At 70.4% G+C, this 56,692-nt stretch carries 49 protein-coding genes and 1 other RNA gene (2 of these 50 only partly in view); 19 read left to right on the top strand and 31 right to left on the bottom strand.

Features of this window, described 5'->3' with window-relative positions:
• Positions 1-338, bottom strand: the 5' portion of a protein-coding gene (locus G4D85_RS09065) for an MFS transporter (RefSeq protein WP_205525478.1). The gene continues 859 nt to the left of window position 1, outside the view; the window shows 338 of its 1,197 coding nt (coding positions 1-338); the start codon lies at positions 336-338; the stop codon falls past the left edge of the window.
• A 12-nt stretch (positions 339-350) separates the two neighbouring features.
• On the bottom strand, positions 351-2,057 hold the full coding sequence (locus G4D85_RS09060; protein ID WP_164010067.1) for an AgmX/PglI C-terminal domain-containing protein: 1,707 nt from the start codon (positions 2,055-2,057) through the stop codon (positions 351-353).
• 146 nt (positions 2,058-2,203) lie between these two features.
• Between G4D85_RS09060 and G4D85_RS09055 the strand changes: the two genes are divergently transcribed.
• Positions 2,204-2,494 (top strand): FYDLN acid domain-containing protein, encoded by a 291-nt coding sequence (locus tag G4D85_RS09055; protein ID WP_164010065.1) that lies wholly within the window; start codon positions 2,204-2,206, stop codon positions 2,492-2,494.
• Positions 2,495-2,619: 125 nt separating this feature from the next.
• Here the strand turns inward: G4D85_RS09055 and G4D85_RS48825 are convergent, their stop codons facing one another.
• Positions 2,620-2,784 carry a hypothetical protein gene (locus tag G4D85_RS48825; RefSeq protein WP_205525477.1) on the bottom strand — a complete coding sequence of 55 codons (165 nt, stop codon included), beginning with the start codon at positions 2,782-2,784 and terminating at the stop codon, positions 2,620-2,622.
• Positions 2,785-2,980: 196 nt separating this feature from the next.
• The gene (locus G4D85_RS09050; RefSeq protein WP_240359156.1) at positions 2,981-3,634 is read right to left on the bottom strand and encodes a cupredoxin domain-containing protein; all 654 of its coding nucleotides are present in this window, start codon (positions 3,632-3,634) and stop codon (positions 2,981-2,983) included.
• Between the two features lie 298 nt (positions 3,635-3,932).
• On the opposite strand from G4D85_RS09050, the gene G4D85_RS09045 reads away from it, so the two are divergent.
• From G4D85_RS09045 to rnpB, 4 genes are all read left to right on the top strand, one after another.
• Positions 3,933-4,661: a zinc ribbon domain-containing protein gene (locus tag G4D85_RS09045; RefSeq protein ID WP_164010061.1), complete on the top strand. Its 729-nt coding sequence runs from the start codon at positions 3,933-3,935 to the stop codon at positions 4,659-4,661.
• Positions 4,662-4,679: 18 nt separating this feature from the next.
• Complete coding sequence (locus G4D85_RS09040) at positions 4,680-5,330, top strand: ribonuclease HI family protein (protein ID WP_164010059.1); 651 nt, start codon at positions 4,680-4,682, stop codon at positions 5,328-5,330.
• A gap of 130 nt (positions 5,331-5,460) precedes the next feature.
• Complete coding sequence (locus G4D85_RS09035; protein ID WP_164010057.1) at positions 5,461-6,108, top strand: winged helix-turn-helix transcriptional regulator; 648 nt, start codon at positions 5,461-5,463, stop codon at positions 6,106-6,108.
• A 104-nt stretch (positions 6,109-6,212) separates the two neighbouring features.
• Positions 6,213-6,610, top strand: an RNA gene (gene rnpB, locus G4D85_RS09030) — RNase P RNA component class A.
• Positions 6,611-6,646: 36 nt separating this feature from the next.
• Here rnpB and G4D85_RS09025 read toward each other — a convergent pair.
• Complete coding sequence (locus G4D85_RS09025) at positions 6,647-7,204, bottom strand: hypothetical protein (RefSeq protein ID WP_164010055.1); 558 nt, start codon at positions 7,202-7,204, stop codon at positions 6,647-6,649.
• A gap of 69 nt (positions 7,205-7,273) precedes the next feature.
• Between G4D85_RS09025 and ftsY the strand changes: the two genes are divergently transcribed.
• Positions 7,274-8,851, top strand: coding sequence for a signal recognition particle-docking protein FtsY (ftsY, locus tag G4D85_RS09020; protein WP_164010053.1), 1,578 nt, complete (start codon positions 7,274-7,276; stop codon positions 8,849-8,851).
• A gap of 19 nt (positions 8,852-8,870) precedes the next feature.
• On the opposite strand, the gene G4D85_RS09015 is transcribed toward ftsY, so the two are convergent.
• Entirely contained in the window at positions 8,871-10,694 is a 1,824-nt protein-coding gene (locus G4D85_RS09015; protein ID WP_164010051.1) for a M1 family aminopeptidase, read from the bottom strand.
• A 52-nt stretch (positions 10,695-10,746) separates the two neighbouring features.
• Between G4D85_RS09015 and G4D85_RS09010 the strand changes: the two genes are divergently transcribed.
• A complete protein-coding gene (locus tag G4D85_RS09010) occupies positions 10,747-11,340 on the top strand; it encodes a hypothetical protein (RefSeq protein ID WP_164010049.1) in 594 nt (197 codons plus the stop codon).
• 76 nt (positions 11,341-11,416) lie between these two features.
• Here the strand turns inward: G4D85_RS09010 and G4D85_RS09005 are convergent, their stop codons facing one another.
• Positions 11,417-12,508: a PEGA domain-containing protein gene (locus tag G4D85_RS09005; RefSeq protein ID WP_164010047.1), complete on the bottom strand. Its 1,092-nt coding sequence runs from the start codon at positions 12,506-12,508 to the stop codon at positions 11,417-11,419.
• Between the two features lie 194 nt (positions 12,509-12,702).
• Between G4D85_RS09005 and G4D85_RS09000 the strand changes: the two genes are divergently transcribed.
• Positions 12,703-13,116, top strand: coding sequence for a hypothetical protein (locus tag G4D85_RS09000; protein ID WP_240359155.1), 414 nt, complete (start codon positions 12,703-12,705; stop codon positions 13,114-13,116).
• A gap of 63 nt (positions 13,117-13,179) precedes the next feature.
• Here G4D85_RS09000 and G4D85_RS08995 read toward each other — a convergent pair whose 3' ends face one another.
• The 9 genes from G4D85_RS08995 to ftsE all read right to left on the bottom strand — a co-directional run bounded on the left by G4D85_RS08995 (position 13,180) and on the right by ftsE (position 23,503).
• The gene (locus G4D85_RS08995) at positions 13,180-14,703 is read right to left on the bottom strand and encodes a cellulose synthase family protein (RefSeq protein WP_164010045.1); all 1,524 of its coding nucleotides are present in this window, start codon (positions 14,701-14,703) and stop codon (positions 13,180-13,182) included.
• A 325-nt stretch (positions 14,704-15,028) separates the two neighbouring features.
• The gene (locus G4D85_RS08990) at positions 15,029-16,009 is read right to left on the bottom strand and encodes a D-alanine--D-alanine ligase (protein WP_164010043.1); all 981 of its coding nucleotides are present in this window, start codon (positions 16,007-16,009) and stop codon (positions 15,029-15,031) included.
• 207 nt (positions 16,010-16,216) lie between these two features.
• Positions 16,217-16,474 (bottom strand): hypothetical protein, encoded by a 258-nt coding sequence (locus tag G4D85_RS08985; RefSeq protein ID WP_164010041.1) that lies wholly within the window; start codon positions 16,472-16,474, stop codon positions 16,217-16,219.
• Between the two features lie 2 nt (positions 16,475-16,476).
• Complete coding sequence (locus G4D85_RS08980) at positions 16,477-18,324, bottom strand: PEGA domain-containing protein (RefSeq protein ID WP_164010040.1); 1,848 nt, start codon at positions 18,322-18,324, stop codon at positions 16,477-16,479.
• 69 nt (positions 18,325-18,393) lie between these two features.
• Positions 18,394-19,785 carry a S41 family peptidase gene (locus tag G4D85_RS08975; protein ID WP_164010038.1) on the bottom strand — a complete coding sequence of 464 codons (1,392 nt, stop codon included), beginning with the start codon at positions 19,783-19,785 and terminating at the stop codon, positions 18,394-18,396.
• 66 nt (positions 19,786-19,851) lie between these two features.
• Entirely contained in the window at positions 19,852-20,712 is an 861-nt protein-coding gene (locus G4D85_RS08970) for an alpha/beta fold hydrolase (RefSeq protein WP_164010036.1), read from the bottom strand.
• Between the two features lie 69 nt (positions 20,713-20,781).
• A complete protein-coding gene (locus tag G4D85_RS08965; protein ID WP_164010035.1) occupies positions 20,782-21,912 on the bottom strand; it encodes a murein hydrolase activator EnvC family protein in 1,131 nt (376 codons plus the stop codon).
• Positions 21,909-22,811 carry a cell division protein FtsX gene (locus G4D85_RS08960; protein ID WP_164010033.1) on the bottom strand — a complete coding sequence of 301 codons (903 nt, stop codon included), beginning with the start codon at positions 22,809-22,811 and terminating at the stop codon, positions 21,909-21,911. The genes G4D85_RS08965 and G4D85_RS08960 overlap by 4 nt, the downstream gene beginning before the upstream one ends.
• Entirely contained in the window at positions 22,808-23,503 is a 696-nt protein-coding gene (ftsE, locus tag G4D85_RS08955; RefSeq protein WP_163995335.1) for a cell division ATP-binding protein FtsE, read from the bottom strand. The genes G4D85_RS08960 and ftsE overlap by 4 nt, the downstream gene beginning before the upstream one ends.
• A 119-nt stretch (positions 23,504-23,622) precedes the next feature.
• Here ftsE and G4D85_RS08950 point away from each other — a divergent pair, with 119 nt between their 5' ends.
• Positions 23,623-25,095 (top strand): SLC13 family permease, encoded by a 1,473-nt coding sequence (locus tag G4D85_RS08950; protein WP_164010031.1) that lies wholly within the window; start codon positions 23,623-23,625, stop codon positions 25,093-25,095.
• 131 nt (positions 25,096-25,226) lie between these two features.
• On the opposite strand, the gene G4D85_RS08945 is transcribed toward G4D85_RS08950, so the two are convergent.
• The gene (locus G4D85_RS08945) at positions 25,227-25,787 is read right to left on the bottom strand and encodes a nickel-dependent hydrogenase large subunit (protein ID WP_164010029.1); all 561 of its coding nucleotides are present in this window, start codon (positions 25,785-25,787) and stop codon (positions 25,227-25,229) included.
• A 257-nt stretch (positions 25,788-26,044) separates the two neighbouring features.
• On the opposite strand from G4D85_RS08945, the gene carF reads away from it, so the two are divergent.
• Complete coding sequence (carF, locus tag G4D85_RS08940; RefSeq protein ID WP_164010027.1) at positions 26,045-26,896, top strand: plasmanylethanolamine desaturase; 852 nt, start codon at positions 26,045-26,047, stop codon at positions 26,894-26,896.
• Between the two features lie 200 nt (positions 26,897-27,096).
• Here the strand turns inward: carF and murI are convergent, their stop codons facing one another.
• A complete protein-coding gene (gene murI / locus G4D85_RS08935) occupies positions 27,097-27,912 on the bottom strand; it encodes a glutamate racemase (protein ID WP_164010025.1) in 816 nt (271 codons plus the stop codon).
• 110 nt (positions 27,913-28,022) lie between these two features.
• Positions 28,023-29,048 carry a hypothetical protein gene (locus G4D85_RS08930; protein ID WP_164010023.1) on the bottom strand — a complete coding sequence of 342 codons (1,026 nt, stop codon included), beginning with the start codon at positions 29,046-29,048 and terminating at the stop codon, positions 28,023-28,025.
• Positions 29,049-29,209: 161 nt separating this feature from the next.
• Here G4D85_RS08930 and G4D85_RS08925 point away from each other — a divergent pair, with 161 nt between their 5' ends.
• The 7 genes from G4D85_RS08925 (at position 29,210) to G4D85_RS08895 (ending at position 36,023) form a co-directional block, all read left to right on the top strand.
• On the top strand, positions 29,210-29,920 hold the full coding sequence (locus tag G4D85_RS08925) for a MotA/TolQ/ExbB proton channel family protein (protein ID WP_164010022.1): 711 nt from the start codon (positions 29,210-29,212) through the stop codon (positions 29,918-29,920).
• Positions 29,921-29,932: 12 nt separating this feature from the next.
• On the top strand, positions 29,933-30,400 hold the full coding sequence (tolR, locus tag G4D85_RS08920) for a protein TolR (RefSeq protein WP_164010019.1): 468 nt from the start codon (positions 29,933-29,935) through the stop codon (positions 30,398-30,400).
• A 3-nt stretch (positions 30,401-30,403) separates the two neighbouring features.
• A complete protein-coding gene (locus G4D85_RS08915) occupies positions 30,404-31,195 on the top strand; it encodes an energy transducer TonB (RefSeq protein WP_164010017.1) in 792 nt (263 codons plus the stop codon).
• A complete protein-coding gene (locus tag G4D85_RS08910; RefSeq protein WP_164010015.1) occupies positions 31,192-32,484 on the top strand; it encodes an LpqB family beta-propeller domain-containing protein in 1,293 nt (430 codons plus the stop codon). The genes G4D85_RS08915 and G4D85_RS08910 overlap by 4 nt, the downstream gene beginning before the upstream one ends.
• Positions 32,485-32,626: 142 nt before the next feature.
• Entirely contained in the window at positions 32,627-33,811 is a 1,185-nt protein-coding gene (locus tag G4D85_RS08905) for an aminotransferase class V-fold PLP-dependent enzyme (RefSeq protein ID WP_164010013.1), read from the top strand.
• A 14-nt stretch (positions 33,812-33,825) separates the two neighbouring features.
• Positions 33,826-34,761 carry a Ppx/GppA phosphatase family protein gene (locus G4D85_RS08900; protein ID WP_164010011.1) on the top strand — a complete coding sequence of 312 codons (936 nt, stop codon included), beginning with the start codon at positions 33,826-33,828 and terminating at the stop codon, positions 34,759-34,761.
• Positions 34,758-36,023 carry a spinster family MFS transporter gene (locus tag G4D85_RS08895; protein ID WP_164010009.1) on the top strand — a complete coding sequence of 422 codons (1,266 nt, stop codon included), beginning with the start codon at positions 34,758-34,760 and terminating at the stop codon, positions 36,021-36,023. Before G4D85_RS08900 ends, G4D85_RS08895 begins: the two co-directional genes overlap by 4 nt.
• 72 nt (positions 36,024-36,095) lie before the next feature.
• On the opposite strand, the gene G4D85_RS08890 is transcribed toward G4D85_RS08895, so the two are convergent.
• A complete protein-coding gene (locus G4D85_RS08890; protein WP_164010007.1) occupies positions 36,096-37,436 on the bottom strand; it encodes a lysophospholipid acyltransferase family protein in 1,341 nt (446 codons plus the stop codon).
• Between the two features lie 587 nt (positions 37,437-38,023).
• Here G4D85_RS08890 and G4D85_RS08885 point away from each other — a divergent pair.
• Together G4D85_RS08885 and G4D85_RS08880 are read left to right on the top strand one after the other, a co-directional pair.
• Complete coding sequence (locus G4D85_RS08885; protein ID WP_164010005.1) at positions 38,024-38,488, top strand: hypothetical protein; 465 nt, start codon at positions 38,024-38,026, stop codon at positions 38,486-38,488.
• A gap of 66 nt (positions 38,489-38,554) precedes the next feature.
• On the top strand, positions 38,555-39,325 hold the full coding sequence (locus G4D85_RS08880) for an AAA family ATPase (RefSeq protein ID WP_240359154.1): 771 nt from the start codon (positions 38,555-38,557) through the stop codon (positions 39,323-39,325).
• An 837-nt stretch (positions 39,326-40,162) separates the two neighbouring features.
• Here G4D85_RS08880 and G4D85_RS08875 read toward each other — a convergent pair.
• The 11 genes from G4D85_RS08875 to G4D85_RS08825 all read right to left on the bottom strand — a co-directional run.
• On the bottom strand, positions 40,163-40,678 hold the full coding sequence (locus tag G4D85_RS08875) for a hypothetical protein (protein WP_164010547.1): 516 nt from the start codon (positions 40,676-40,678) through the stop codon (positions 40,163-40,165).
• A gap of 16 nt (positions 40,679-40,694) precedes the next feature.
• Positions 40,695-43,772: a POTRA domain-containing protein gene (locus G4D85_RS08870; protein WP_164010003.1), complete on the bottom strand. Its 3,078-nt coding sequence runs from the start codon at positions 43,770-43,772 to the stop codon at positions 40,695-40,697.
• Between the two features lie 14 nt (positions 43,773-43,786).
• Positions 43,787-47,719, bottom strand: a complete 3,933-nt coding sequence (locus G4D85_RS08865; RefSeq protein ID WP_164010001.1) for a translocation/assembly module TamB domain-containing protein — start codon at positions 47,717-47,719, stop codon at positions 43,787-43,789.
• Between the two features lie 5 nt (positions 47,720-47,724).
• Complete coding sequence (locus G4D85_RS08860; protein ID WP_164009999.1) at positions 47,725-48,669, bottom strand: ExeA family protein; 945 nt, start codon at positions 48,667-48,669, stop codon at positions 47,725-47,727.
• A gap of 24 nt (positions 48,670-48,693) precedes the next feature.
• Positions 48,694-51,852 carry a type IV pili formation protein SgmX gene (gene sgmX, locus G4D85_RS08855; RefSeq protein ID WP_164009997.1) on the bottom strand — a complete coding sequence of 1,053 codons (3,159 nt, stop codon included), beginning with the start codon at positions 51,850-51,852 and terminating at the stop codon, positions 48,694-48,696.
• 191 nt (positions 51,853-52,043) lie between these two features.
• Positions 52,044-53,429 carry an acetyl-CoA carboxylase biotin carboxylase subunit gene (gene accC, locus G4D85_RS08850; RefSeq protein ID WP_164009995.1) on the bottom strand — a complete coding sequence of 462 codons (1,386 nt, stop codon included), beginning with the start codon at positions 53,427-53,429 and terminating at the stop codon, positions 52,044-52,046.
• A 73-nt stretch (positions 53,430-53,502) separates the two neighbouring features.
• Positions 53,503-54,087 (bottom strand): acetyl-CoA carboxylase biotin carboxyl carrier protein, encoded by a 585-nt coding sequence (gene accB, locus G4D85_RS08845; RefSeq protein ID WP_164009993.1) that lies wholly within the window; start codon positions 54,085-54,087, stop codon positions 53,503-53,505.
• Between the two features lie 40 nt (positions 54,088-54,127).
• Positions 54,128-54,709, bottom strand: coding sequence for an elongation factor P (gene efp, locus G4D85_RS08840; RefSeq protein WP_164009990.1), 582 nt, complete (start codon positions 54,707-54,709; stop codon positions 54,128-54,130).
• A 135-nt stretch (positions 54,710-54,844) separates the two neighbouring features.
• Positions 54,845-55,207, bottom strand: coding sequence for a roadblock/LC7 domain-containing protein (locus G4D85_RS08835; RefSeq protein WP_164009989.1), 363 nt, complete (start codon positions 55,205-55,207; stop codon positions 54,845-54,847).
• A 60-nt stretch (positions 55,208-55,267) separates the two neighbouring features.
• The gene (locus G4D85_RS08830) at positions 55,268-55,924 is read right to left on the bottom strand and encodes a hypothetical protein (protein WP_164009987.1); all 657 of its coding nucleotides are present in this window, start codon (positions 55,922-55,924) and stop codon (positions 55,268-55,270) included.
• 36 nt (positions 55,925-55,960) lie between these two features.
• Positions 55,961-56,692 carry the end of a type IV pilus secretin PilQ gene (locus G4D85_RS08825; protein ID WP_164009985.1) on the bottom strand. Its footprint extends 2,040 nt past the window's final position, so 732 of the gene's 2,772 nt are visible here — the last part of the coding sequence; its start codon lies off the right edge, out of view; its stop codon occupies positions 55,961-55,963.

Raw genomic sequence — 56,692 nt, 5'->3', positions numbered from 1 at the left:
AGCAGCGGCTGCCAGGCGAGCGTGACGAAGGCCATCATCGGCCGCGCCAGCGAGGACACGCCGTAGCCCAGCAGCACCAGCGGCTTGAGCCGGCGCGCCCGGTCCGCCCACACGCCGGAGCGGTACTTGAGGAGCGCGGACACCAGGTCCGACATTCCCTCCATGGCGCCCAGCAGCAGCGGCGCCGCGGGGAAGCGCGCCGCGAGGAACGCGGGCAGCAGCGGGAAGATCATCTCGCTGCTCACGTCCGTGAGCAGCGACACCAGCCCCAGCAGCACCACCGCGCGGGGCAGGCGGCCCCCGGCGGCGTGTGCGGCGCCCGTCTCCTGGGTGCTCACGGCCGCGCGGGGCTACAGCGTCCCGGAGAGGACGAGCGGAATCTCGAGGTCCACGTCTTCGCCGGCGAAGGCGGAGAACACCATCCCCTTCGCGCGGTCCCGGATGCACGTGCCCACGGTGGAGCGGTTCAGGTCCTTCTTGTCGAGCGAGGCGGCCTTCACCTTGCCGGAGCTGCCCACCGTGGCGGTGAGCGTCACCTTGCCGACGCGGAAGGACGGATTCTTCCGCAGCTCGTTCTCCACGCAGGAGCGGAACGCGTCCTGCGCCTTGTCCACCACGCGCTCCACTTCCTCGTCCGAGGGGCCACCCACCTCTTCGGAGTCCGCCGCGGCGACGTCCGCGTCCTCGCGCACGTCGGGGCCCACGTCCTTCTTGTCCGCGTCCGCGTAGACGGCCTGCAGTTGCTCCGCGGACGGGGGCGGTGCAATCCCCGTCGGCGCGCCGGCGCCCGCGGGAGCCGCCCCGGTGGGAGCGGGAGCGGACTCCGGCGGCGCGGCGGGACGCTTCTCCGCCGGAGGCGCGACGGGCTTCGGCGCCGGGGCCGGCGGCTGGCGGCCCATCAGCTTGTCGCGCAGCGCGCCCACGCCCTTGCTGGAGAAGACGGTCTGCTCCACCGGGTTGCCCTCGGCGTCCACCGTCTTCACCCGCAGGGGCACCACGCCCAGCGTCTCCGACAGGACGTAGGCGCCGCCCAGCGGGATGACGAGAAGCAGCAGCACCGCCACGGCGTACTTCCACGCCGGGTTGCGCCGCGTCACGCCCGACTTCGCCGCGAAGTGGCGGGTGTCCTCGACGGGCTGACGCTCGTCGCCGTCCCCACCGCCCAGCGCGGCCAGCGGGTCCTCGTGCTGGCCCTGGCCGTCGTCCTCGTCACCGTGGCCCCGGTTGCCGGGCAGGTCCAGGTCGGAGAACAGCTCGTCGTTGTTGAGGGGCGCGCTGGCGGCCGGCGCGGCGCCCTGGCCCCGGCGGCCCTGGGCCTGCTGCTGCTGGCGCGGGTCCGGCTCCTCGAAGAAGGTCCGCTCGGGCTCGTCCTGCTCCGGATCCCACGCCTGCTGCTGGGGCTCGTCGGGGGCGTAGGGCTGCTCCGGCTCGGGCTCCGGCAGGAAGGGCTGCGGCTCGGGCTCACGCCGCGCCGAGGCCCCTCGCGCGGAGCGGGCCGGCGCGGGCGGCGGCTCGGCCACCGGAGGAGGAGGCGGCGGGGGCGGCTCGGGCGCGGGCGGCGGCGCGAACAGGCCCGCCAGCTCGGGGATGTCCGAGCCGCGCTTCCAGTCCGCCATCCCCTGTTGCCAGAAGAAGCTGCGGCCGCTGACGGCGCCGGTGGCCATCCACTCGCGGAGGGCGCCCTCGTCGAGCGGGCCCTCCTGCTTGTTGCGCACCATGACGAACCATGGAGAGCCCGTCGGCTTCAGGGGCGCTGCACGGGTGGGCTCGTCATCCCAGGGTGTCTGGAGGGCCGCGGCGGGCGCCCGGGACACGGGCGAGGCCGCCACCGGGGGCGCCGAGACGGCAGCCGCCGCCGGCTCCACCAGGGAGCGCTCCTGGGCGCGGATGCGCTCCACGTCCGCGAGAGACACCACGCGGGTGCTCTCCTCTTCGGCGGGTCCTTCGACGGTGATGACGTTCTGGCAGTTCTTGCAACGGACCTTGACCGTCTTGCCGCGGACCTTTTCGTCCGCAATGGAATACCGCTTCTGGCAATTGTCGCAGGTGAAGTTCAAGGGGAGCGTCCGGCTTCCGGGGGAAAACGCGGGGTGGATGCTACTGCTAGAATTCTCCTACGCAAACCACAGGTTGACTCCTTCCAACAGCCCAACTATTGAGCCGCCCTCTCTTCTGTCTCCACTGGGCTTTCCAAAGGTGGCGAATGCCGGCGAAGGATCTTGGAACGAAGCACGTCTGCTACAAGTGCCAGACGAAGTTCTACGACATGAAGAAGCCGGACCCGCTCTGCCCCAAGTGTGGGGCAGATCAGCGGGAGAGCCCGGCTCTCAAGCCTCAGCCCGAGGGACGCCGTGGCCGCCTGGCTGCTGCCCCCAAGGTCATTGAGCCGATCGAGCCCGAGGAGCCAGCCGCCGCAGGAGAAGATGAAGAAGAAGAGCTCGAGACGTTTGAGGACGAAGAAGCCGCCGCCGAGCCCGAAGAAGAAGACATCTAGTCCGAGGCACCCGGGGGCTCCACGGCACATGCCGGGAGCCCCTTCGCCTTCCAGGACACTGCTGTCGTGATTCCGTGAAGAGGGGCGCTGCCCGCGACGGGCGCGCCCCGGATTGCGCGTGGACCTCAGGTGCCCGAGACGGGCGCCAGCTCCAGCAGCGCCCGGCGGATCTGCTCGTACAGGCCGGGCCCCATCTCCTGCATGCCCGCCGGTCGTGAGGTCGCCTTTCGGGGCGACTCCACCGTGCTCAGGTCGCTCGTCAAAGTCGTCCGCTTCTTCGCCTGGTGCATGACTGGGCCCCCTCTTCTGGTACGGCACTCTTATAGCAATTTTTCGGCCAGAGTGAAACCGGAATCCAAAATTCTGCGTCTCACTCACTTATACGTCGAGCGCCGAAAATATTTCCTCGGGCGCTGCAGATACCTCTACGTCCAGAGGGAACGCACCGGGTTGTTGCCTCCGGAGCCACCGTTGTTGCCCCCGGCGCTACTTCAATTGCGCCGCTTCCCACTCCAGCTCCACCTGGACTGTCTCGCCGGCCTTCACATTCACGGTGCGTGCCAGCTCCGGCAGGCGCTCGTGCCAGAAGGCCACGGTGTGAGTCCCTTCGGGAACCTCCAGGCGGAAGCGGCCATCGGCGCCGCTGGTGGCGAAGTAGCCGTGGTCGAAGGTCCGGACCAGGGAGCGCATCCAGGGGTGGACGTCACAGCGGATGGGGACGGCGGCGGGCTCGGCGGGCAATTGCCGGCGCACCGTCATCCCCTCCAGGGGCATGGCCACGTTGAAGAAGGCGCGGTTGGCACCGTACGCGGCGCGCACGTTGTGGACCAGCGGGTCCGAGTTGCGCAGCACCAGCACGCCGCCGGCCTTCGCGGCCATGACAGGCGGGTCATAGATGCAGCGCTTCTGGTCCAGCACGGGCTCGGGCAGCGGCTGCCGGGGCGCGGGGAGCTTCGCGCCCTCATTCACGGACACCACGACGTGGGCAAGCGCGCCCTCCGCGCCGACGACGAGCGAGCGCTCCTCGGCCTGCTCGCCACACACGGACACGACGGTGCCGGTGGTGGGAGAACGGGCCGGGGGCGGCGGGGTGCCCTTGAAGCGCAGGCGGCCCTCGAGGGTGCCCCACCCCGTGGCCACGGGTGCCGGCTTCGCGGCGACAGGTGCCGGAATTCCGGAAGAAGGCGCCAGAGCGGCGGCGGGTGGAGGGGGCGCGGCGTCGCGACAGGCGGGCGCGAGCGCGAGGAGGAGCGGACAGAGCAGGAGGGGGCGGGACACGCGCCCCGGTCTAACGAGAGCGTGAAGCTTATTCAAATGGCGTATGCCTGCCCGGGCCTCAAGGGATGACTCATGGGCCATTTGAGCGTTGGACCCCCATCACCCTTGTTGGTACAAGAGCGCGGCCGTACACGGTGCGGCCCTGTGGGAGGCAGCAACTTTGCGGGAGAAATTGAAAGCGCTGGCGGAGCTGCAGAACGTGGACCTCGAGGTCGCTTCGCTCCGAAAGGCCGCGGACGTTCACCCCCGTCAGATTAGCGAGTTGGAGCGGGAGCTGGGCGTCGCTCGTAGCGCCATCGAGGCAGAGCGAGCACGGCTCACCGACATGGAGCGCCAGAAGACGCAGCTCGAGCAGAACATCACGGACGAGAAGGACAAGGTGAAGAAGTGGGAGGCGCGGCTCAGCGAGCAGCGCTCCACCCGCGAGTACTCCGCCCTGGCCCGTGAAATCGACATCGCCAAGAAGGCGAACCTGACCATGGCCGAGGAGCTGGCGGAGCTGACGAAGCAGCTCGGCGCCGCCCGCGAGGCCATCAAGGCCAAGGAAGCCGACTTCACCGCGAAGCAGCAGGGCCTCTCCGGTCGCATGACGGAGCTCAAGGGCAAGCTGGGCGAGGCGGAGTCGCAGGTGCAGGCGCTCGAGGGTCGCCGCTCGGGCGTGGCCTCGGGCGTGGACGCCAACCTGCTCCGGCGCTACGAGTCGATTCGCAAGAAGAAGCTGCCCGCGCTGGTGGGCGTGGTGGCCGGCACCTGCATGGGCTGCAACATGAACGTGCCGCCGCAGCTCTACAACCAGCTGCGCACCTCGCTGGGCACGGACATCTGCCCCTCCTGCAACCGCATCATCTATGCGGTGGAAGCCCTTCAGGAAACGCCCGCGGCGAAGTAGCCCGTCTCCTTCGCCGTCATGCCCGCGCCGTCCATCGTCGACATCCTCCTCCACATCGCGCGTGAGGAGCCGCTGTCGTCGACGGTGCGCGCCTTTCGCGGCCTCACGCGCGAGCACCTCGGGAAGCTCATCGAGGAGGCGGCCGGTCGCCTGGGCGGCGATCCGGTGTCCCTCCCGGCGCCGCCCTCCGAGGCCTCCGTCGGGTCCGCTCCCGCCACGCCGAAGGCCACCGCCGTGGGGGAGCTTCTCCCCTCTTCCGGGGCCACCGCCCGCCTCCGCGTCTATTCGGACGGCGCCGCCCGGGGAAACCCCGGCCCGGCGGGCGCGGGCGCGGTGCTGATGGACCTGGACGGCAACGTGGTGGCCCGGCTGGGGAAGTTCCTCGGACACCAGACGAACAACCAGGCCGAGTACAAAGGCCTGCTGCTGGGCCTGAAGCACGCGAAGGCCCTGGGCGCGCGCGAGGTGGAGGTCTTCGCCGACAGCGAGCTGCTCATCCGCCAGCTCGGCGGCCGCTACCAGGTGAAGAGCCCCCTGCTGAAGCCCCTCTTCGACGAGGCCCGGCTGCTGCTCGGCGCCTTCTCCAAGGTGAAGCTCGTCCACGTCCCCCGCGCGAAGAACGCCGAGGCGGATGAGATGAGCAACCGGGCCATCGACGAGCGGCTGTGAGTGCCCGCTCCGCCTGACGGAGCAGCCCACCCGCCGGGTAGCGTGCGGAGCCCACGGACCCGAGCCAGGAAGTCGGCTTGCGAAAGTGGATTCCGCTCTACAATGAAAAGTACGACGGGCGTTCGTCCCCATGGCAAAGCGCGATTACGGACAGTTCTGCGGCCTGGTGCGCGCCCTCGAAATCGTGGGGGAGCGCTGGGCCCTGGTCATCGTTCGCGACCTGCTCGTCAGCCCCCGGCGCTTCACGGACCTGCGGCAGGGGCTGCCGCGAATCCCGTCCAACATCCTCTCCGCCCGCCTCAAGGAGCTTGAAGAGGCGGGCATCGTCCAGCGCCGCCTCCTGCCGCGCCCCGTGGGCTCGGTGGTGTACGAGCTCACCGCCTACGGCCACGAGTTGGAGGACGTCGTCCTGCGCCTCGGCCGCTGGGGGGCGAAGTCGCTCACGGAGCCCGGCCCGGAGGACATCGTCACCGTGGACTCGCTCATCATGGCCATGCGCTCGACGTTCCGCCCCGAGGGCGCGCACGGCCTCGACGTGGGCTACGAGCTGCGCGTGGGCGAGGCCGTCCTCCACATGCGCATCGACGGCGGCGTCCTGAAGGTGGCCCAGGGCCCGCTGCCCGGTGCGGACCTCGTCATCGAGACGGGGCCCGCAATCAAGGCGCTGATGACGGGGGAGCTCAGCCCCGCCGACGCGATTGCCAGCGGGAGTGTGAAGCTCAAGGGCAAGGGGGGCGCGAAGCTGCTGGCGCGGTTCGCGGAGACGTTCCGCATTTAACCGGTGCGCGGGCCGGGCCCCTCCCTGCTCCCCTGCCCGCTCCGGACGCCTTCAACGCCGTGGAGTGGACCCGCGCCGCCCGCCTGTTGTAAGGGCACGGTGCCGGAGTGGTCCGGGTGAACGCCGGCCATCGCAGTCCTGGGTGGCGGGAGGAAAGTCCGGGCTCCGTAGGGCAGGGTGCTGGCTAACGGCCAGTCGAGGCGACTCGCAGGAAAGTGCCACAGAAAACAGACCGCCCGTTCCGCAAGGGGCGGGTAAGGGTGAAACGGTGCGGTAAGAGCGCACCGCGTCCGGGGTGACTCGGACGGCACGGTAAACCCCACCTGGAGCAAGAGCCAATAGGAGCGCGTCCCTCGCTGTCTGGGGGGACAGGGATGGCCCGTCCCAGGCGTTCGGGTTGCTCGCTGATGAGGTCCCTGGGCAACCAGGGCCCTAGATGAATGTTCACTGCCCACCTCGAAAGGGGTGGTGACAGAACCCGGCTTACAGGGCCACTCCGGCGTTTTTCTCCCTGTAGCGTCAAGCCCGGCGGCGGCCTTCAGCGCGCCACGGGCACCTGGCCCAGCAGGATGCGGTCCTTCCCGTCGTTGCGCACCGCCTCCGGGTTGGTGAGCCGCAGGCGCGAGTCCGTGCGCGGCTCCCACAGGCCCAGCCAGAGGTTGAGCGCGCGCGGCGAGGCGCTGGCCGGCAGGTAGACGTTGAACTCGTCCTTCACCGTCTCTCCGGCCTTCCACTGCGACGTCGGGTACAGGCCACCGGCGGGCTTGTGGTCCACGTTCATCCGCTCCATGCGCCCCTCGACGTCCTCCACGTGGACGAAGACCATGTAGTCGTCCTCGATGGGCTGGAGCACCTTGAAGTAGAGCGTCACCTTCGCCTGCTCTCCCGGGGTGAGCCGGCCGGGCTGGACGGTGGCGCCCACCAGCTCCACCTTGCCACCCAGGTTGGCGCCGTTGCGCAGGGAGAGAGGGGGCACCTGGGTGACGGTGGCCGCGCGCCGCTCCTGCGGGCTGGCTCCACCGGGAGCCTCGACGATGCAGGCGGTGCCCAGCAGGAGGACCGATGGAAGCACGACAGAGGAGAGCTTGAGGCGCATGGCAGGGCGTTTCTACCCGGCCACGGGCGCTGCATCCACTTGCGTGTTGGTGTATGCGGAGCCCCGCATATGAAGACGCCCAACGCCCTCGACGCCCTGGCCGCGCAGGTGCCGCCCGCTCCCTCCCCCGCTCCTACGCCACCGGGAGGGGGGACGACGCAGCCGGACACCGGTGTGCCCCCGACGGACGGGTTCCCCATCGGGGATGTCGTCGGCATTGGCGCCACGGGACTCTTCGTCCTGCTGATGGTGCTGGCCGCGCGGAAGCTGTTCTTCCGCAAGCGCGCGCCCGAGCCGACGAAGAAGCCCGGCGTCACCGTCCCCCCGGAGAAGGAGAAGCCCGCCCTGCCGGCGGAGCGGCCCCAGCTGCGAATCGAGCTGCCGCCCTCCGAGGCTGAGGCCGCCCGGCTCCGCGAGGCCGACGAGGCCCACGGCCGCGTCGAGGCCCTGGCCCGCCAGCGCGAGGAGGCCGCCCGCGCCGCCCGCTCCACCCGGGACTCCGCCGAGCGAGCCCGGCTGGAGGCGGAGGTCCGCACCCTCAAGGAGCGCGAGGAGGAAGAGAAGCGCGTCGAGTACCGCGCGAAGAAGGCCGCCGACGACGAGGCCCGCGAGCGGCGCAAGCGCGAGCAGGCCGAGGCGCAGCGAATCGTGGAGGAGCAGCGCGCCCGCGAGGCGGTGGCCGTCGAGGAGGCCCGCCGCGCCGAGGAGGCCGCCGCCCGTGCGAAGGTGGAGGCCGAGGGCGGCCGCACGCTGGCGCAGGGCCTGGACAAGACGAAGAGCCAGGGCTTCATGGCCCGGCTCAACGGGCTGTTCGGCCAGCAGCGACAGGTGGACGAGTCCGTGCTGGCGGAGCTGGAGGAAATCCTCTTCACCGCGGACATCGGCGTGCGCACGGCCAACCACCTGGTGGAGGTGGCGCGCGAGAAGCTCAAGCGCAACGAGCTGAAGGACCCGGAGAAGATCAAGTCCATCATCCGCGACGAGGTGGCCCGCATCGTCGACCTGCCGGTGCCGCGCTCGCTGGAGGGCGGTGGCCCTCCGCACGTCGTCATGGTGGTGGGCGTCAACGGCGCCGGGAAGACGACAACCATCGGCAAGCTGGCCGCGCAGCTCACGGGCCAGGGCAAGAAGGTGGTGCTCGCCGCGGGAGACACCTTCCGCGCCGCCGCCACCGAGCAGCTCGACGTGTGGGCGGACCGCGCGAAGGCCGAGCTGGTGAAGGGCGTGGAGGGTGGAGACCCGGGCTCCGTCATCTTCGACGCGGTGAAGAAGGCGCGCGAGGAAGGCGCGGACGTCGTCATCGCCGACACGGCGGGCCGGCTCCACACCAAGGCGCCGCTCATGGAGGAGCTGAAGAAGGTCCAGCGCGTCATGGACAAGGCCCTTCCCGGCGCGCCGCACGAGGTGCTGCTGGTGCTGGACTCCACCAACGGCCAGAACGCGATTCAGCAGGCCAAGCAGTTCCACGAGGCAGTGGGCATCACCGCGATTGCCCTGACGAAGCTGGATGGCACCGCGAAGGGCGGCGTCATCATCGGCATCTGCGACGAGCTGAAGCTGCCCGTCGTCTGGGTGGGCGTGGGCGAGAAGATCGCCGACCTGCGCCGCTTCGAGCCGCGCGAGTTCGTCCAGGCCCTCTTCGACTGAGGGGCCCGACGGCCCGGACTCACTGTCCCAGCAGGCCCGGAATCAGCTCCTCCAGGAGCTTCATCGACTCCGGGTCCAGCTGCAGCTGCATGTCCTTCAAGTCTCCCAGGTCGCCCAGCCCCTGGGCGCCCAGCATCGACGCCAGGTCGGCGGCCCCCAGGTCCTGGTCGCCGCGCGCCTCCTCCCACCAGCGCACGCGCAAGCCCTCCAGCCGCTTCGCATGCGCGGGGCTCGCCTTCGCCAGCTCGCGGGTGAAGCACTCCTTGCACGTCCACTTGAAGCGGTACGTGTCCACGTACGAGCGCAGCGCCTGGACGAAGGCGACGTCGCCCACGAGCTGCCGCGAGGCATGGTGCAGCAGCGGCGCCTTGCCGTAGACGAGCGCGCCGTACTCGAACTCGTCCGCGAAGTCGCCCGTGGGCCGGTCCGCGCGGCCGTCCTTCCCGCCGGACATCCGGTACAGGTGGTACGACGACACCAGCGCCTCCTTGCGCAGCGTGTCCGCCGCCCCCTTGCCGTGCCGCCACTCGACGTAGAGCAGCGCGGCGTACTGGGCCAGCGACTCGTCGACGATGGGCGCGTTGATGGGGTCCGAGCCCACGAGGCTGGCGAAGTACTGGTGCGCCACCTCGTGCGCCACGGTGAACTCCAGCGTGCGCTCCAGCACCTCGCCCAGGTGCGCCAGGGTGGAGTTGCTGCTCCCCTGCCCCATGGCCCCCAGCAGCGCCTGTATCTCCTCCAGCCCCTTCAAGCCGGCCAGCGCCTCGGACGGGTCCGCCGAGCCGCGGTACAGCGACGTGGCCACCGTGATGAGCCCGGGGAACTCCATGCCGCCCGCGCCGCCGGACAGGGGCGCCTCCACCACGCGGAAGTGCGTGTAGGGCAGCGGCCCCAGGCGCCGCTCGAACTCCTGCAGGGCCCAGGTGGCGTACTTCAGCACGCGCTCTCCCGCGGCCTTGTCCCGCGCCACGTAGTGGCTCTCCACGGTGACGCCGCCCACCGTGGCCGTGGAGTGCTCGTAGCCCTTCGACACGAGGATGGGGAAGTCCCGCACCGCGCCCGCCGCGAAGGCGAAGCGCACGCGGCCATTGCGCTCGGGCACCTCGCCCATGGGCGCTCCGGTGGCGTGCACCGTCCAGCCCGAGGGCACCGTGACGGTGGCCAGCACGTGCGCCGGCTCGTACAGCGCCAGGTCGCCAACGCCCTGCGGCCCGGCCCAGGGCTGGCCGGCGGCATCCAGCGGCGGCACCTGAGGCACCACGCCCACCAGGCTGACGAAGTCCTCCGTGGCCGAGAAGGCCCCATGGTCCCCGCCGCCTCGGCGGTCGCCGCCGCCCAGCAGGCCCGCGAGCATCCCTCCGCCGCCGCTCTCCACCTTCGGCACGGTGGCCTTCACCGCCACGTCCACCACCGCCGCGGCGCCCGGGGGCACGGGCTCCTCCAGCGACACGCGGTACAGCGTGGGCTCCGGCTGCTCCAGCTTGATGGGCCGGCCACCGAGCTTCGCGTCCGACAGCGTCACCCGGCGCCCCAACAGGTTTGGCGTCAGCCGCAGGTACAGCTCCGTGAGGGGCCTGCCCCGGGCCAGCACCTCCACCTGCACCCGCCCCGTCACCTCGCGCGAGGCCGGGTCCACGTCCAGCTGCACCCGGTAGCGCGGCAGCTCGGCCAGGGGCCCCAGCGCCTTCGCCGCCCGCTCGCGCTCGGAGGGCTTCAGGTGCTGGAGGCACAGCTGCACCTCGGGCGAGGCCGCCGGGGGCGGGGGTGCCGCGGGAGGGCCGCTCCAGGCGGGGGCGCTGGAGAGCACGGACCACAGCAGACACCCACGCAGGAAGGTCCTCATGCGGCCATGCTAATTGACCGGCTCCACCACTGCTCGTCTACCCTGGGCGCCCATGCACTCTCGAACGCTCATCCTGGCCGCCGCCTGGGGGCTGGTGGCCTGTGCGCGACAGGTCCCCACCTCCGCCCCCACCACCCCGGCGGCGCCCCGTGCCGTACGGCTCCTACTGGACACTCCCGCGCAGGAGACCGAGACGCTCTCGAAGCGGCGCGACGACCTGGACATCGACACCACCGAGGGCGAGCGCACGCCGCGCGTCGTGACCACGGGCCAGACGCCCCTGCTGCGGCTGGAGGGAAGCCGGGCCCGGCTCTACGGCGACGCCCGGGCGACGCTGGGCATCTCCGTGGACAACTTCCTGCTGCTGGAGGTGCTGGATGCGAAGGGCCAGCGGGTGCGCAGCGCCGTGGTGGGCTTCACCGAGGGCGTCCACATGGGCAAGGAGCAGGTGGATGCCCTGGGGCGCCGCGCCTTCAGCTTCGAGCCGGGCGAGGTGGACCTCACCCAACTCCTGCCCGAGTCCGAGCCCTTCCAGGTGCGCGCCACCGCGCTGGACTACTGGGGCGTGGGCCGGGTGAGCGACGTGTTCCTCGTGCTCGTTCCGGACGCGCGCCCCTCCTCCGACGACGACCTGCGCGGCCAGTGAGCCCGCGCGCTCCGCCCGCCACCGTGTGACGGGCGGGCACCCGCCCACCCTCGAGCAGGGTGGGCGTCACCGCGAATCAGAAGCGCAGGGCTCCCGCCGGCAGACGGAGCATGCCCCCCGCCTTGTTCCCGCGTACCGGGCGCGCGCCGCCCAGCACGGCATCACAGCCAGGATCGCCGCACACGTCCCGGTTCGCATCCAGGGGGTCGAAGCCACCGCCCTGCGTGGCCATCACCGCGCCCACCGTGCCCGCGGCCACCACCGCGCCCACGCCGGCCCACACGTACCAGCGGCCGTACCAGGGCTTGCCGGAGCTCACCTCGGTCTCAGGCTCCAGGTCGCGCGCCGTCAGGCCCGGGGCCGTGTCGTCGGTGAAGGACGGCTCCAGCACGGGGTTCTTCGGCACATCCCGCGTGGCCACCGACGTGTCCTCCAGCGGCCGCAGCGTGCCCTCCACCGAGTAGTTGCGGCCGGCGAACACGGTGATGTTGTGCACGGCGGGCTTGAAGCCCGGGGCCCGGAACTCAATCTCGCGCGAGCCCGGCTTGAGCAGCACGTTGCCCTGCGGCACCGGCCCCACCTCCACACCGTCCACCACCGCCATCGCGTCGGCCACGTCCGCGGTGAGCGTGGCGAAGCCCATGGTGGCGTCCAGCGACACCGGCACCTCCTGCTGCGAGCCCTCCTTGACGTCGATGCGCCGCGTGAACTCGGCATAGCCCGGCTTGCGGACCACCAGCAGGTGCTCACCCGGCGTCACCTCGAGCGGGATGGGGGCCGCGGTGAGCGAGCCGGCGTCCTTGCCATCCACCTGCAGCTTCGCCCCGCGCACGCCCCCGGTGATGCGGACCAGCAGCTCCGTCTTCTTGAGCTCCAGCGGCGCGAGCAGGTCGTCCTCGGAGGAGGTCTCCACGGGCTTCTTCGCGGCCTTGCCCCGCGCCGTCGCGCCGCTCTTCGTCTTCGCGGGCTTCTTCGTCACCTTCGTGGACTTCTCGCGCGCGGGCTTCGCGGGCTTCTTCTTCACCACCTTCGTCTTCCCGCCCTTCGTCTTCGAAGGCTTCGTCTGCGGGGTGAGGGGGGCGAGGAGGTCATCGTCCTGCGCGAAGGCGGAGGACGGCGCCGCCAGGACGGTCACCAGGGCGAACAGGACGATGCGGTGGAGGCTCATGTCAGGCCGAAGGTTAGAGAGTCATCCCAGGGGAATCAAACAGAGTCCCCCTGGCCGTGCCGTTGGGCGAATATCCGCGCCCCATGCACCGCGCTCCCGCCTCCCTGGCAGTCGCCCTCAGTGTCCTCTCCCTCACGGCGTGCCCCGCCAAGGCGCCTCCCCGCATAGAGGCGCAGAACCCACCTCCACCTCCCGTGCGCGTGCCTGCCGGCTGTGAGAGCAGCCAGGCAGGCGAGTACCACCACGCCGAGAATCCGGCCTTCCGCTACCACGGTGAGGACGACGGCGGCACGCTGTCGCTCACCGTGTCACGCGCCCTCGCGGAGGGTGGAACCGATGTGCCCGACGCGGGCGCCGCGTCCATCGTCCTCCAGCGGACACCCGAGGGCTTCTTGGGCGAGACGCGCGCCATGGGCTTCGCGGGCTCCGGCACGCCCTGCCCCGTCGTCTTCCCCACCGAGGTGGTGTCGTGCGCGGACGCGGGCCTCACGCTGCGCTCCGCGGCCAGCACCTCCATCGACGAGGGCTGCCGCCCTGCCCCGTCCGGCGCCCCCACCGTGCGGCTGCAGCAGGTGCTCCTGCGCGGCGCGCCCGACTCGGGCACCTGAAACGACAAGGGGCGGGGCCTTGCATGGCCCCACCCCGGATTCCCTACGCGCAGGAAGCGTCGCTCAGGCCGCGCGGCGCGGCTGCTCGCCAGAGGCGTTCACCGTGGGCGCAGGCTCCGCCAGCTTCAGCCGGCCGGACAGGCCCTGCAGGAGGCTGGACACGCCCACGTACAGGAAGCCCGCCTGGAACAGGATGATGAAGGGCACCGACGTGTAGATGCGCGCGTCGATGGCGAACCACAGCGCGCCCGTGAAGTAGGCCGCGAAGGCCAACTCCACCACCGGCATCAGCGTCTTGCTGCCGCGGTAGGTCTTCTTCACCGCGACGACCTTCTTGCCCTCGGCGCCCGTCTTCGGCGTGCGCGCGAAGCCGGACTGCTGGTTGAGCAGCGCCTCCAGCACCGCCTTCGCGTTGTTGATGGCCAGGCCGATGCCCAGGCTCATCAGGAAGGGCAGGTACTTCACCCGCGACCACCCCTTCACGCCCATCTCCCGCTGCGCGGCCACGTAGAACACGCAGACGCTGGCGGTGGCGCTGATGAAGAAGGGCAGGTCCAGGAAGAGCGTGCCGTACAGGCCGTGCTGGAAGCGCACCACCATGCTGATGGGCATCAGCACGGACAGGAGCACCATCAACAGGTAGGCCATGTTGTTGGTGAGGTGGAAGAAGGCCTCGCGCTTCACCGCCAGGGGCAAATCGCTCTTGAGGATGGTGGGCAGCAGCTTCTTCGCCGTCTGGATGGAGCCCTTGGCCCAGCGGTGCTGCTGGCTCTTGAAGGCGTTCATGTCCACCGGCACCTCGGCCGGGGAGATGACCTCGGGCAGGAAGATGAACCGCCAGCCCTTGAGCTGGGCGCGGTAGCTCAGGTCCAGGTCCTCGGTGAGCGTGTCGTGCTGCCAGCCGCCCGCGTCGGAGATGGTGTCGCGCCGCCAGATGCCCGCGGTGCCGTTGAAGTTGAAGAAGCAGCCGGAGCGGTTGCGGGCGGTGTGCTCGATGATGAAGTGCCCGTCCAGGAAGATGCTCTGGGCCTGCGTCAGGATGGAGAAGTCACGGTTGAGGTGACCCCAGCGCACCTGCACCATGCCCACCTTGTCGTCCGCGAAGAACGGCACCGTGCGCAGCAGGAAGTCCGGCGTCGGCACGAAGTCCGCGTCGAACACCGCGACGTACTGGCCCCGCGCCAGCTTCAGGCCGTTCTCCAGCGCACCCGCCTTGAAGCCCTGGCGGTTGGTGCGGTGGATGTAGACGATGTCATGGCCCTTCTGCTTGTGGCGCTCCACACACGCACGCGCGATGCCGCACGTCTCGTCCGTCGAGTCGTCCAGCACCTGGATTTCCAGCAGCTCGCGTGGGTAGTCGATGCGGCACACCGACTCCACCAGGCGCTCCACCACGTACATCTCGTTGAAGATGGGGAGCTGGATGGTGACGCGTGGGAGCTCCTTCAGGGGCCCCTTCGGCGTAGGCAGCTTGAACTTGTGCCGGTAGTACAGGAACGCCATCCGGTACCTGTGCGAGCCGTAGACCGCCAGCACGCACAGGACGCTGAAATAGACGCCCAGGAAGATGATCTCGACGGTGGTCATCGGTGACGCTCAGCCCCTCCCGCTCGGCCCCCGTGGCCCGCGGTACTTCCCAGCTCGGCGGCATCAGACCCCTTCTCACGCTGACTGCCGCCAGATGGGTCTGGTGAGCCCCCGCTCCGTATGTGCCCGGAAAGACAAGGTTTTAGCCTTCCAGGAGTGATCGGCGCCGGACAATAGGGACGCGTCAAGGTCGTGTCAAACTATTCCCCGGATTTGAACGTTCCGTTCACGGGGAGCTGACACCCTGCGTCACAGTCGTCTCCAGGAGTGCGCGGGGACGGCGCCGGGGCTGAGGCGGCGCCGGTGAGGGGGCCAACCTGGAGGGTCAGCTCACCGCGCGGCGGGGCTCGGGGGCGAGGGGGACGGGGGCCACGGCGGGGGCCTCGGTGACGTTGGCCTCGTCGCGCGTCGCCAGCGCGAGGATGCGCTCGGTCAGCTCGGCGAAGTCCAGGCCGCCCTGGGCGGCAATCTTCGGCAGGAGGCTGGTGGGGGTGAAGCCGGGCAGCGTGTTCACCTCCAGCACCACGTCGTTCTCCGTGTCCGAGCAGAGCAGGTCCACGCGGGCGTAGCCGCGGCAGCCCAGCGCGCGGTACGCGCCCAGGGCCAGCGCCTCCACGTTGGCCACGCGGGTGGCGGACAGGCGGGGCGGCAGGAAGTAGCGCGCGCCGCCCTTGTACTTGGCCTCGTAGTCGAAGCCCTCGCGCGGGGTCGCCACCTCGCAGCTGCCCAGCACCGAGTCCCCGAGGATGCCCACCGTCACCTCGCGGCCGGACGCGAAGCGCTCCACCAGCGCCTCACCGCCGAAGCGGCACGCCTGCGCCACCGCGGGGGCGAGCGCCTCCGGCGCGTGCACCACCGACAGGCCCACCGACGAGCCGCCACACGCGGGCTTCACCACGCAGGGAAAGCCCAGGTCGCCATGCAGCTCCAGCGCGCGCGCCGCGGCGTCGCGGCCCACGCGGTAGCCCTGCGGCGTGGGCAGGTTGTGCAGCCGGAAGAGCTTCTTCGCCATCGGCTTGTTCATCGCCAGCGCGGAGGCCAGCACACCCGAGCCGGTGTACGGCAGCTCCAGCAGCTCCAGCAGGCCCTGTACCCGGCCGTCCTCGCCCATGCGCCCGTGCAGCGCGATGAAGGCCACGTCCAGCTCGGCCGCGCGCAGCGCCCGGTCCAGCCCGGGGCCGGCGAAGATGCGGGTGACCTGGTGGCCTCGGGACTCCAGGGCCCCGACGACGGCCTCTCCCGTCTTGAGCGAAATCTCCCGCTCCTCGCCCCACCCACCCATCAGAACTCCGACGCGCTTGCCCATGTCGATGATGCCTCCTGGGCACGGGACAGAGCACGGAGGATGCCAACCCCGCCGGGTCCGCTCAGGATGGGACGGCCCGCGCGATTTCCCCTCGGAACAGGGGGTTGCGGGGACGCCCGGGCAGGCGAGCAGGCGTGGTCTTCAGGACACGCCGTGGCCCCCGGGACACGGGGCGGAGACTGTAGAAAATCCCGCCCCGCCCGGGACTCAGGGGCCCGCGTCGGTGCCTGCGTCGGTACCCGTACCGGCGTCGGTGCCCGTGCCAGCGTCGGTACGCGTGCCGGCATCGGAGGTGGAAGTGCCATCGGAGACGCAGGCGTCATCCACACAGGCAAAGCCCGACAGGCACTGGTTGCGGTCGTCGCAGGGCTGCCCCTCCTCGTCGAAGTCGAGGAGCAGGCTGCACGCGGACAGGCCCAGGCAGAGGGCCGCGAGCGGGACGAGAGAACGCAGGGGACGGCGCATGGCTAGTAGTTCCGGAGATCGTCTTCGTCGAGTGAAGGCCGCTTCTTCTTCTCCTCTTCCTCCCGCCGCCGCCGCTCCTCCTCCTCGCGCTTGCGCTTCGCTTCCTCCTCACGCTTGCGCTTCGCCTCCTCCTCGCGCCGCGCCTCCTCCTCGGCCTCCTTCTTGCGCTGCTCCTCCAGCTCGCGACGCTGGCGCTCGACTTCCTCGCGACGCTGGCGGGCCTCCTCTTCGCGCGTGCGCTTGCTGTCCGGCGGGCGCGTGGTGGCGGGCTCCTCGGTCTTCGAAGGCGTCGTGGCGGCAGGAGGAGTCTTCGCCGGGGGAGGCGGCATGGGCAGCGGCTCGCTACGGGGCTTCGACGCGGGGGGCGGAGGCGGCATGGGCAGCGCCTCACGCTTCGAGGGCGGCGGTGCCGCGGTGCTGCTCGCCCGGGCGGGGGCCTTGCTGCTGCCGCCGCCCTCCGAGAAGGCGAAGTATCCGCCCAGGCCCGCGGCGGCGAGGCCCGCGAGGACGCCCACGTCCGCAATCAGCGCGTACGTCTTGCCGGTGTCCTTGAGGTCCTGCGCGCGCGGGCTGGTCTGCGGGGCGCGCCTGAAGTCGTCCTCCTTCGCGGAGGCCTCCATGCCGAAGTAGATGCCGCCGGCCACCATGGCCACGCCCGTGGCCATCAGCACGTAGCCCACGGTGCGGCGCGTGGTGCCGCCACCTCCGAAGTGCGTCACCGGCTTGCCGCCCTGGCGCGGCGCGTCCGCGGCCACCAGCCCCGTCAGCAGCGCCTCCGAGCCCGCCGCCATGCCCTCCCCGCGCGGCACCGTCCCCAGCGCGTAGGCCAGGTTGTGCCCGTCCGCCACGTCCAGCCGCAGCGCCGTCACGTCCAGCGGCCCCGCCCCCGCCCCACCCCGGACCAGCAGCGCCAGCACCTGCGGCACCCCGGCCAGCGTGCCCAGCTCGCGCAGGGCCTTGTCCCGCTCCTGGCTCTCGGGCTTGCGCGCCACCGTCTCGGTGAGGGTCTGCAGCGTCTTCTGCGTCGGCAGGGGCGTGAGGGTGAGCAAGGTGTCGCCCTCTCGCGCGCGGCGCTGGGCCAGCGCGTAGCCCGGCGCCACCACCGTGACGTAGTGGTCCGCGGGCGACAGGTCCGACAGCACCACCGGCGACACGCCGCGGAACTGGCCGTCCACGAACACCTGCGCGGGCACAGGCTCCGTGCGCACGGTCAGCGCCGCCTTCGGCGCCGCGAGCACCGCCTTGCGCTCCTTCTCCACGAAGGCCATCTCGTCCGGAGGGAAGAAGTTGGGCGAGAACTGCGCACGCGGGTCCACCGCCAGCACCGAGCGGATTTCGAGCTGGGCCGCCGTGTTCTCCCCGTTGGCCACCTGCGAGGCCGCCTTCATCACCCGCGCGCGGCTCAGCTCGCCGAAGCGCAGTGAAAGGTCGCCCGCCTCGGACGCGCGCACCGCCTTGTCGAACTGCTGGAGCGCCTGCTGCGTGTCCAGCTCGTCATAGGCGCGCTGGCCCTCCTTGATTGCCGTGGCGGCCTCGGCGGCCCGGGCCTCGCGCTCGCGCCGCCCCGCCACGTCCAGCGCGTCCGCCAGCCGCACCAGGTCCAGCCGGCCGGAGCGCGCCACCGCCTGCTCCGCCAGGTGCGCCAGCCGCGCCGCCTCGGGACGGGCCGCCGCGTCCAGCGGAACGACTACCACCGTCACCGCCTGCGCGGAGGCCGCCGGAATGGCCCGGGGCACCAGCCGCACGGGCATGGAAGACTGCTGCGCCGCCGCCACGGGTCCTACCGCCAGCAGGCCCACCAGCCACCCGCTCAGGGCCGCGTGCAGCGCGCGATTGCTCGAAGGTCGCATCACTCGTTCACCCTCTGTTCGTTGCGCATCAAACGGACTGCGCGGCGAAATGCAAGCGCGAAGGAGTCATCACCGACCCGAGGTGCGGGCCGGAACGCGCGCAGGGGCCGGGCCCAGGCCGTTCAGATAGTCGAGGGCGACCTTCAGCGGGTAGTCCTTCATGCCCGCGGTGACGTCCCAGTCCTTGAGGCCCTCGGGCAGGCCGCGCGTCGCGGGGGAAGGCGTCTCGGTGGTGGCGACGGGCTCGGCGCGGAAGTGGCGCTGGAGGTCCTTCTCGCGCACCACCTCGCGCGGCGTCTTGCCCCCCTGCTCGTCGGGGACGACGTAGTCCGGGGTGATGCCGCGCTCCTGGATGCTGCGCCCCTTGGGCGTGTAGTAGCGGGCGATGGTGAGCTTCAGGCCCGAGCCGTCCTCCAGCTCGATGACCGTCTGCACGCTGCCCTTACCGAAAGTCTGGGTGCCCATGATGACGGCGCGGCCGTGGTCCTGGAGCGCACCGGCGACGATTTCCGACGCGGAGGCGCTGCCCGCGTTGACCAGCACCACCACGGGGTAGTCCTTCTCCGTGTCGCGGTCCTTGCTGCGCTCCTCGGTGGCGTTGCGGCCGTCGCGCCCGCGCGTGGAGACGATGGGCAGGTTGCCCGGCAGGAAGCGGTCGCTCATCGCCACCGCCTGGTCCAGCAGGCCGCCGGGGTTGTTGCGCAAATCGAGCACCAGCCCGCGCAGCTCCTTGCCCCCGTTGAGGGCGCGCAGCCGGTCCAGCTCCTTGCGCAGGTACAGGTCCGTGCGGTCCTGGAAGTTCTTCACCTTCACGTGGCCGATGCCGCCGTGGAGCGCGCCCTCCACCGAGACGATGCGGATGTGGTCCCGGATGATGGCGATTTCGCGCGGCGCGCTGAAGCCCTGGCGCATGATGGTGAGCAGCACCCGCCCACCCGCCGGGCCGCGCATCTTCTGCATGGCCCGCCCCACGTCCATGCCCTGCGTGGGCTCGCCGTCGATGCCCACCAGCTCGTCGCCGGCCTTGATGCCAGCGCGCGCCGCCGGGGTGTCGTCGATGGGGGCCACCACCACGATTCGCTCGCCCTTGCGCGCGATTTCGATGCCCAGCCCGCCCCACTCGCCCGAGGTGTCTATCTTCATCTCCCGGAACACCTCCGGGGGCATGTAGACGGTGTGCGGGTCCAGCGTCTCCAGCATGCCCTGGATGGCGCCGTGGATGAGCTGCTCCCGGTCCGCCGGCTCCACGTAGTTGTTCTCCACGTAGGAGAGCACCCGCGCGAACAGCTCGAGCTGGCGGTAGGTGGCGTCGTCGCGCTCGGCCCGCTCCGCGCGGCCGGGGGGCACCGCCGCGCCGGAAGTCCGTGCGCCGGCCTTCGACTTCTCGTCGGCGGCCGAGGGCGCGCTCAGGAGGAGGAGGGCGGCCAGCGCCGCGCGCCACGGCTGGGGAAGACGCGTCACGTCGGTACGTCCTTTCACGGAAGCCCCGGGGTGACGCGGCCTCCGCCCCCTACTCTACCCCGGCCCTCAGAGCCCCGCCGTGTCGGCGAAGCGCACCAGGTGCGACACCAGCTCGTCCGGCCGCTCCAGCTGCGGCACGTGCCCGAAGCCGTCCACCACGTCCACCCGGGCGTGCGGCGGCAGGTGGGCGCGGTACCACTCCAGCGACACCGAGGGGAGCAGCCGCTCGCTGCCGCCCCACAGGAACAGCACCGGCATGGCCAGGTTGCGCACCTTCGCCGGCTCCAGGCTGGCGCGCGTGGCCAGCGCCTCCGAGGTGAGCGCCCGCACCGTGGGCGTGTCATAGAAGCGGCGCAGCTCGTAGGCGAACAGCAGCGCGGGCAGCGGAGGCCGGTGGAAGAGCCGCCGGGTGAAGGCCCGCGCCTCCGCGGGCGAGCGCACCGTGAAGGAGTTGAGCAGCGCGACGTTCTCCGCTTCCGGCAGCTCCGCGCCGGCCGGGGCCACCAGGGCCAGCGCGCGCACCCACTGGGGGTACTCCGCCGCCAGATTCACCGCCATGGCGCCGCCCAGCGAGTTGCCCACCACGAAGGCCGGCCCGCCCGCCACCTGTTCGACGTACGCGCGCAGCACGTCGAACTGGTTGCGCACGCACACCTCGCCGCCGCAGTACTGCACGGAGAAGCCATGGCCCGGCAGGTCCGGCGCCAGCACCCGCGAGAAGCGCTTCGCCAGCGCGAAGAAGGTGCGCCCGAAGCCGTTGGCCGAGCCGCCCAGCCCGTGCACCAGCACCACCGGCGGCCCCTTGCCCTCGCCCTTCAGCGAGTAGTGGTGCAGCGACTGCCCGGCCACCTCCACGGTGGAGGACTCGACGCCGCGCGCCACCAGCATGCGCCGCATCACCTTCTGCATCCCACCCATCAAATCCATGCGCCTGCCTGCTCCTCGCGAGGGGTGCCGGGGAGGATAACAACCCCCGGGATTTTTCGCCGCACTGCGTTAGAGAGCAGGGGCCAGCCAGAGTGCCGGGTCCACGGCCTGCCCGGCCCTGCGGACCTCGAAGTAGAGGTAGGCGCCCTTGAGGGAGCCGGTGTCGCCCACCTCGCCCACCACGTCTCCGGCGGCCACGGCGGCGCCGAGCTCGGCGGTGAGCGTGCTCAGGTGGGCCATGAGGGTGTGGAAGCCGTCGCCGTGGTCCAGGATGAGCAGGTTGCCGTAGCCCCGCAGCGAGCCGGCATAGGCCACGATGCCCTCGGCCACGGCCTGCACCGGCGTGCCCGCGGGGGCGCGGATGTCCAGGCCCTTCTGCACGGTGACGGTGTTGAAGCGCGGGTTGACCACCTTGCCGAAGCCCACCTCGACAATGCCCTTCACCGGCCGGGGCAGCGTGCCTCGCAGCGCGCCGAAGCCGTGGGTGGCGGGCAGTTCTTTCAAGTCCTGCACCACGCGCGTCAGCTCGGCGTCCGCCTGCTCCAGCTCGCGCACCGCGCGCTTCGCCAGCTCGGCCTCTCCGGCCAGCGAGCCCACCACCTCCTCCAGGGCCTCCTGCTGCGCGCGGGCCAGCTTCTCCTGCTCCTGGAGGAAGGCCACGCGCGCGGACAGCGACGTCTGGAGCCGCTTCAGCTCGCGCGTCGCCTGCCGCTGGAGGTGCGCCACGCGCTGCACGGCGCGCAGCAGCTCCAAATCACCGGACATGCTGGCCTCCAGCGCGCGGGCCCGCCACACGAGCGCGGCGAAGTCCTCGGCGGACAGCAGCACCTCCAGCGGGCGGCGCCGCATCAGGCGGTAGAGGGTGCGCAGCCGGGGGGACAGCCGCCGGAGCTGGAGCCGCAGCGCCTCGCGCAGCACGACCTCCTCGCGCTCGGCCAGCGTCACGCGCCGGCGGAACACCGCCAGGTCCCCGTCCAGCGCGCGCACCCGCCTCCGGGAGAAGGACGCCATCTCCTCCATCAGCTCCACGCCCTCCAGCACGGAGAGCTTCTTCGCCTCGATGAGCGCCAGCGTCGCGCGCTGCGTGGCCAGCTTGTCGCGCAGGGCGGCCTGCTCGGCCTCCTCGGGCTGAGGCTGCGCGGACGCGGCGGAGGCCGCCAGCACCAGGGCCAGCGGCAGGTGGAGGGACGCCCGGCTCATACCCGCAGGAAGCGCCCCACCGCGACGAAGCTGCCGCCCAGGCCCAGGCCACACCCGGCGCCCAGCAGCTCCAGCGCCAGCCGCGGCTCCACCCAGGGCGCCGCCACGCCCGGCCCCAGGAGGAACGCGAAGAGCGAGCCCAGCGTGGGCCCCAGCACGTGCCCGAAGGCCCACAGCCCCAGCAGCGCCACGCCCGCGCCCAGCATCCCCTGGAGCAGGCCCTCCAGGAGGAAGGGCGCCTTCACGAAGCGGTCCGTGGCGCCCACCAGCTTCTGGATTTCAATCTCGCCGCGCCGCGCGTAGATGGCGAGCTGCAGCGTGGCCGCGACGATGATGACGGTGGCGCCCAGCACCACCGCGAAGGCCACCAGCGCGCCGAAGCGCAGCGCCCGGGCGATGGCGGACAGGCGCTCCACGGCCGCCTCGCCGTAGTCCACGCCCGACACGCCCGGCTGGGCGCGCAGCTCCTTCGCCAGGGCCTGAAGCGCGCCCGGGTTGCGCTTCTCCGGGGGCACTCGCAGCTCCAGCGTCGCGGGCAGCGGGTTCTCCGGCAGCTCCGCCAGCGCGTCGCCCAAATCGCCCAGCTCCGTGCGCAGGCGCATCAGCGCGGCGTCCGGGGGCACCAGCGTCACCTCGCCCCCGCTCAGCTCCCGCACGCGGGTGTGCACGCCGTGCACCTCGTCCTCGCCCAGCTCGGGTGACAGGTACACCGTCACCTCCACCTCGCCGCCCAGCGAGGCCAGCAGGTTGTCCAGCACCCGCGCCGCGCCCCGGGCCATGCCCGCGGAGAACAGGGCGATGGCGATGGTCGTCACCGCGATGAAGTGCACGAAGGGTGAGTGCCGCAGCCCCACCGCCGCCGAGCGCCAGAAGTACCGCGCCTTCGCCGACACGCTCATCCCGCCACCATCCGCCGCGCCGCCTTGACGCCGTCCTCGTCGGAGACAATCTGCCCGCGCTCCAGCCGCACCGTGCGCTTCTGGTAGCGCGCCAGCAGCGTCGCGTCGTGCGTGGCCACCATCACCGTGGTGCCGCGGATGTTGACCTGGGTGAGCAGGTCCATGATCTCCACCGTGAGCGCCGGGTCCAGGTTGCCGGTGGGCTCGTCCGCCAGGAGGATGGTGGGGTCATTGACGAGCGCGCGCGCAATCACCACGCGCTGCTGCTCTCCACCCGACAGCCGCAGGGGGAACGAGTCCGCCTTGTGCTCCAGGCCCACCAGCTTGAGCATGCGGCGGACCTTCTCGCGGGCCTCCGCGCGCGGCACGCCCAGCACGTCCAGCGTGAAGGACACGTTGTCCTCCACCGTCCGGTGCGGCAGCAGCTTGAAGTCCTGGAACACCACCCCGATGTTGCGCCGCAGGTACGGCACGGCGGACTCGCGGATGCGGGCGATGTTGCGGCCGCCCACCAGAATCTGCCCCTTGGTGGCCTTCTCCGCGCAGAAGATGAGCTTGAGCAGCGTCGTCTTCCCCGCGCCGGAAGGGCCGGTGAGGAAGACGAACTCGCCCTTCTCCACGTTGAGGTTGATGTCCGACAGCACCGGCGGGTCGCCGGGATACGCCTTGTAGACGTGGAAGAACTGAATCATGGCGCCTGGGGAGGGCCGCCAACCTACCACGGCCGGGCGGCGGCACCCCACGCACGGCCGGCGAGAGGGCGGGCTTCCCCCTCCCACCCCTGGCGCCACCTGTGCGACGGTGGAGGGCCATGAGCCAGCCGGCCGCGCGCCGCACGACAACGGGACAGTGGGTGGGACGCTTCGCCGGGCCGGCCGTGGCCGCGCTGGTGTACTTCGTCCCCTCCGGGCTGCACGCGATTCCGGGCATGGGCCACCGCCCCGCCGCCGCTGCCGCCGTGGCCGCGTGGATGGCCGTGTGGTGGTTCACCGAGGCCATCCCCATGGGTTGGACGGCCCTGCTGCCCCTGGTGCTCTTCCCGGCCCTGGGCGTCTTCGGGGACGGCGGCGCGCTGGTGGCGGTGGGCCGCTCGGCCCAGCCCTTCGTGGACCCGTACATCTTCCTCTTCATGGGCGGCATGGCCCTGGGCGCCGCGCTGGAGCAGTGGGGCCTGCACCGGCGCATCGCCCTGCTCATCATGCGCGCCATCGGCACCGGACCCCGGCGCCTGCTGTTCGGCATGCTGGCGGCCACCGCGGCCGTGTCGCTCTGGATTTCCAACACCGCCACCGCGGTGATGATGGTGCCCATCGGCATGGCGCTGATTGCCCAGCTGGAGGCCTCCGAGGGGCGCCGCCTGAGGCACTTCGGCGCGGCGCTGATGCTGGCGGTGGCCTACGGCTCCAACATCGGCGGCATCGGCACCAAGATTGGCTCACCCACCAACTCCGTCTTCGCGGGCGTGGTGTCGCGGCGGCTGGGCAGCGAGGTGGGCTTCGTGGAGTACATGGTCGCCGCCCTCCCCTTCGTCCTCCTCTTCCTGCCCATCGCCTGGGCGGTGCTGTGGCGCGGGGGCAGGAAGGACACGCTGGGCCCCGGGCAGGGCGGGGACGTCATCGCCAGCGAGCTGGCCCGGCTGGGGCCCCTGTCGGGCGGCGAGCGCGTCGTGGGCGGCGTGTTCTTCACCGCGGCGGTGCTGTGGATTTTCGGCGACCCGCTGCGCGCCCTGCTGGCCCCGGGCGTGGCCCGCGCATTCGACGGCTTCAAGCTGGGCGGCAAGCACTACGAGGCCGCGGTGGCCATGGTAGGCGCGCTGGTGCTGCTGGCGGTGGGCCGGCTGTCGCTGGCGGCCCTGCGCCGCGTACCCTGGGACACGCTGCTGCTGCTGGGCGGAGGCTTCGCGCTGGCGGCGGGCATCGAGGCGAGCGGCCTGTCCGTCTGGCTCATCACCCGCCTGTCCGGGCTGGAGTCCCTGCCGCTCATCACCCAGCACGGCGTGGTGGCCTCCACCACCATCCTGCTGTCGGCCATCGCCTCCAACACCGCCACCGTGAATGTCATGCTCAACGTGCTGCCCGCGTCGCGCCCGCTGATGGCGGTGAGCACCTTCGCCGGCTCGTGCGACTTCGCCCTGCCCGCCGGCACGCCGCCCAACGCCATCGTCTTCGGCAGCGGCTACGTGCGCCTGCCGGTGATGATGAAGGCCGGCGTGCTGCTGGACGTGCTGGCCGCGGCGGTGCTCACCGTCTATGGCGTGACGTGGGTGCGGTGGGTGCTGCCGTAGTCAGCCGCGGGCCACCAGGGTGTCCAGCCCCTGTAGAGGGGCTGTCCAGGGCCTGGGCGGCCACGGAAGCAGGGGAACGCCGGCCGGGCGCACGAGGCGCGCCGGGCCTGGACGTCACGGCGGAGGGGTGGCTACTGCTCGCCCTCGCCAGCGAGGTAGCTGAGGATGACCTCGTCGAGGCTCTTCTCCGAGATGAGGTCCTCGCCGAAGAGGGTCTCCACGCCGACCTCGTTGATCTTCGGCTTCTCCTTCATGGCGCGCGCGGCGGCCACTTCGGGAGGGAGCAGCGAAGCGGCCGGAGCCGCGACAGGGGCGACCGGCTGCACGGGGTGCGGGGCCATGGACTGGCCGGGCTGCATCTTCACCGGGGCGGCGTCGGTCTCGAGCTGGCCGGGCTGGTAGCTCCGGGCCGTGGACTCGAAGGTGTCGTACACGCCGTTGATGAGGTTGCGCAGCATCTCCTTGTGCTGCTCCTCCATCAACTCGCGCACGACCTCCGACAGGTTCTCCGCGTTGAGGATGTCCGCATAGGACGTCTTCTTCGACGCGAGGATGTTCCCGCCCACGAACAGGTGGGTGATGATGTGGGGGTTGTTGACGCCCGAGTCCTCGGTCTGGACGTGGTAGACCTTCCCCTTGTGCTTGATGTTGTGGTTGAAGCCGGTGACGGCTTTCTCGAAGGTTTTCGTCATCGCCGAGGGGGCGGAACGTACCAGTCGGGTCCCCACGACACAAGGTAAGCCTCACCCCCTCCGACACACGAGCCCCCGCGCCTGCCCGCCGGGCACGAATTCGCCCCGCGAGCCGTCCCTGAGCCCCGTTCCGAGCCCACCAGCCGTACAAGCCCTCGGGATCCGACGTCCGATACGTTGAAAAGCCGAAAGCGGCTGGGGTACGTACAGACTGACGCGAGTGGTGCTCAACGCCGCCAACGTCCAGGACCCCACTGATGAAGAAAAACGAGCTCAAGAACAAGGTCCGCCAGCAGGACGCCCAGGTGCTGGCCCAGGGCTATTCGCCCGCCATCCGCGCGATGGAGATCAGCTCCATCGTCGCCTTCATCTCCCTGGAGCTGGCGCTGGTGTACCGGCTCTGGGGGAACCCCTACACCGGCACCTGGCTGCTGCTGAGCGCCGTGCTGCTGGGCTACCTCGCCGCGGACTTCGTCTCCGGCTTCGTCCACTGGATGGGCGACACGTGGGGCTCCACGGAGATGCCGCTGCTGGGCAAGGCCTTCATCCGCCCGTTCCGTGAGCACCACGTGGACGAGAAGGCCATCACCCGCCACGACTTCGTGGAGACCAACGGCAACAACTGCCTCATCTCCATCCCCGTGGCCATCATGGCCGTGGCCATGCCGATGACGGGCTCGGGCTGGGTGTTCTGCTCCGCCTTCCTGGGCGCGATGATCTTCTGGGTCATGGCGACCAACCAGTTCCACAAGTGGTCGCACACGGACTCGCCGCCGGCGGTCATCGGCTTCCTCCAGCGCGTGCACCTCATCCTGCCGCCGGACCACCACCGCATCCACCACACCGCCCCGTACAACAAGTACTACTGCATCACCGTGGGCTGGCTGAACTGGCCGCTCCAGGTGGTGCACTTCTTCCCCCTGGCGGAGCGCCTCATCACCTGGGCCACCGGCCTGCTGCCGCGCCAGGACGACATCGGCGACGAGGCCGCCCTCGCGCTGCTCAAGGTCCAGGGCGCCTCCGAGGCCCCCGTGGTCCAGGCGGCCAAGGAGCTGCTCACCAAGGCCACCGAGGAGACCTCGCCCGTCTCCTCCCGCCCGTCGGCCTGAGCCGGGGCGAACGGCCCGGGTGACGCCGCCTTGATAGAGGCGAGCCCGTCACCGGGGCCGGGAGCGGAAGTCGCCGCCGGAGCCCGGGACTGCTCGCTCCGGTGCACCCCGTGTGGACCCGCTCCCCCTTCCCCACGAGCCAGCTCCCGTGAGCCCGGGGCCGCGTGCTTCGCGGCCCCATGCGGCTCCCGGAGCCGGCGTCAGAAGGTCAGGTCCACCTGCTCGGCGGCGGGAATGGGCCGGCCGAGGAAGCGCGCTCCCACCTCGACGAAGCGCTCCGGCACGTCGGTGACGTAGTACGCGTGCGAAGGCGCGGCGTGTCCCGCCAGGGCCAGCCCGCCGCGCTCCGCGAGCAGCGCCGCCACGGCCTCCGCGGTGGCCTCCGCCGAGTCCACCAGCGTCACGTGGGGCCCCACCACCTCCGCGATGACGCCCTTGAGCAGCGGGTAGTGGGTGCAGCCCAGCACCAGCGTGTCCACGCCGTCGCGGGCGAACTCCGACAGGTAGTCGCGGGCCACCAGGAAGGGCACGTCGCCCGTGGTCCACCCCTCCTCCGCCAGCGGCACGAAGAGGGGGCAGGCGCGGGCCTTCACCCGCACCCGCGGGTCCGCGGCCTCGAGCTCGCGCTGGTAGGCGCCCGAGCGGATGGTCCCCGGGGTGCCGATGATGCCCACCCCGCCGCCCCGGGTGCGCGCCAGGGCCGCCCGCGCGCCGGGGGAGATGACGCCCACCACCGGAATCGGCAGCGCCGCCTGCAGCGCCGGCAGCGCCACCGCCGTGGCCGTGTTGCACGCCACCACCAGCACCTTGACGCCGCGCTCCAGGAGGAACTGCGCGTTCTTCAGCGAGTAGCGCGTCACCACCTCGCCGGACTTGGTGCCGTAGGGCACCCGCGCCGTATCCCCCAGGTACACCGTGCTCTCGTGGGGGAGGTGGGCCATGAGCGCCTTGAGGACCGTGAGCCCTCCGACACCCGAGTCGAACACGCCAATGGGACTGTGGCTGCCTTGCCGCATGCAGGGGTTCCCTATCACGTTTGATGCCAGCGGCAGCGGCCCCCCCTGAAACGACGAAGGGCCGGGGCACCCCGCCCCGACCCTTCGTTCACCTCACGACCAGGCAACCGTTACAGGCGGATGAGGGGCACCGGCAGCGCCGCATTCGCCCCCGGGAACTGGTGGGCCACCACATCGATGACCGGCCCGTTGTCCGGCGACAGGTACTCGCGGCCGTCCGTGGCCTGCGCGTACATCTCCACCTCGTAGCGGCCCGGCCGCAGGAACTCGAACACCACCGGAGCGTCGTTGCAGCCGTGGCCGTCGCCGAAGATGCCGTACACGAGCTCACCGGTGAACACGTCGCGGAAGTTGATGCGCACCTCGGTGAGCCGGGCCTGCGAGCAGCTCAGCGTCTGGTTGTTGGCGAGGATGTCCCACCGGATGGAGGCGCCGCCAATCGCCCACATGGAGGCCGTGTGCGACGTGGGAGCACCGGCCCGGGTGGTGATGGTGCCGCTGTAGTAGTACCAGGGGGCGCCGTTGCCATCGACGGCGACGAACTCCAGGGAGTGGGTGCCCGGCTCCAGGTACGGCGTCTGGATGCTGTTGGCGCCCTGGCCCCGCGAGCAGTCGATGCGCGCCCACTCACCGTCGTTCACGCGGACGTCCACGGAGGCGATGCCGGCCTGGTTGCAGTTGGGGCTCGGGCTGGCGTTGTTCGCCGGGAAGAGCCAGCTCACGTACGCGAACGAGGGCGGGGTGCCCGTCGGCGTCATGTCGACGTCCACCGTCACATCGCCGTTCACCGTGAAGGTGCCGCTGGCGAAGTAGAGGCGCTCGTTGTCGTAGCTGACGCCCTCGATGCTGAAGTTGTAGACGCCCGGCACGAAGTCATGAAGGACGATGCCGTCGAAGCCGTTGGCATTGCAGGGATAGCGGCCGCCGTTCTGCAGGGACTCGCCAGGGATGACGATGTTGACGCCCGCGATGTCGCGGTCCTCGGAGCAGCGCAGGCCTCCGAAGGTCCAGCGGAACGTGATGTCGCCCGGGTACGTATCCTGGGGCACGTCACAGCAGTCGTCGTTGTCGTGGATGATGCAGCCGGGGGTAACCGCCGCCAGGCAGAGGAATGCAACCAGCAGTCGGGAGTTCATGGGAGACCTGTTCGTGGGGTGGTGAGGTGTTCGGCCCGTTACAAACCCTCCAGACGGGCGCACTCGGGAATTATTCACCCGCACGCGCAAGCCGCTTCAAGCAGCCGGGCGTGCCTCCTTTGTTTGACCCTGTTGTATCGGAGTGTTACGGCCTGCACCCCATGACGCCCCACCTGCCCCTGGCGCTCGGCGCCATGAACTACGTGGAGATCATCCGCGACGCTTCCTTCATCGAGCTGGCCGTCCTGCTGCTCCTGATGGGCGTGTCCGTGGCCTCCTGGGCCCTCATCGCCATGAAGGCGACCCAGCTCTCGAAGGCCCGCGCACAATCTCTCACCTTCCTCGACACCTTCTGGAAGGCCTCCCGCCTGGAGTCCATCTACCAGACGGCCCAGAAGCTCGACGGCTCGCCGCTGTCGAAGGTCTTCTGCGCCGGCTATGAGGAGCTGAGCAAGCTGGCTCAGGCCAAGGACGGCGGCGCCGAGGGCGCCATGGCCGAGCGAATGGGTGGCATCGAGAACGTGGAGCGCGCGCTGAACCGGGCCTCCACCGCGCAGATTACGGAGTTGGAGAACCGGGTGTCCTTCCTGGGCACGGTGGGCGCGGCGTCGCCCTTCGTGGGCCTGTTCGGCACCGTCATCGGCATCCTCAGCGCGTTCAACCAGATTGCCGAGCAGGGCAACGCGACGCTGGCCACCGTGGCCGCGCCGGTGGGCAACGCGCTGTTCGCCACGGCGGCGGGCCTGTTCGCGGCGATTCCGGCGGTGGTGGCCTACAACTCGTTCGTCAGCCGCATCAAGGTGTTCGACACGGAGATGGCCAACTTCTCCGCGGACTTCCTCAACATCATCAAGCGGCACTTCTTCCGCTAGGCGGGCACTGCCATGGGAATGGGCGGAGGCAACCGCGGCGGTGGCCGCACCACCATGAGTGAGATCAACGTCACGCCCATGGTGGACGTGATGCTGGTGCTGCTCATCATCTTCATGGTGACGGCGCCCCTCATCCAGCAGGGCGTGAAGGTGAACCTGCCGGAGACGAAGGCGGCGCCGGTGGAGGCCACGGAGAAGAAGCTGGTGCTGTCCATCGACGCCGGCCGAAAGGTCTACATCGGCGATGCCGAGGTGGCGCTGGAGGAGCTGTCGGAGAAGCTGGCCGCCAACGCCAAGGCCCAGGCCGACAAGGAGGTCTACCTCCACGCGGACCGGGACGTGCCCTACGGCGTGGTGGTGGAGGTCATGGCCGCGGCGCAGAAGGCGGGCATCAACAACGTGGGGATGATCACGGACCCCACGGGTGGGGGCAAGGCGTCCAACGACAAGAAGGGCAAGTCGAAGGAGGCGAAGCGCTAGCCCATGACGGACTCCGCGGTGACCCACAGCCTGCTCGTCTCGCGTCCCACGCGGCTGTCGCGCTTCGCGCTGGCCTCCGTGGTGGGGCACATCCTCGTGCTGCTCGCGGCGGTGCTGTATGCCCGCTTCAACTCCGGGCCGAAGGTGGACCTGGACGCGAAGCCCATCCGCGCCACGCTGGTGCGGCTGGGCAAGCCGAGAGACCCCAAGCTGCTGCCGCGCAAGGAACAGCTCCCGCCGCCGCCCAAGCAGGTAGACGCGCCCAAGCCCGCCCCGGACGCGCCGCCTCCGCCCACGTCCGCCGCGGTGGCAGTGCCGATTCCGGGCGTGAAGCCCGAGCCCTCCGCCCCCAAGGCCGCGCCCCAGAAGGGCGAGACAACGGGCGAGGACCGGCGCAAGCGGCTCTTCGGCGCCTTCGACAAGACGGCCAAGGCGGCCGAGCCCGAGGAGGCCGAGGGCGCGGAGGATGGCGACCCGGACGGCGACTCGGCCACGGCCGAGGGCGAGCGCTACTTCGGCCTGCTCCAGTCGCAGGTGCGCCGGCACTACAACGTGGCGGACACCATCCCCGACTCGGAGCGCCTGCGCCTCAACACCGTCGTCGCGGTGCGCCTGGGCCGCACCGGTGAAGTGCTGGACGTGAGCCTCACGAAGCCCAGTGGGAATGACCTGTTCGACTCGGCCGTCGTCACGGCCGTGCGCAAGGCGTCCCCCTTCTCGCCTCCTCCGGACCACCTCCGGGACACGCTGCAGAAGCACGGTGTCAACCTGAGCTTCAGACCGAACGCCCTATGAAAGCCCTGCTCCTCTCCCTGGTCCTCGTCCCGTTCGCGGCGCTCGCGCAGGCGCCGACGATTGAAATCTCCGGCGCCAACTTCCGCCCGCTGCCCGTGGCAGTGCCCGCGCCCGTGACGCAGAACGACGGCGCGAAGAAGCAGGCGACCACCTTCGACACGGCCTTCGGCTTCGACCTGGCCGCCTCCGGCATCCTCCAGGTGTTGGACCGCAAGAGCTTCACCGCGGACGCGACGGAGGGCATGACGGCCGGCAGCATCAACTTCAGCCGCTGGGCAGACGTGGGCGCCGAGGCGCTGGTGAAGGTGTCCCTGGCGCAGGACGGCGGCGTGCTGCGCGGCGAATTGCGCCTGTTCAACGTGGGCACCGGCCGCGAGGACCTGAAGGTGGCGAAGGACGCTCCGGCCGACGAAGCGTCGCTGCTGGCGCACCGGCTGGCGGACGCGCTCTACCGGCACTTCACCCGCGAGCCCAGCCCGTTCCTGTCGCGCATCACCTACGTGCGCAAGGCCGGCCAGAATCGCGACGTGGTGGTGGCGGACTGGGACGGCGGCAACCCCATGTCGCTCACCAAGGGGGGCATCAACATCCTCCCCGCGCTGAGCCCGGACGCCTCGCAGGTGGCCTTCACCACCTACCGCAAGGGCCGGCCGGACATCTTCGTGCAGAAGCCGGGCGGCGAGGCTCGCGCGGTGGTGTCCGAGGGGCAGATGGCCACGGGCGCGTCCTACTCGCCGGACGGCAAGCGCATCGCCTACGCGCTGGCGGAGGGTGAGAGCGCGCAGATTCACGTGGCCAACGCGGACGGCAGCGGCGCGAAGGCGCTCACCGACACGCCCTACGGCCTCAACACCAGCCCCACCTGGTCTCCGGACGGCAAGCGCATCGCCTTCGTGTCCAACCGGGGCGGCAGCCCGCAGATCTACGTGATGAACGTGGACGGCTCGGGCGTGCGGCGGCTCACCTTCCAGGGCAACTACAACCAGACGCCGGACTGGTCTCCGCGCGGCGACGCCATCGTCTTCACCGCGCGCGACGAGCGCAACGCCTTCGACCTCTTCACCATCAACGTGGACACCGGCAAGGTGGCTCGCCTGACGCAGGACCAGGGCAGCAACGAGGAGCCCGCCTTCTCGCCCAACGGGCGGAACATCCTCTTCACCACCACGCGCAACGGCGGCTCGCAGCTCTTCGTCATGACGCTGGACGGCGGCAACCAGCTCCCCCTGCGCGCCGAGAAGGGCGCCCTGCAGACGCCCGACTGGGCGCCCCTGCCGCAGGCGCAGTAGGCCCGCCTCCGCGGAGCCCGAGGGCCCGGCCTCCCGCGCGTCGGGTGGGCGGGGGCCCCCGACGGTGGGACTGAGGGACGGAGCTGACGCCCCCTCTCCATCGCGTTGACAGGGGGCGCCGGCTCGGGTCGAGTGCCCGGGCATGAGTGCCCCCTTCCGTACGCACTGGAGCCTGGACCCCGAGGTCCGCTTCCTCAACCACGGCTCCTTCGGCGCCTGCCCCACCGCCGTGCTGCAGCAGCAGTCCGAGCTGCGCGCGCGCCTGGAGGCCGAGCCGGTCCGCTTCCTCCACCGCGAAGTCGAGCCGCTGCTGGACGAGGCCCGCGCGGCCCTGGCCGCCTTCGTCGACGCGGACCCGGACGACGTGTCCTTCGTCACCAACGCCACCTCCGGCGTGAATACGGTGCTGCGCTCGCTGCGCTTCGCCCCCGGGGACGAGCTGCTCACCACCAACCATGAGTACAACGCCAGCCGCAACGCGCTGGAGTTCGTGGCCTCGCAGTGGGGCGCGAAGGTGGTGGTGGCGAAGCTGCCCTGGCCCATCTCCTCTCCGGACGCGGTGGTGGACGCGGTGCTGGCGCAGGTGACGCCGCGCACGCGCCTGCTGCTGGTGGACCATGTCTCCAGCCAGACGGCGGTGGTGATGCCGGTGGCGCGGCTCATCACCGCGCTGCGCGAGCGGGGCGTGGAGACGCTGGTGGACGGCGCGCACGGGCCGGGCATGCTGCCGCTGTCCCTGCGCTCGCTGGGCGCGGGTTACTACACGGGCAACTGTCACAAGTGGATGTGCGCCCCCAAGGGCGCGGCCTTCCTCCACGTGCGGAGGGACTTGCAGCCGGGCCTCAAGCCGCTGGCGGTGAGCCACGGGCACAACTCGGGGCGGACGGACCGCTCGCGGTTCCGGTTGGACTTCGACTGGACGGGCACGCATGACCCGTCCGCCGCGCTCTGCGTGCCTCATGCGATTCGCTTCGTGGGTGGCCTGCTACCCGGCGGCTGGCCGGAGGTGATGCGGGCCAACCGGGAGAAGGCGCTGGCCGCCAGGAAGCTGCTGTGCGCCCGGCTGCAGGTGGAGCCCGACTGCCCGGAGGAGATGGTGGGCAGCATGGCGACGGTGCGCCTGCCGGACGGCTTCCCCGAGCGGCCGGAGCCTCCGCTCTACGTGGACCCCCTCCACCTGCGCCTGTTCGACGAGCACCGCATCGAAGTGCCCATCGTCCCGTGGCCGAAGCCTCCCGGGCGGCACGTGCGCGTCTCGGCGCAGCTCTACAACACCCACACCGAGTACCAGGCCCTGGGCGAAGCTTTGGAAGCGCTGCTGCGTTGAGTAGGCTCCCGCGCATGCCGCGTTTCGCCACCATCGACGTGGGAACCAACTCGGTGCTGCTGCTGGTCGCGGAGCGCACCCCTGAAGGCCGTTTCGAAGCCGTGCTCGAGCGCGCGGAAATCACCCGCCTGGGCCGGGGCGTGGACGCGACGCGCCGGCTGTCCCCGGAGGGAATGGAAGCCACGCTGGCGGTGCTGGAATCCTTCGCCCGCGAGGCCCGCGAGCTGGGCGCGGAGGCCATCGCCGTCTCGGCCACCAGCGCGGCGCGCGACGCGCAGAATGGCGCGGAGTTCCTCGAGGCGGCGAAGGCGCGCGCGGGCGTCACGGTGGAAATCATCTCCGGCCCGCTGGAGGCACAGCTCTCCTTCGCCGCGGTGCACGCGGACTTCGCCTCGGAGGCGGCCGGGCCGCTGCTGGTGCTGGACATCGGCGGAGGCTCCACCGAGTTCATCTACGGCAACCCGGCCGGGCACGTGGACTTCCGGCACAGCTTCGACGTGGGCGCGGTGCGCCTCACGGAGCGCTTCGTCCGCTCGGACCCGATGTCGGCCGAGGACCGCGCCCGCATCGAGGCGCACCTGCGCGACACCTTCCGGACGCTGCCATCGCCGCCTCCGGGCGCCGTGCTGGTGGGCGTGGCCGGCACCGTGACGACTGTCTATGCCGTCCAGCACGCCATCGACCCCTATGTCGCGGAGCAGGTGCACGGCGGCACGCTGTCCGTGGCCGAGCTGACGGCGCTGGCCGCCCGGCTGTGCCAGACGCCGCTGGAACAGCGCCGTGCCCTTCCCGGCATGCAGCCCAAGCGCGCGGACGTCATCTCCGCGGGCGCGCTCATCCTCCTGGAGTCGGTGAAGGCGCTGGGCCTGGAGTCGTGCCGGGTGAGCGACCGGGGCCTGCGCTGGGGCCTGCTCGCTCACCGCTTCGGCGCTGGAGCCACCTCGACATGAACGCCTCTCCCGCCGCGGCCTCGCCGGCAGTGCCCTCGACGCCCGCGTCGAACGCCGGCTTCGCGCTGTTCATCCTGACGCTCATCAACCTGGTCAACTACCTCGACCGGTACATCGTCGCGGTGGCGCTGCCGGACATCCAGAAGGAGTTCGGCATCAACGACACGCAGTCCGGCCTGCTGGGCACCATGTTCATGGTGGTGTTCATGCTGGCCTCGCCGCTGGGCGGCTACCTGGGGGACCGTTATCCCCGGAAGCTGCTGGTGGCGGGCGGCGTGCTGCTGTGGAGCCTGGCCACGGGCGCGAGCGGCCTGGCCACCTCGTTCATCGCGCTGCTGGTGGCTCGCTCGGTGATTGGGATTGGCGAGGCGGGCTATGGCGCGGTGGCGCCGAGCATCATCTCGGACCTGTACCCGCGCGAGATGCGCACGCGAATCCTCGCCTTCTTCTACACGGCGATTCCCGTGGGCGTGGCCGCGGGGTACGGGCTGGGTGGGTGGCTGACGGAGCAATACTCGTGGCACGTGGCCTTCTACGTGGGCGGCGTGCCGGGACTCGTGCTGGGCGTCATGGCCTTCTTCATGCCCGAGCCCCAGCGCGGGGCCATGGACGGGCCCGAAGCGCAGACGAAGATGCCCTTCATGGTGGGGCTGAAGGGGCTGGGGCGGAACCCGGCCTTCTGGGCCGTGACGGCGGGCTACACGCTGATGACGTTCTCCATCGGCGGGCTGGGCTTCTGGATGCCCACGTACCTGGTGCGCGAGCGGGGCATGGCGCAGGGCGACACCGGCACCACCTTCGGCGCGATTACGCTGGTGGCGGGACTGGTGGGCACGCTGGTGGGCGGGTGGCTGGGAGACAGGCTGGACCGCAAGCGCGAGGGTGGTGGCCTGTGGATGTCGGGCGTGGGGCTGCTGCTGGCGGCGCCGGCCATGTACCTCGCGGTGAACATCCAGGACACCGCGCTGACGTTCGCGGTGATTGCCGTGGCGCAGTTCCTCATCTTCCTCAACAGCGGCCCCATCAACGCGGCCATCGTCAACTGCGTGCCGCCCGCGTTCCGTGCCTTCGCCATGGGGCTGAACGTGCTCTTCATCCACATGCTGGGTGATGCGATTTCGCCCACGCTCATCGGCACCATCGCGGACGCGTCGAGCCTGCACACCGCGATTGAAGTGAACGCCCTGCCCGTGCTGCTGGGCGGCCTGGCCTTGCTGGCGGGCGCGAAGCTGTTCCGCGAGGCCGTGCCGCGAGCACGGTGAGCCGCCAGGCGATGAATCAGGAGTCCACGGGCCTCCCGGTGCGTCCTGAACCGGGAGGGCTTTCCGCCCGGGTCAGGGAGCCACGGTAGCGGGCCCGGGCGGCGTGGAGCCGTCGAGCTTTGGCCGGTACTCGTCGGCCAGGTGCTCTACCTCCGAGGCCAGCCGCTCGCCGTCGGCCAGCAGCAGGGCCTTGAGGCGCGTGCGGTTGCCCAGCGTGAAGAACACGCCGATGTCGCGCCGGAGCGTCTCCCAGCGCTCGGCGAAGTAGAGCGTGAAGAGGGCCAGCGGCGGCACCAAGAGGAAGGTGGCCACACCCCAGGGCACTCCGGCCCACCACCCCGCCGCCACCGTCAGCGCGCCCCACCACACCAGGGCCACCACGAAGGCGGTGAGGAACTTCACCGTGGCCTGCACGTCCAGCTCCGCCTTGCGGCTCGCGACGCGGGGCAGCTGGTAGGGCAGCCAGAACAGCGCCAGCCCCAGGGCGAACAGCGGCAGCCCGAAGACCAGCGAGAGCACGTTCTTCACCACGAAGGGCACCACGTTGCCCGGGCGGTACACCAGGGCGAGGTCCTTCGGGCCCGCCGCCTGCACCAGCTCCATGCGGTGCTTGAAGGAGGCGAGGTGCGCGCGGACGCCCTCGAAGCGCTCCGGCTCCTGCGCGCGGAAGAGTTGTACGCCGCGAGCCCACAGCCGCAGCCGCTCCGCATCCAGCGTGCCGCCCTGCTTGAAGGCGTAGAGCTGCTCGGCGAGCTGCACCAGCGGCAGGTCCGCCCACTGCTCCAGGTTGAGCGTGACGGCGCGCAGGCCCTCGGCGATGCGCTCGGTGAGGCGGCGCGCGGCGTCGGGCTCGGCCGCGGGGTCGGCGGGGAGGAAGGGCCGTACTTCAATGGCGGGGCCCACATCGATGAGGACCTCGCTGCGGAACACGTGCTTCTCCGCGTAGGTGAGGCCCACGGGGACGATGCGCACGGGCGCGCCTTCCTTCGCGGCGTTGAGGGCGATGCGCGCGGCACCGGTCTTCAGCTCGGCGAGCCCGGGCTCCGAATGACTCTTCCCTTCCGGAAAGATGGTGATGGCGCGGCCAGCCACGAGGGCACCCTTGGCGGCGTCCAGCGTGCCCTCGTTGCCTCCCATCTTCGAGGGGTCATCCTGCTTGCGATACACGGGCAGCGCGTCGAGTCCGCGGAGCAACCAGCCGATGACGGGCATCTTGAACAGCGGAGCCTTGGCGAGGAACGTCACCTTGCGCCGGGTGAGGACGAAGACCAGGGCCGGGTCGATGAGCCCATTCGGATGATTGCCCACGAAGAGCACCGGGCCCTCCGGCTCGGTGGCAGGGGCATTCACCTTCACCCGGTAGAAGAGCCGTAGGAACAGCGCGACCACCGCACGTACGCACGCGTAGAACACGGTGGGGACTGTAGCGCAGAGAGCGGCGGCAAGCCGCAGGCTCCCCGGACAGGTGCGCTGACAATGTCACCACCGGGGATGCCGTGGCGACAGCCCCCTGCCTCTCACTGGAACACAGCTGTTACGCTGGGGGGGATGCACACATGCCTGTGGGTGATGCTCACGAGCTTGTGTCTGGTGAGTTGTGCAGGTGGCTCGCGGACACTTCGTCAATCCGTGGGGCCGGGCCCGGGGCCTGGATGCGCGAGCACCGTGGACTGCGCGTGCAAGAACGGCTCGGTGGCGGCCTGTGAGCAACTGGGGACTGCGCCCAAGCCCAGGCCCAATCCCCAGAAACCCAAGCCTCCGGACTCGGGACCGGTCATTCCGCCTCGGGCGGCGGAGGAGTTGGATACAGAGGATGACGGCGAACCCTACGACCGCTGCAATGACCTGTACACGAAGTGCATGGAGCAGGCGAAGGTGGCGAACCGTCGAAACTCAGGTGGATTTGGCCACAGCGTCTGCAGGGAGTGTTTCCTGCTTTGCAGGAATCGAGGCTACTGGCCGACCAGAACACCCGGAGGAAGGAAATGCCCCGCAGTCGAATGACGCCCAAGCAGTTGCTTGAGAGGGAGTTCTCCGACGCTCTCGACCGCACCCTGCTTACCGTCTTGAAGAAGGACTACCCTCTCTTTCGGACCGCGATGCTCAGCCTTCTCAGGGAGATGCAAGCCAAGGCACGGACGGCGTTCGTGCGACGCGAGATGGCCAGACGCGTAGCGGAGCTTCTCCTGGGCCGAGCATGCATGCCCGCCGAGCCCAAAGCGACGTTGCTATTGGAGTTCAAACGCATGACCCGGCTCGGGTTCTCAAGCATCGACAGGAGGGTTCACATCGCCGCCATGCTCGGCCGGTGGGTCGAGTTGGGTGAGGAGGACTCCCCCATCGTGAGGCCCTTCATCGCGGACACGGCACGGCGAATCCGATGCCTGAAGCGAGGACGCTTCAAGCACGAGCTGATGAAGGACATCGAGCAGGCCATGGTCCGCACTGGCATGAAGCCCGGCTGAGCCGCCCTACCCGTCTTGTGTCGCGATTCGTGGCCAACCTCCAAGGTGGTATACCCTTCATCCGACATGGCACGTACGCGCAAGAAGCAGGAAACCGGCGGCCTCACGGGCGGAATGGACACCTACGTGAGGTCCCTGACGCTCCTCCGTGACGACGTGCCGGACCTCTCGAAGTACCCCTTCAACATCACCGCCCTGCGCGAGTTGGAGACGCTGGACTTCCACCCCCAGGTCACCTTCTTCGTTGGCGAGAACGGGAGCGGCAAGTCCACGCTGGTGGAGGGCATCGCCGTGGCCGCCGGCTTCAACGCGGAGGGAGGCAGCCGCAACTTCAACTTCGCCACGCGGCGCTCCGAGTCCAGCCTTCACAAATACCTGCGCCTCTCTCGGGGAACCCGAAGGCCGAGGACGGGCTACTTCCTCCGCGCGGAGAGCTTCTTCAACGTCGCGACGGAGACAGAGAAGAACTCCGACGCCCTGGCCGCCTTCGGCGCCGTCAGCCCCCATGAGATGTCGCACGGGGAGGCCTTCCTCACGCTGGTCCGCGAGCGCTTCTCCGGAGGTGGGCTCTACGTGCTCGACGAGCCCGAGGCCGCCCTCTCCCCCCAGCGCCAGCTCAGCCTGCTCCGCGCGATGCACGACCTGACGCGCGACGCCTGTCAGTTCATCATCTCGACGCACTCACCGTTGCTGCTCGCCTACCCGGACGCTCGCATCTACCAGCTCTCCGAGCAGGGCGTCATCGCGGTGAACTACGAGGACACGGAGCACTACTCCCTCACGCGGGACTTCCTGCTGAACCGAGAGGCGTACCTCCACCGGCTCTTCAAGGACTGAGCGTCGAGTGCTAGCCCCCACTCTCTTCAAGCCCCTGCCCCACGAACGCGGTGCGCTGGCGAGCCGTACGGTTACGGCACCGCATCCACATTCAGAACCGCTGCATTCCTGACCTGGCTCGAGCTGACTGCCTCACCCAGCAGGATTGACAGCGCAATGCTTTACAATTAGGTGCGAGCCTCACCATTTCCAGAACTGCCATTGGGTCGCGTCGTCCCCGTGGCTTCTGGGGGAGCTCATGAAATGCCATCATTCCGGATGCTGAGTCGCGTGTTCATCACGATTGCCACCCTGGGCACGCTCTTCACCGCGGTTGGTGAGGCAGAGGCATGCTTCCCCTGGGAGGTGTGTGGACCGCCCGGCGGAGAGGAGTCGTGCCTGGGCAGCAACTACGAATGCGTTGAGGATTTCGGTCCGGGGCCCGTTTGGTGTCGGGCCGATCTGGATTTGTTCTCGTGCAGGGCGACGGTCACGAGCAGAACCTGCTGCTTTTTGGACCAGATGTGTGCCTACGACAACAACGGCACGCGAGCGTACTGCACCTCTACGTGTCCCGCCGGGAGCACTGCCTGCGGAAACTTCTGCTGCCCGGGCACTAGCTCCTGCGGGGACGCCGCCACGAGTACATGTGCATCGGCGTCGCACGAGCCCACCGAAGCCAGCTCGAAGTAACAGGCCGAGCCAGCAGCAAGCCAGCACAGGAGGAGGCCCTCGCGCGCCCGCGCTGCCACGCCCGGCCGTGCGAGGCCCACTGCATCCAGGACACCTGCCCTCCCGGGCTCAACCGGGAGGCGCACCCCGGGTCGCGATTCAAGGACCGGGACGCGCGCCACCTGCTCACGGATACTTGTCCACCACCTGGATGACGCCCGTGTTGTCCTGCACCACGGAGAAGCCCTTCATCGGGCTCGGGTAGGCAATCAGTCCCTCGCCGTCCTTGTCCCAGCGCGCATCCAGCAGGATTCCGCAGAAGGGCACGGACATCGCTCCGCTCTCCGGCAGGAAGATGCGGTCATACCGGCCGAACACCCGGTGCTTCGTCACGTACAGCCGCCCTCCGATGCGCGCTCCCGGCAGCTGCTTCTCGCCCTCCTCTCGTGGCAGGGCAATCACGAAGCTGTAGTTGTACCGCGCCGGCCCCGGGTGGTCCTGGATGGCGTCCACGATGACGGGCACCCTGTCTCCCGGCTTCAACCCCAGCCGCTCCATCTGCAAGAGCGAGCCTCGCGGACAGTCCCCCTCCGGCGGCATCCACTTCGGACGCTCTGCCTTCGTACCCTCCGCCTGCGTGTGCTGGCAGCCCGCGCTCAGCCCGAGCACCACCAGCCCCGCCATCCACACCGGCCAGCGCATGCGCACCTCCGCCTCCTCAGAACGTGCCGATGCTGAAGTGGAACTGCGTGGACGCCTCGTTCACCGTCTCGTCCGGGTCCAGGTTGAAGCCCACGTCGAAGGCCAGCGGGCCCACCGGCGTCACATACCGCAGCCCCGCTCCCGCCGCGTACCGCAGCCGCCCCGGGTCGAAGTTCGTCCGGTCCAACCACAGGTTGCCCGCCTCGAAGAACAGGCCCAGGTCCAATGACGTCAGCGCGGGCAGCCGAAGCTCCGCCTTGCCCAGCGTGAACAACTCACCGCCCTGGCTCGCCGGCACCTGCCCGGCCAGCACCGCCTTCAGCTCCGCCGAGCACCCCGTCGGCGTAATCAGCGCCCGGCAGTCCCGCAGCCGCTGCTGCAGCGCCCCACGCACGTCCTCCGGCAGCACTCCGTCCTCGCGGAAGCCCCGCAGGCTCGACGAGCCACCCAGGTAGAACAGCTTCGAGCCGATGGCCTGCGCGTCGTCCTCCAGCGGGATGATGGTGCCCGCCCGCGCCGACAGCGCCATGCTCGCCCGCCGGCCCAGGGGGATGTAGCCGCTCAGGTTGCTCGCCAGCTTCACGCCGTCAATCGGGTACCCCGCCACGCGGTTGCCCGCCACGTCCGTGGGCCTCACGCTCAACCCCCGGGTGAACTCCGCGCTGGAGATGAACACCACACCCTTGCGCGGGTTCGTCGGGTCGTCCCGGAAGTCCAGCGTGGCCGAGGGCCGCAGCGAGTGCAGCGTGAAGTCTCCGAAGGGGTAGCGCAGCCGCTCCTGGTCCGCCCGGTTCAGCAGCTCCAGCACGCCCGCGCGCGAGCGCAGCCGGTTGTTCTCCACCTCGTACGACAGCGACAGGCTCAGCCACGACGCCGCCGCCCAGTCCAGCGCCGCCGCCGCGGCGAACCGCGTGGACACATACGACGGCCGGTGCACGCGCTCGCCAATCAGGTCCAACCGGGCCCCCACCTCCAGCGGCAGCAGGAAGAACAGCCGGGGCTGCGCCAGCGCCAGGTTGCCGCGCCCGCCCAGACCACTCAGCCCCTGCAGCTCCGCGTCACAGCCCGGGGCGACACCGCCATCCAGCCCCTGCTGCGAGCAGGCGATGCGCCTGTCCCGTGACAGCGCCTCCGCGCTCCAGCCCGCGTAGTTCACCTTCCCGCGCGCCAGCAGGCTCAGGCCCATGCCGTCCAGGTTGCGGTAGGCCGTGTCCAGCGTGATTCGCGGACCGTCCACCAGGAAGTAGCCGCCGGACACCTGGCCATCCAGCCGGGGCCGCTCCTGCACCGTCACCAACACGTCCTTCGTTTCCTCGCGCCGCGTGGGGTCCGCCAGCGACACGTCCACCTGCCGGAACACTCCCAGCCGCGCCAGCCGCCGCTGGCCCTCCGTCAGCTGCTCCAGCGCAACGGGCTTGCCCTCCTCCAGCGCCAGGTTGGCCAGCACCAGGTCCAGGTCCGTCCGCGTCAGCCCCTGCACCAGAATCTTCCCCACCCGCACCTGCGGGCCCGCGTCCGCGCGGAACACCACCGTCGCCGACTTCCCGTCCTCGCCCACGCCCGCCTCCGTCGTGGCCCGGCCGAAGAGGTAGCCCCACTGCGCCAGCGCGTGCTCCAGCAACTGCCGCGCCTCCTCCACCTCCTCGAAGCTCAGTGGCCTGCCCCGGCGCACCTTCAGCGTCACCGGCAGCACCGTCACGTCCTTCGGCACGCCCTCGAAGCGCACCTCCGTCACGCGCGCCTGCGGCCCCTCCTCCACGTCGAAGTCCGCCACCGCCGTGTGGCCCTTCAGGTCCACCGTCAGCCCGCGCAACGACACACCCGCCGAGAGGTAGCCCTGCTCGCGGTACAGCTCGTTCATCGCGTCCACGGCTTCAAGCCACGCGTCCTCCACGTACACCGTGGCCGGGTCCGGCGGAGGCTCCAGCTCGCCCACCTCCGGGCCGTGGCGTCCCTCGACGTCCAGCGGGTCGTCCAGCAGGCGCAGGTCCAGCTCCGGCCGGGGCTCGCCCGCGCGCACCCGCTCCGCCAGCATCCCGCGCAGCACCTCCGAGGACAGCCCCTGGTTGCCATGGAAGCGCACCTCCACCACGCGCAGCGGGTGCCCCTCCTCCACGTCGAAGGCCAGCGCAGCCCGCTCTCCGTCCGGCCGCACCACCTCGCGGGGCCGCACGCGCACGTCGTGGAAGCCACGGTAGCGGTAGAAGGCCTCCACCCGCCGCGCCAGCCGCCCCGCCACCACCTCGTCCAGCGACTCCGCCACGTCGTGCGCCAGCACCCGCTCCAGCAGCGTCGCCGGGAAGCGGTGGTTGCCATGGAAGCGCACCGAGTACCGGGGCCCCGCCGACAGCGGCACCGACACCGAGGCCGCGCTCCCCTCCACCAGCACCGCCGGCGTCCCCACCTGCGCGCGCCAGTGGCCCGCCTCGCGCAGCAGCGTGCGCAGCCGCTCCAGCCCCGAGTCCAGGCGCGCCCGGTCGAACACCTCGCCCGGCCGCATCTCCAGCACCTCCAGCAGGCGCGGCAGCGGGAAGCCCGGGCTGCCGGAGAACGTCACGCCCCGCACCCGCGTGGGCACGCCCTCCTCCACGGTGAGCGACACCGCCACCCCGTCCGTCACCGGCTCCTGCCGCACCGTCACCTTCGCCGAGTCAAAGCCCCGGCGCTGGTACGCCTGGAGGACGGAGGCCACCGCCCCCTCCAGCTCCTCCGCGTCCAGCGGCCCACCCTCGAGCAGGCCGCTCGCCTCGATGAGCTCGCCCTCGGACAGCTCGGAGTTCCCATGGAAGCGCAGCCGCGCCAGCCGGGCCACCGGCGTGAGCTGGAACACGAGCTGGACGCCGCCGCGCACCTCCACCGTGCGCGCCACCACGTCCGTGAAGCGCCCCGTGGCCCACAGCCGCTCCACCGAGCGCCGCACCGCGCCCGGCGACAGGGCCTGTCCCTTGCGCACCGCCACCAGCCCGGCCAGCCCCTGCGCGTCCGCGCCGCCCGGCAGGTGCAGCTCCACGGCCACCACCTCCGGCCAGGACTCACCCTCGGGCTGCGCCGCCGCCGCGCCCGACACGAGGACGCACAGCAGCAGCGCCCACACCGTGAAGGCGCGGGCTATTCGACCTCCCAGCTCAGCTTCAGCTCGAGCCCGAGGTTGCCAAACGAGGCTTCGCTGTTCTCGTTGTCCCACTGGGCCTGAGCGGAGAGTCGGTCGTCGAAGCGGTACTCGGCGCGCGCCCGCGTGCCGCGTCCGCTCACCGGTTGTGTCATGCCGATTTTAAGCTGCTCGCTCAGGAACTTCGACTCCAGTTGTGCGGTCGGCTCCGCCTGCCGCGTGGCGTCGTTGTAGGTGGTGGCGATTTGCAGGGACAAATCCCGCAGCACCGGGTTGCTGGGGAGGAAGCGCTGGAGCTGCCGGTCCAGCCCCGACACGTTGAAGAGGGCCTCGGCTGCCAGGCCGGCGCTCGCCGAGGCCGCCGTGTCCCGGTCCGACGAGGTGAAGCCCAGGGTGAGCAGGGAGACGATGTCCCCCTCCACCAGCGCCGGCTCCGAGGAGAGCAGGACCTGCGGGTCCGCCGGCTTGCCGAAGGCGTGCAGCTTCACCGTGTATTCGCGCACCTGCGTCTGAGCCTGGACCTCGAAGACGGGGTCGATGCCGGTGGGGTCCTGGAACTCCAGCTGCCCCTGGCTGATGGTGAAGGGGTTGTTGCGGAAGAAGGCCTGGCTGCCCTCCGCCAGCTCCACCCGCCCCAGCAGGCCGGGCCGCACGTCCGTGCCCGTCAGCCGCACGTCGCCCAGCAGGCGGGCCTTGGCCAGGTTGTTGTCCACCCGGACGTCGCCGAAGTGCACATTCACGTCCCAGATGACCCATGGCTTCGGCGGCTCGCCCGACGACGAGGGGGCGGGCGCGGACGTCAGCGTGCTGGCGCGCTTCTGGACGGACTTGAGCAGCGACTCCACGTCCAGCGCCTTCTGGTAGCGCATCTTCACGATGTCCAGCCCGCCCGTGACGGTGAAGCCCTTGGGCGGGCCAATCACCTGGAGCAGCCCGGAGAAGGTGGCCGGCAAGTCCTCGGTGAGGCGGTAGGGCACCTCGTCCAGCTGCACCGTGAGGCCCAGCCGCTGCGGCAGGAAGCGCTCCAGCCGCACGTCCCCGCGCGCGGACACGCGCCCCTCGTTGAGCTGCCCCTGCAGGTGCTCCAGCAGCACCCGGTTGCCCGTCATCTCCAGGCGCCCGGACATGTTGCGCACGTTGACGGGCCAGTCGCGCAGCGCCAGCCGCAAGTCCAGCAGCTCCGCGGTGCCGACGATGGAGGGCGCCTCCGGCGTGCCGGTGGCCTCCGCGTCCACGGTGACGCGACCCGTGGCGCGCTCCACCATGGAGGGCAGCAGCGACTCCAGCATCCGCACGTCCCAGCCGCCGCGCAGCGTGACGGCCATGCCGCGAGGCCCCATCCACCCGCCCAGCGACAGGTCCACGTACGGCCCCACGAAGCGGAAGGGCTGCACGTCCAGGCGACTGCTCGCATAGGCGAGGACGATGGGGCCCGAGTTCTCCCCGTGCACGTCGTCGCGCGACAGCACCAGCTTGTCCACCGTGGCGTTCACCTGCGAGCCGGCGGGCTCCAGCATCAGCCCCTTCGCGCTCAGCGTGCCGGAGAGCGAGCCGGAGACACCCGCCCACAGCGGGTCCGACGGCAGCAGCGGGCGGATTTCCGGCAGCGCCAGCGAGCCCTGCGCCTCGTAGGGCCAGTTGTCCCGCACCTTGATGCTCACCCGGCCGTTGGCGTCCTGGAAGGGCCGGCCCCACACCTCGAAGTCCTTGCCCACCAGACGCCCGGTGAGGTCCATGGCGCCCAGGTTGCGCCAGGCGAAGGTGACGCGCGGCGCGCGCAGCGTGGCGTCCACCACCGGCACGTCGGCGGTGCCGGACACCGTGCCGTCCATGACCATGGCGCCTTCGATGCCCATGCGCTCCGCGAGCTCCGGCCCCACGGCCTCGCCCAGCGACAGGCCGTCCCCGCCGAAGCGGTAGTCCAGCCCGCCCGCGAAGGCGAAGGTGCCCTCCGCCCACGTGCGACCCAGCGGCCCCTTCAGCACGGTGCGCTCCAGCACCATCGCCTTGCCGTCCACGAAGCGCAGGCGCAGGGCGCCGTCGCCCATGCGGCGGCCGAAGTACGTGGTGTCCTTCACGTCGAAGGCGACCAGGCCCTCCAGCTTCTCCACCGGGCTGTCCACCTCCACGCGCCCCGTGGCCGTGCCGCCCAGCGTCCCCTGCATCACCGCCAGCGAGGGGCTCAGGCCCGCCACCACGTCCACCAGGTCCTCGGTGCGCCCCTGCGGGACATTCACCTCCAGGCGAAGCCCGAGCAGCCGCCCGAAGGACACGCCCGCCTTGCCGTAGTACTGCGTGCGTCCCTTCTGGCCGGTGAAGGAGGGGAAGGCCAGCACCCCGTCCGAGTAGGTCAGCTTCCCCTGCAGGACGCCCAGCGAGAGGTTCCAGAAGACGAAGTCGCGCATGGACAGGCCCGCCTCCACCTTCAGCTCCGAGGCAGCGCCCGTCAGCGAGTACGTCGCGCTCCCCCGCCCCGCCCACTGCAGGCCGGCGATGTGGCGGAAGTCCGCGAGGTCCAGGTCGCCGTGGCCGTGGATGTCCAGCCCCAGCCCGTCTTCGATGAGCAGCCCCACGTCCCCATGCACGCGCGAGCGGCCCGACTCCGCGGTGACGTGGTTGAAGGACACGCGGTCCGACTGAATCTTCACCTGCGCCTGGGCGCGGCCCTTGTCGAACTCGAGGATGGTGAGCCCCTCGGCCTCCGGCGCGTCGAAGGCGCGCGTCGCCAGCACGAAGGGACCCGTGCGCAAATCCAGCGGGCCGGCCAGCGAGAAGCGCGGCAGAAGGTTGCCGGAGAGCTGCGCGTCCAGCGTGGCCGGGAAGTCCACCCACGAGCCCTTCACGCCCGCGCGGTCCAGGATGCGGCCCAGCGACGCGTCCTGCGCCGACAGCGACACCTCCAGCGGGAAGTTCGGCGTCAGCCCCAGCCGGGCCGTGGCGCGCACCTTCCCCGCGCCCACCGGCACCACCAGGTCCTCCACCCGCACCTCGTCCCCCGAGTACGACAGGCGCGCGGTGAGGTTGGAGGGGCCGAAGCGGTCATAGCCCAGCCCGCTGCCGGACAGCTCCAGCGACACCGCGGGCGACGCGGGCCTGCCGGCGATGGACACGCGGGCCCAGAGGTGGCCCGTGGCCGGCTTCGGCACCAGGCGCGCCTGCGACAGCGTGCGCAGCGGGAGGAACACCTGCGCGTCCAGCGCGAGGTTCGGCTCACACAGCGACTCCACGCGGCCGGACACCGTGGTGGTGAGGTCGTCCAGCGACACCTCCGCGCGCTCCAGCTCCAGCAGGGCCTCGTCCGGGTCCAACGCGCCCGCCACCGCCAGCTGCCCCAGCGTCAGGTCCTGCACGTCCGGCCCCAGCCGCACCAGCCCGCGCCGCGCCTCCACGTCCAGCTCGATGACGCCCCAGCGCTCCGCCCAGCGCACGTCCAGCTCGCCCACCTCCACGCGCCGGCCCTCCGGCAGCGCCAGCCGCAGCTCCGCGCCGGTGATGTCCAGCCGCGCCACCCGCAGCCGCTCCAGCGGGTCCAGGAAGCAGCCCTCCGACTTCTTCCCGGGCTCCGCCGACGGCTGCGACAAGTCCAGCGACACGCGCGGCCGCGTGGCCCGCACCAGCGCCAGCGTCAGCCGCCCGCTGAGCGGCCGCAGGAAGCCCAGCTGCACCTCCGCCGTGTCCGCCGCGACGATGGGCGTGTCCGTCCCCGGCAGGAAGAGCGAGAAGCCGTGCACCACCACGCGAGAGCCCAGCGGGTCCAGCTCGCAGCGGCCGATGCCCACGTCCAGCCCCAGCACGTCGGGCAGGTTGCGCCGCGCCAGCGTGCAGGCGAGGTCCCACGAGGCCTGCATGCGCAACAGCAGGATGCTCCCCGACAGGACGAGGAGCACCAGCAGGAGCGCCCTGCGGGGGCCGTTGCGGCTTGGGGAGGACAAAGCCGCTACAGCTTACCCAGCCCTTCGAGGTAGCGGTCGATCTCCGCCAGGTCCACCTTGCTGCTCGCCGTCCGGGGCAGCGCCGTGACGGAGGCGACTGCTCGCTCGCCTGCTTCCCCAGCGGGCGAGTTCACGCCCTGGAGCCCCAGGTTCTTCCCGATGCGGTGCACCAGCTCCCCGGGGATGGTGTCCTGCCGCGCGAGGAAGGCCTCGAAGAGGGCGTTGTCGCACAGGGTGTTGATGACGCGGGGGGAGCCGGACGCGTGCTGGTGGACGGCCAGCAGCGCCTCGGGCGAGAAGGGCATGCGCGGGCACCCGGCCAGCCGGAGGCGGTGCTTGACGTACGCCTCCGTGGACTCGGCGGTGAAGGGCTCCAGCTTGTAGCGCATGGCCACCCGCTGCGCGAGCGGCGCGTCCAGCTTCAGGTTCTTCTCAATCTCGGGCAGCCCGAAGAAGACGAAGGAGATGAGCTTGCGCTCCGGCACTTCCAGGTTGAGCAGCCCCCGGAACTCCTCCATCAGCTCGCGCGTCTCCAGCATCTGCGCTTCGTCGATGAGGACGACGGCCTTCTTGCCGGACTCGTAGATTTGCAGCAGGCGCTGGTACAGCTGCGACAGCAGCGCCAGCTTCTCCTGCGCGGGGTTCTCCACGCCCAGCTGCAGGGCAATGCGCCGCAGCAGCCAGTTGGCCGTAATCCCGGAGTGGATGATGACCAGCAGCGCGGCCTCGTACTCGGACTCGGGCAGCGAGTCGAGCATGCGGCGCGCCAGCGTCGTCTTCCCCGCGCCGATGTCCCCGATGAGGATGGACAGGCCCTTCATGTAGCTCACCGCGTGCATCAGCCGGGTGAGCGCCTGCGAGTGCTGCGCGGAGTTGTAATAGAAGCGGCTCACCGGAGCGTTGGAGAAGGGCTCCTGGGTCAGCTCGAAGAAGTCGAGGTAGGTCGTCATGGGCTCGCCGGACCTCGGGGGGGACTACAGGTAGCCGACCTTGCGCGCCTTGGACGCGCCAGCCGCCGGCATCGGGGTGGGCGCCACGGTCGCCGCGGGTGCGGCGGAGCCGCTGGCCTTGGCGCCATTCGCGGAGCGGGACGGCAGCGGGTCCTCCTCCGGCTCCACGGAGGCTGACAGGCGGGACATGTGCGACGACACGTCGCGGTACTTCGCGTCCAGCACGGCCACGCGCTGGTAGTGGTAGAGCGCCTTGCCCGGCTCGCCCAGCGCCTCGTACGCGGCCGCCAGCTCGAAGGCGAGCGCCTTGGCCGGCTCGCCCGCGGCCAGCTCGCTGACCAGGCCCTCGCGGAAGAGCGCCACCGCCGCCCCGGCGTCACCGCGCATCAACTGCAGCATGCCGGCCATGGTGATGCAGTCCAGCTCGCGCTTGGTGCCCACGCAGCCCTGGCGGGCCACGTCGAACTCGTGGAGCGCGTCGTCCAGCAGGCCCATTTCCTTGTAGGCGATGCCCAGGTCGTAGTGCGTGTCCACGTCCTCGGGCTTCACGACCTTGGCGAGGCCCTTCTTGAACTCGGAGAAGACCTCCTCCACCGAGTACTGGAAGTCCTCCTCCGCCGCCGGAGCGGCCGACGCGGTGTCGTCGCTCAGGTTGTCGATTTCGCCGGCCAGCTCCGCCGCCAGGTCGAACGCGTCCCGCTCGCCAGCCGCCTCCGTGTCGAGCACGGGCTGCACGTGCGGCACGGCCACCGGCTCGGCGGGCGCCTCCTCGGCCTCCACGCCACCGCCGGCCTCCAGCGCATCCAGCCGCGCCATCAGCTCGCCGGCACGCGCGTGGCCCGGGAAGGCAATCGCCACCGTCTCGAGGATTTCCCGCGCCTCTTCCAGCAGGCCCTGGTCGAGGAAGAAGGACGCCTCGTCGCACTCCTCGCCCGCCGGCTCCTCCTCGTCCGCCGCTGGCTCCTCGGCGACGGGCTCCTCCGCGGACACGCTCTCGGCTTCCGCGTAGAGCGCCTCGTCGTCGGACGCCTCCACCGGCGACGCTTCCGCCTCGGGGAGCGCCTCGTCGGACTCCTCCATGGCGGGCTCGTCCGCGAGCGCCACGATGGCATGCGAGGCGGTGGGCTCCTCGTAGTCGAGCGGGTCGCCCAGGCCCAGGGCGGTGACCTCGGCCTCGTCCTCCTCCAGCATGGAGGCGTCCAGCGGAGCGATGCCCACGCGCGTGGGCATGTCCTCCAACTCCAGTGGAGCCTCGTCCTGGATGGCGGGCAGCTGCCGGGTGTTCGGCGCGGCCTCCTGGAGCAGCGCCCGCGTGGGCGCGCGAATCATCGTGGGCTGGGGCTCGTCGTCGTCGCCGAGCGACAGCGCCTCCATGGACGTCGCCGTGGACTCGTCCGCCAGCGACTCGTCCTCGAACGAGTAGGAGGACGTCGCGCCCAGGTCGTCGTCGGAAGCGACGAGCGGCTCGTCGTCGGACGTGCCCAGGCCGGGCTCGTCCGTCAGCACCATCCCGTCGTCCTCGGCCACCAGCGTCTCGTCCGACAGCGCCTCCGCCGCCAGGTCCTCCGGCGCGGGCGTGCCGTACAGGTCCTCCTCGCCGGACGTGAGGTCCTCGCCGACGAGCGCCTCCTCGCTGACGACGGCGGCGTCGCTGTCGTCCTCGATGACCTCGTCCGAGTCACCCGAGGGCAGCGTCGTCAGCGCCAGCTCGTCGCCCGGCGGGTGCAGCAGCGCGTCTTCCGGCGGAGGGGCGACGAGAATCTCGTCATCGCTGGAGTCGACGAGGATGGCGTCCTCGCCCACCGACTCCACCACCGCCACCGCCGGCGCCACCGCCACCGGGCCGTCCGTGCGCAGCACCGACAGGAACGCGGGCACCTCCGGGTGCGCCGGGTTCTCCTGGAGGATGGTGGCGAGGTACGGCTGCGCGCGCTGCACATCCGCGGCGCGCGTGCACAGCCGCAGCACGTTGAGCAGCTGCTCGGAGGCCTGGGCCGCGTTCCCGGACGCGACGTAGATTTGATACGCCTTCTCGTGCGCGTCCAGGTTCTCCGGGTCGACCGTGAAGACCTTGCGCAGGTGCTCCAGCGCCTTGTCGTGGAGCCCGTACTTCACGTAGACGTCCGTCTCGGTGAGCAGCTTGGCGAGCTGCTCCCGGCCCATGCCTCCCGGAGCCTGCGCCACCGGAGCGGGCGTGGGTGCCGGCGCGGGCGCGGGCGTGGCGGCCTGGGGCGCGGCGCGAGGCGAAGGCGCGGGCTGCGGTGCCGCCGCGGGCTGGGGCGCCGCCGGGGCCGGAGCAGGCGCGCGGCGCGCGAGCAGATCCGGGTCCTGCGGATCCAACACTTCAATCTGCGTCCAGACGGCCTCGGCCTCGGTGTTCCGGCCGCGCTCCTGGTGGATCTTGGCCAGCTCCTTGTAGACGGACACCGTCTTGGAGGTCTGCCCCAGCCCCTGGAACGCCTGGGCCAGCAGCGTGAGCGTCTCCACGTCGCGGCCGTCCGCCTTGAAGCACACCTGCAGCTTCGCGAGCGCGCGCTTCTGGTCGCCGCGCTGCAGGTAGGAGATGGCCAGCTCCTTCGCGAGCGGGAGGTTCTCCGGCTCCAGCGTGGACAGCCGCTCCGCCACGCGGAGCCAGTCGTCCGCGCGCGCATTGCGCTTGAGGTACTCGGCGGCGCGCTTGAACTCCTGGGCGGCCTCGCGCGCCATGTTCTCCCGCGCGTACAGCTCGGCCAGCTTGATCTTCGACGCCACGTTCTCCGGGTCGAGATCCACCATCTTCTTCAAGGTATCGAGCGACGCCTTGGTGTCGCCCGCCTTGTCGTAGTGGTTGGCGACGATCTGGAAGTAGGCCATCGCCTCGGACATCAGCCCGAGCTGCTGGTGCAACTCCGCCAGCTTGAGGTTCACCTCCAGCAGGTTCGGGTTGAGCTTGAGGACCTGCTTGTAGAGGGCGACAGCCTTGAGGAAGAAGCCGTCGGACGAGTAGCTCTCCGCGACCTTGGTGAAGAAGTGCGCCGCCTGCGCGTTGTCGTTCTTCTTCTGGTACAGCTCCCCCATCTTCTGGAGCACCCGGATGTCCTTCGGGTCGACCTCCAGGACCTTCTGGTACTCCTTGATGGCTTTGTCGTAGGCGCCCTTCGCGACGAGCTTCGCGGCACCTTCGATGATCTTGTTCTTGTCCATCGAGCGGTGGGCTTCCAGCAGGCAGAAACCCCTTGAACTTCGCGGGTTTCCATCCTCAGCAGTGGGGAGTGTCGGAGGCTAACGGAATCCTCCGACGCGGGTCAAGAAACTGCCAGGCTCCCCCCAGGGGCCAGATCACCTGCTCGCGTGGTCTCCCGACAAGCGGGAAAGCCGTGGTAGGTGGACGTGCGCTACGGCGTCTCTTCGACGGCCTTCTTCAGCCTGTGGGTGCCCGTCTCGCTCGCGAGGAGGCGCTCCACGAAGCGGGTGTCGTACTGGCCTTCCTGGAAGGACTCCTCCGCGAGGGCGGCCCGGTGGAAGGGGATGTTGGTGCGGATGCCCTCGATCACGTACTCGCCCAGCGCGCGCTGCATGCGGCGGATGGCCGTCTCACGGTCCTCCGCGTGGACGATGAGCTTGGCCAGCAGGCTGTCGTAGTGCGGCAGCACCGTGTAGTTCTCGTAGGCCGCCGAGTCCACGCGCACGCCGTAGCCGCCCGGCACGCTGTAGCCGGTAATCTTCCCCGGCCAGGGCGCGAAGGTAATCGGGTCCTCGGCGTTGACGCGGCACTCGATGGCGTGGCCGCGAATCTGGATGTCCTCCTGCTTGAAGCGCAGGGGGTGGCCGTAGGCCATGCGGATCTGCTCGCGCACCAGGTCGATACCCGTGACGAGCTCCGTCACCGGGTGCTCCACCTGGATGCGCGTGTTCATCTCCATGAAGTAGAACTCGCCGCGCTCGTCCAGGAGGTACTCGATGGTGCCCACGTTGTTGTAGGCGAGCTTGCGCATCGCCTGCACGGACACCTCGCCCATCTTCTGGCGCAATTCCGGCGTGAGCGCGGGGGACGGGCTCTCCTCGATGAGCTTCTGGTGCCGGCGCTGCACCGAGCACTCGCGCTCGTTGAGGTGGATGATGTTGCCGTGCTCGTCCGCCACAATCTGGAACTCGATGTGGCGCGGCTTCTCCACGTACCGCTCGATGTAGAGGTCGCCGTTGGAGAAGGACGCCACGGCCTCCGCCTGCGCGGTGGAGAACGCCTGGGCCAGCGCGCTCGGCTCGCGGACGATCTTCATCCCCTTGCCGCCGCCACCGGCGGCCGCCTTGAGGATGACGGGGAAGCCAATCTCCCGGGCGAATTGCTCGGCCTCGCGCGGGTCCTTCACCGTGCCGGGGCTGCCGGGCAACAGCGGCAGGCCCGCCTCACGCGCCGCCGCGCGGGCGCGAACCTTGTTGCCCATCAGCCGGAGCATCTCCGGCCGGGGGCCGATGAAGCGAATCTTGCAGTTCTCGCACACCTCCGCGAACTCGGCGTTCTCCGACAGGAAGCCGTAGCCCGGGTGGATGGCGTCCGCCCGGGTGATTTCGGCCGCGGAGAGCAGCTGCGGGATGTTGAGGTAGCTCTCCTTCGACGACGGAGGGCCGATGCACACCGCCTCGTCGGCGAAGCGCACGTGCAGCGCGTTGGCGTCCGCCGTGGAGTGCACCGCCACGGTGGCAATGCCCAGCTCGCGGCAGGCGCGGATGACCCGCAGGGCAATCTCCCCGCGGTTGGCGATCAGCACCTTCTTGAACACGTGGGTGTCTCCCCGTCAGAGGCCGTCCGAGGAGCGCGCACCCCGCGAAAGCGCGGGGCAACGCGCGGCACTCTCAGGCCGGCTCGATGCGGAACAGCGCCTGGCCGAACTCCACCGGGCGGCCATTCTCCACGAGGATCTCCGCCACGCGGCCGGACACCTCGGACTCGATTTCGTTCATCAGCTTCATCGCTTCGATGATGCAGAGCACCTGGCCCTTCTTCACCACCGAGCCCACGTCCACGAAGGCGGGCTGGTCCGGCGCCGGCGTCCGGTAGAACGTGCCCACGAAGGGGCTCGTCACCTGGTGGCCGGGCTTCTCCACGGCAGGGGCCGGGGCGGCCGCGGCGGGAGCCGGAGCGGCGACCCTGGGGCCGGCGGAGGGGGTGGTGTACTCCACGCCCGGGCCCGTGGACACGGGAGCCGGCGCGGCATGGTGGACGATGGTGGTCTCCGGGGCATGGCCGCGGCGGATGAAGAGCTTCTCCTCACCGCGCTTCCACACCAGCCTCGTCACGTCCGAGGCCTCGAGGATTTCCACAATCTGCCGCAGGGCATCCACGTCCAGGGACGTGTTGCCCGCGTCGCGCGCGCCACCGGAGGCGGCCTGCGTGCCCGCGGGCTCGGACGCCCGGGTCGTCTTGCGCTTCGTTGCCATTGTCGCGTCCTCTCCCTCGAAGTCGCCGTGGCTGCGCGAACTACCCGCCGGTGGCCACGCGCGTCAGGTACTTGCCACCTTCACGCGTGTCGATCTTGAGCACGTCGCCCTCGTTGATGAAGAGCGGGACGTTGACGGTGAAGCCCGTCTCCATGGTGGCGGGCTTGAGCGCGCCGGACACGGTGTCGCCACGCACGCCCGGGTCGCACTTGATGACCTTCAGGTCCACCGAGTTGGGCAGGTTCACGGAGATGGCCTTGCCGTTCCAGTAGAGCACCGAGACGTTGATGTTCTCCTTCAGGAAGTTCTTCGCCTCTCCGAGCACCTTCTCATTGAGGAAGGTCTGCTCGTAGTTGCGGGTGTCCATGAAGTAGTACTCATCGCCCTGGACATACAGGTACTGCATGTCCTTCTCCTCGATGTCCGGGAGGCCCACCTTGTCGCCGGACTTGAGGGTGGGCTCCAGCATGCGCCCGGACAGGAGGCTGCGAATCTTCGTGCGCACGAAGGCGGAGCCCTTGCCGGGCTTCACGTGCTGGAAGTACTCGATTACGAACGGCTCACCGTCGATTTCGATCTTCAGACCATTGCGGAACTCGGACGTATCGATGAACCCGGCCATGGGACCCGCTCCTTCACACTCAAAGCTTCGAAAGCTTGAAAAGTCGGGGGTGTGTAGCCCATGCCCCCCTTCCAAGGGAAGGGGAAAGGAGCGAGCGGATCCGCCGGCCGTACGACTGCCTGACAGGGCGCGCGACTACAGCTCGGCGCGCACCTTGGGGGCCGTTACGCGGAGCACATAGCGCCCCTTGCCGAAGTTGCCGTCCGCGCGCAGGGCTAGCACCAGGAAGTACTCTGGCGACACCAGCCGCATCACGGTCAGCACCTTCTCACTGTTGACGCTGACCTCACTCACCGTGCCCGTCTTGAGGACCTCGGCGGCGTTACGGAGCTGGGTGAGGAGGTTGGCGTATTCCACCCAGGCGCCGCCCAGGTCGAGCTCGGCCGCATCGTCCTTCTGGAAGGTGTCGACGGAGATGCCGTCGAAGCCCATCACGCTGCAGGCGAGGGCTCCGTCCACCTGGTTGACCACCGACTCGAGGTGCGTGCGGAAGGACATGGGCTTGGGCTCTTAGGAGGCAGGGGGCGGCCGGTCAAGCAGGACGGCTGAAGGAGCCGCTCATGGCGTTGCCTCTTCGCACTCAGGCACGACGCCGTTCAGACCCGCCTGCGGGCACGGATCGGTCGACGCCGCGATCCTGAAGCCCGGCGGGCAGGAGAAGGGAAAGTTGCCGACGGAAACGGGGAAGACAATCTCGTTGGACTCCAGCTCGTCGCCCGAGGCCCGCTTGCCCCTGAGCTGGAGGTTGACGAGGACGTCGGCGGAGACGCCCGGAGTCACGAAGCTCGTCAGTGCCGCGGCGACATCGGACGTGAAGAGATTGACCTGCATGTTGTTGCCTTCAAGCACCGTTCCGTAGATGGGAACAGCCCCCCCCGCGTCCTCGATCGACAGGCCCTCCGTGGGCGACGAGTAACCCAGCACGATCTCGGTGATGTAGATGGTGTTGAGGTCCGGGTCCCCCGTCACCGGCTGGTCATTCACGTCGACGGGCACGACATTCAGGTTGGAGTTGATCTCCAAGACCAGCGGGTAGCTAGCGCCCCGGATGCCCAGATTGAGGCTTCCGGCGAGGAGCCCCACCGTATTTCCACCGATGGAGCAATCCGCAGCCTGCGCGGAGGCGCCCCCAACCTGGAGGGCAGGAGTGCTTTCAACACAGGCGGTCATGCCGAGCGCCAACAGTGCCGAGATGACGGAGTTCTTCATCTTCATAAGGCGAACGCTTTCCTGGAGAGGCCGCGCGAAGCGTTAAAGGCTCTGCGCGATGGTCTGCCGGTTGAGGATGCGGGGCGTGATGAAGATGAGCAGCTCCTGCCGGTCATCTCGCTCCGTGTGGTTCTTGAACAGCAGGCCCAGCACCGGGATGCTCGAAAGGAAGGGCACCCTGGCGGTGGCGGTGCTGCCTCGGCGCACATAGATGCCGCCGATGACGGTGGTGTCGCCGTCCTTCACCAGCACCTGGGTGTTGGCCTCCTTGCGCTGGATGGCGGGCTGCCCGTTCGCGCCCGTGCTGGCCGGGTCCGGCTGGTTGTTGGAGGCGTTGATGGTCATCAGGACGCTGCCGTCCTGGGTGATGTGAGGCGTCACTTCCAGCGACAGTCGGGCCTCAATGAAGGTGGTGTTCACACCCTGCGCTGAGGTCTGGCTGAAGGGAATGGACACGCCCTGGCTGATGCGCGCGGTGTTGTTGTCCAGCGTCGTCACCTTGGGAGCGGAGATGGTCTTCACCGTGCCCTCGTTCTCCGCCGCGGACAGGCGCAGGTTGAGCTGCAGCGCACCGCCCGCCGAGCCGAACACGAAGCCCAGCGCGCCGCCGGAGCCCTCACCCACCGAGGCCGGCAGGTTGACCGCGAAGTTCGGGTTGTCCGGGAGGCCCGCGGCACCACCCGGCGAGCCACCGAAGGCGCCCACGTTGTTGGGGAAGATGAGGCCGGTGGAGTTGCCGGTGGCGGCGGCCGCGAGTGCCGAGCCGCCCCACTG

Origin of the sequence: Pyxidicoccus trucidator (assembly GCF_010894435.1) — a bacterium.
GTDB lineage: Bacteria > Myxococcota > Myxococcia > Myxococcales > Myxococcaceae > Myxococcus > Myxococcus trucidator.
This window is presented reverse-complemented; position numbering and strand designations above follow the sequence as displayed.

What these genes read in the sequence shown, in the direction of transcription:
- G4D85_RS09035 (WP_164010057.1), top strand. Translation starts at nt 5,461, where the DNA reads ATGGCAAAGCGCGATTACGGACAGTTCTGCGGCCTGGTGCGCGCCCTC.
- G4D85_RS08885 (WP_164010005.1), top strand. Translation starts at nt 38,024, where the DNA reads ATGACGCCCAAGCAGTTGCTTGAGAGGGAGTTCTCCGACGCTCTCGAC.
- G4D85_RS08910 (WP_164010015.1), top strand. Translation starts at nt 31,192, where the DNA reads ATGAAAGCCCTGCTCCTCTCCCTGGTCCTCGTCCCGTTCGCGGCGCTC.
- G4D85_RS08925 (WP_164010022.1), top strand. Translation starts at nt 29,210, where the DNA reads ATGACGCCCCACCTGCCCCTGGCGCTCGGCGCCATGAACTACGTGGAG.
- G4D85_RS08880 (WP_240359154.1), top strand. Translation starts at nt 38,555, where the DNA reads ATGGCACGTACGCGCAAGAAGCAGGAAACCGGCGGCCTCACGGGCGGA.
- G4D85_RS08895 (WP_164010009.1), top strand. Translation starts at nt 34,758, where the DNA reads ATGAACGCCTCTCCCGCCGCGGCCTCGCCGGCAGTGCCCTCGACGCCC.
- G4D85_RS08960 (WP_164010033.1), bottom strand. Translation starts at nt 22,811, where the DNA reads ATGAGCGTGTCGGCGAAGGCGCGGTACTTCTGGCGCTCGGCGGCGGTG.
- ftsE (WP_163995335.1), bottom strand. Translation starts at nt 23,503, where the DNA reads ATGATTCAGTTCTTCCACGTCTACAAGGCGTATCCCGGCGACCCGCCG.
- tolR (WP_164010019.1), top strand. Translation starts at nt 29,933, where the DNA reads ATGGGAATGGGCGGAGGCAACCGCGGCGGTGGCCGCACCACCATGAGT.
- G4D85_RS08875 (WP_164010547.1), bottom strand. Translation starts at nt 40,678, where the DNA reads ATGCGCTGGCCGGTGTGGATGGCGGGGCTGGTGGTGCTCGGGCTGAGC.
- G4D85_RS09010 (WP_164010049.1), top strand. Translation starts at nt 10,747, where the DNA reads ATGCACTCTCGAACGCTCATCCTGGCCGCCGCCTGGGGGCTGGTGGCC.
- G4D85_RS08990 (WP_164010043.1), bottom strand. Translation starts at nt 16,009, where the DNA reads ATGGGCAAGCGCGTCGGAGTTCTGATGGGTGGGTGGGGCGAGGAGCGG.
- G4D85_RS08860 (WP_164009999.1), bottom strand. Translation starts at nt 48,669, where the DNA reads ATGACGACCTACCTCGACTTCTTCGAGCTGACCCAGGAGCCCTTCTCC.
- G4D85_RS09005 (WP_164010047.1), bottom strand. Translation starts at nt 12,508, where the DNA reads ATGAGCCTCCACCGCATCGTCCTGTTCGCCCTGGTGACCGTCCTGGCG.
- G4D85_RS09025 (WP_164010055.1), bottom strand. Translation starts at nt 7,204, where the DNA reads ATGCGCCTCAAGCTCTCCTCTGTCGTGCTTCCATCGGTCCTCCTGCTG.
- G4D85_RS08830 (WP_164009987.1), bottom strand. Translation starts at nt 55,924, where the DNA reads ATGAAGATGAAGAACTCCGTCATCTCGGCACTGTTGGCGCTCGGCATG.
- G4D85_RS08835 (WP_164009989.1), bottom strand. Translation starts at nt 55,207, where the DNA reads ATGTCCTTCCGCACGCACCTCGAGTCGGTGGTCAACCAGGTGGACGGA.
- G4D85_RS08965 (WP_164010035.1), bottom strand. Translation starts at nt 21,912, where the DNA reads ATGAGCCGGGCGTCCCTCCACCTGCCGCTGGCCCTGGTGCTGGCGGCC.
- G4D85_RS08930 (WP_164010023.1), bottom strand. Translation starts at nt 29,048, where the DNA reads ATGAACTCCCGACTGCTGGTTGCATTCCTCTGCCTGGCGGCGGTTACC.
- sgmX (WP_164009997.1), bottom strand. Translation starts at nt 51,852, where the DNA reads ATGGACAAGAACAAGATCATCGAAGGTGCCGCGAAGCTCGTCGCGAAG.
- murI (WP_164010025.1), bottom strand. Translation starts at nt 27,912, where the DNA reads ATGCGGCAAGGCAGCCACAGTCCCATTGGCGTGTTCGACTCGGGTGTC.
- G4D85_RS09040 (WP_164010059.1), top strand. Translation starts at nt 4,680, where the DNA reads ATGCCCGCGCCGTCCATCGTCGACATCCTCCTCCACATCGCGCGTGAG.
- G4D85_RS08980 (WP_164010040.1), bottom strand. Translation starts at nt 18,324, where the DNA reads ATGCGACCTTCGAGCAATCGCGCGCTGCACGCGGCCCTGAGCGGGTGG.
- efp (WP_164009990.1), bottom strand. Translation starts at nt 54,709, where the DNA reads ATGGCCGGGTTCATCGATACGTCCGAGTTCCGCAATGGTCTGAAGATC.
- G4D85_RS08970 (WP_164010036.1), bottom strand. Translation starts at nt 20,712, where the DNA reads ATGGATTTGATGGGTGGGATGCAGAAGGTGATGCGGCGCATGCTGGTG.
- G4D85_RS08905 (WP_164010013.1), top strand. Translation starts at nt 32,627, where the DNA reads ATGAGTGCCCCCTTCCGTACGCACTGGAGCCTGGACCCCGAGGTCCGC.
- G4D85_RS08985 (WP_164010041.1), bottom strand. Translation starts at nt 16,474, where the DNA reads ATGCGCCGTCCCCTGCGTTCTCTCGTCCCGCTCGCGGCCCTCTGCCTG.
- G4D85_RS09055 (WP_164010065.1), top strand. Translation starts at nt 2,204, where the DNA reads ATGCCGGCGAAGGATCTTGGAACGAAGCACGTCTGCTACAAGTGCCAG.
- G4D85_RS08945 (WP_164010029.1), bottom strand. Translation starts at nt 25,787, where the DNA reads ATGACGAAAACCTTCGAGAAAGCCGTCACCGGCTTCAACCACAACATC.
- G4D85_RS48825 (WP_205525477.1), bottom strand. Translation starts at nt 2,784, where the DNA reads ATGCACCAGGCGAAGAAGCGGACGACTTTGACGAGCGACCTGAGCACG.
- G4D85_RS08900 (WP_164010011.1), top strand. Translation starts at nt 33,826, where the DNA reads ATGCCGCGTTTCGCCACCATCGACGTGGGAACCAACTCGGTGCTGCTG.
- G4D85_RS08995 (WP_164010045.1), bottom strand. Translation starts at nt 14,703, where the DNA reads ATGACCACCGTCGAGATCATCTTCCTGGGCGTCTATTTCAGCGTCCTG.
- ftsY (WP_164010053.1), top strand. Translation starts at nt 7,274, where the DNA reads ATGAAGACGCCCAACGCCCTCGACGCCCTGGCCGCGCAGGTGCCGCCC.
- G4D85_RS08915 (WP_164010017.1), top strand. Translation starts at nt 30,404, where the DNA reads ATGACGGACTCCGCGGTGACCCACAGCCTGCTCGTCTCGCGTCCCACG.
- G4D85_RS09015 (WP_164010051.1), bottom strand. Translation starts at nt 10,694, where the DNA reads ATGAGGACCTTCCTGCGTGGGTGTCTGCTGTGGTCCGTGCTCTCCAGC.
- carF (WP_164010027.1), top strand. Translation starts at nt 26,045, where the DNA reads ATGAAGAAAAACGAGCTCAAGAACAAGGTCCGCCAGCAGGACGCCCAG.
- G4D85_RS08950 (WP_164010031.1), top strand. Translation starts at nt 23,623, where the DNA reads ATGAGCCAGCCGGCCGCGCGCCGCACGACAACGGGACAGTGGGTGGGA.
- accB (WP_164009993.1), bottom strand. Translation starts at nt 54,087, where the DNA reads ATGGCAACGAAGCGCAAGACGACCCGGGCGTCCGAGCCCGCGGGCACG.